Raw genomic sequence first — 57,671 nt, 5'->3', positions numbered from 1 at the left:
GGGTTCCCCGTCATATCGGTCCTGCTGATGCACAGCCGGTTCACGGCCCACGAGGCGGCCATGACCTACCGGGCACTTCTCTATGCCAGCGCGGGGATCGTCGGCATCGCCGTGTGCAGAATCACCATTCCCGTCTTTTACGCCCTCCATGATCCGCGACCGCCCCTCTATGCCGCCCTTGCGTCCTTCGCCGTGAACGGCCTGTGCGGATTTTTCCTCATGCGGACGCCCCTGGAACATGCCGGCCTTACGCTGTCGGTTTCCGTCGCGGCCACGGTGCAGATGGCCCTGCTCACGGCGATGATGAGGAGGAAGGACCTGCCGGTGCGCGCCGGCGTGATTGTCATTTCCGCCCTGAAGCACTGCGCCGCCGCCGCGGTCATGGCCGCGCTGGTTTGGTTCATCGCCGGGGCGGTGGACTGGGTCAATGATCCTTTCGGAAAAAGACTCTGCTTTCTTGTCCTGATCGTGTCCCTGGGCGGCGCTTCATATTTTGCCGTCTCTCTTTTGCTCCGTGCGCCGGAGGCGCGGCTCCTCTTTGAGAGAATAATGGTGAAAATAAGAGGAAAATGATTCAGCCGAGGATCGCCTTCATGACTTCATCGACATCGCTCAGGTCGTCGAAAAAGTAGTCCGGTTCGAGGTCGAGGAGCGCCCCGGGATCGGCCCATCCGGTGCCTACCGAGATGGATACGGCGCCGGAGGATTTGGCGCAGGCGATATCGTGCACCGTGTCCCCGATGATGGCGATATCCCTGAAGGGGATGTCGATATTGAAGCTGTCACGGATCATATCACGGGCGATGGGGGGCATGTCGTTGCGATAGGATGCGTCATCGCCGAAAACGCCGAAGGTGAAGAACCTGTTAAGGTCGAAGCGATCGAGCTTGATGCGGGCGCTCTCCCTGAAGTTGCCGGTCAGGAGACCCAGCAGGACGCCGTCATGGTCCCGGAGACGCTCCAGGAGGTCCTCCACGCCCGGCAGCAGCACCGACGAGTCGTCATACATGTTCGTCCTCAGGTGATGGAAATACCGGCTCTTGAGCTCCTCGATGTTGCGGTGAATGTCCTCTTCCTTGAACCCCATGATGGCCAGGGATTCCAGGAGGATCAGGGGGTCCGTCTTTCCCTGGAAATCAACGGCGTGCATCGTCCCGATGGTGCCGAAGACCTCCATGCAGGCCTCGATGAGGGATTTCTTGCCGGCCCCGAAGCATTTCAGCAGGGTCCCGTCGATGTCGAATAAGACCGCCTTGATGACGCGTCCTCCCGCGGATGGTGTGGCGCGGCCGCTTAATGGGCGCGCGGGGATACTGAATGGTTCGGGGCTCAAATTAATCAATACTTTTTTCCCATTTACTTGACTCGGGTGGGGCGGTTTGATATTTTGATTCATATTGATCGGGCTTGCTGTTTTATAAATTATATTTGATTTCTGATTTCACCTGGATCCTAACCTAATAGCAATTATTCCGTAATCGTGAAGCGTCAGAAAAAAGCCTCACGGCCTGCGGAACTCGGACAAAGACACGGAAGACTCAGACAGTCCTCGGCCGCTCGGCTCTTTTTTCTGACGCTTGGGTATTCTGCATTAATATATCGTTTACGCTATATCGGCAGTATCTATGTAAGATTTATTGCAAGGAGAACATCAATGAATATCAAACCGTTATTGATAATGCTTATTGTTGCAGCGTTCATGATGGCCGGCTGCGATCAGGGCGGCGTGAAGAGCGGCGCTCCCCGCCAGTCCCTCATCAGCAAGGGTTTCATCGACGACAATACGTGGAAGATCGTGTGCCGCGGGTATCCGATGGAAGGCCTCAGCGGCACGCAGATGGGCGAATCCTCCAAGAGGGCGGCCCTGCTGAGCGCGTATTACTTTATCCAGCAAACCTTTGACGACTCCGTGGCTCCAGACAGGGACGGCACAACGGAAAAGATCGAGATGAAGAGCGACCATGCCGTGCTTCATTACGTGGTGCGTAAGAAAGGATTGAAAAGGATGCTCAGGCAGTAATATACATATCGGGAACGTGAGAATGAATATAAAGAACACAAAGGCAGAATATGACGTAATGGGCCTGGGCTCGGCCCTGCTCGATTTCACCGTGATGGTGGACGACGGGGATCTCGCGAGGCTGGGCCTGAAAAAGGGCGAAATGCTCCTCATAGACGCTGACCGGAGCAGGGAGATCCTCGCGGGCCTCGCGGGGAAGCCCATGGATATTACCCCCGGCGGGAGCTCCGCCAACACCCTTGCGGGCATTTCCGTGCTGGGCGGGAAGGGGATCTTCCTCGGCAGCGTGGGAAAGGATTCCCATGGCGACAGGTATATTGAAGACACGGAGCTGATAGGGGTGAAAGCGGAGCTCGGCAGGCATGAAAGCATGACCGGCCACGCCATAACCTTCATCACTCCCGATTCGGAGAGGACCTTCGCGACCCACCTCGGGGCGGCCCTTTTATTGAGTAAAGACGATGTCCGTGAAAGTCATGTCAGGAACAGCAAGATCATCCACATCGAGGGCTATCTCTTTGAGCCGCCGGGACTGCGGGAAGCGTCCATGGCGGCTCTTGAGATGGCGAAGAAGAACGATGTCCTGGTCTCGATCGACCTGTCCGATCCAGGCCTCATCGGCAGGATACGGCCTGTATTCGACCAGGTGATCCGGGACTATGCCGATATCATCTTCGTCAACGAGGATGAGGCCAGGTCCTTCACCGGCAAAGAGCGCATCGATGCCCTGGAAGAGCTCTCTCGTCACTGCGATTTTGCGGTGGTAAAAATCGGTTCGGAGGGAAGCCTCATCAAGACCGGCGGCGTGGTGTACCTCATACCGGCCAAAAAGACGGATGTGGTCAATACCAATGGCGCCGGCGACATGTACGCGGCCGGTGTGCTCTACGGCCTCGCGCGGGGCTACACCCCGGAGCGGTGCGGCAGGATCGGCAGCTTTGTTTCGTCAAAGGTCGTTTCCCAGGTGGGAGCCCGGTTCCCCGGAAAAATTTCCGTTGAGGCCATTGCGTGACGATGCGCTCTTGGACCGGAGACTTCAGCAAATTCCAGTGATAAAATACCCCGCAGTCCCGATGTATCGTGACGGGGTATTTTGTCGCATAATCTTTTACGCGCGCCGCGATCAGAGGCAAAGGCCGAATCCATATAAATTTGAATAAGGTAAATAATAAAAAAATTTTGTTGCAAAAACGGCCGGTATCTTGTATCAATCACTACAATGAAAATTAAAAGGAGGACTAAATGAAAAAAGTTATAATGGTGGCACTCGCGGGAGTGTTTATGATCAGCATGATGTCCTGCAGGTCAGTCAATGTGAAGAGAGAAGCCTGTGACAATGGCTGCACAAAAGCCAAGAATGAATGCTATGAAAAGGCGAAAGATAAGAAAGGGAATATCCCCGCCGCCAAAAAAGCCGCCTGCGATGCCACTGCATCTAAATGCATTGACAAATGCGCGAAGGAATTCGGCGCCAAGTAATCGGTCAAATGATCATCTGCCTTTTGTATTAACAAACAGGCTATTATAGCAAACAGCGCCGGGAAGACCGGCGCTGTTTGTTTCAATCCTCGTCTTTTAAAAATCCCTTCGCGATGAGCATCCTTGCCAGGGCCAGCGACAGCTCGATGTCGCTGGAGAAGGTGCCGTTTTTACTGAAGAAATCCCTTCCTGACGGGTACCCGAGGAGCCTGATGGCTGGCTCGACGGCTTTTTCCCTCCGGGAGCGGTAACCGGAGAAGAGATGCCTGATGATATTGTCACCCAGGATCGTGTGGCCGTTCAGGATGGCCCATTCGTACCACCGGCTGTAGGAATCGCCGTTGTCCGCGCCTGTGATTTTCCTCAAGTGGCCGGCGATCTCCTTTTTGCCGCTTTCGAAGGACGAGCGCTGGCGTTTCTGGGAGATGTCATCGAAGACGGAGGTGATGCCGAAGGTGATGATGGTGGCGAAGATGTCGGCTCCGCCGCGCTCGCGCGGGACGTAGTTTTCCCTGAGGATGACGACCAGGGCGGGGATGATGTCCGGCGCCGTATACTCCTTCAATCTCCGCGCCGCGGCCATGCGGGTCACCTGGTACTTCCCTTTTTTCGCGAGGCGGCACAGCGCCTTCCTGATGGCGTCGGACCCCACGCCGGTGAACACGTAGATGCCGCCCTGGGCCAGGTTCTCGTCCTGCTCCCCGAGGGAGTCCAGGAAGACCCTGTGCTTCAGTGCGTCGTCGCCCCAGCGGTTTACCGCCTTGTATGCCACGAGGCGGCATTTTGCCTCTTCCTTCTTATCGATCACGTCCCTGAATATCGCCAGGTCTTCGGGCGTTCCCCGCTCGGCGCAATAGGTCAGGGCATGGACCCTGAAGGCGGGGATATCCCGGCGGCTTTTGATATACCGGTAATTGCCTGAGGGAAAATGGACTGCCAGGTTCCTGAAGGCGCATTCACGGTCCCCTGAACCCTCATCCTCGATAATGCCTTTCAGGAAGGCTTCACCCTGGGGCTTTTTCCCGGAGGCGATGATGGAGATGATCAGTTCCCTCTCTTTCTGGTTTGACAGGGAGCGGTATTTTTCCGCCAGGAATCCCTGATAGGCGCCGATGTGGGCGGAGAAACCCTCGGCGATATCGTCATCGATCATGTTGTCTGATTGCATGCGCTCGAAGAGCTCCGGTCCGGCGCCGCCGGGCAGGAGGAACAGGCCTTTGACCGCGATCCTCCTGTTCCACGACGACGAGTCGTTGAGGAGCCTGATCAGCTTCGCCTTCGCGTCGGCCGTGCCGAGACGCCCCAGTTGCTCCGCGAGCTTCCTTTTCTCGTCGCTGGCTGTTTCCTTCATCAGCGAATTGTAGAGCCGGTCCTCCTGCTCGCCGGCCATGGCTCCGGGGGATGAGGCAAGGATGATGAAGGATATAATGAAAATAGTACGTTTTATCATGATTACCACCTTGCGGTATCATACGTTTTGTTCAATGGTATTTTGCCGGTATCACACATAATACGTCATTAATGGACTGATGTCAAAAACATTTCATGATGATATTGATTGATAATCTGTTAAGATGATATACCATTATCGAGTTTGGCGAAATACGCCTGTTTATTGCTCTGTTTGTCATTGAGCAATTACTGCTGGTTATTTTGCTGCGGAAGGTTCATCGTGAACCATCCTCGCTTCACGCAAAACGTCCTGTTTTGCTCGATTCAAAGTTGATTTTTCATTTGTTATCTGACTCCACAACGCACTAAACAGGCATATTTCGCCTGTAATATTATTCTCATTTTATTTGTGTAATTATTATCATCATTATTGCCACTTATTTTAAACAACTTTTATGCCGATAATAGAGGTGGGAAATCGGGTAAGGATGGTGTCATATGGATCTGTACCCCTATTTTGAAAGGACAACTAACGCCGATAAAGCCATGGCCTCGAACCTTGAAAAGATCAACAAGTCCGACTTTATCGGGTCCCGCGATCCCCTGGTGGAGCCTGACGCGAAAAAGAGGGAGGGCGGCCACGGCAAAAAGGAAGAGACCCCTGACGAGGCGGGAAAGCACTTTGAAAGCCTGAAGGACGCGGCGAACCAGGCTAACGGCGACCTGGAAAAGAAAAAATCGCCCTACCGGTTTTACATATACCGTGAGTTCGACGAGACCTTCATAAACCTGGTGCGCCTTGACGACGGCGGAAGCGTCGTCGAGGTCAAGAAAAAGAACATAACCCACCAGGAATTCGCGGAGTTCATAAAGCGGATACAGAAAGGCGAGGGCCTCTTTTTCGACAGCATCGGCTGATCTCCCCGGACGGCTCCTGGGATCGCCCGTTCCCCGGATTCCGCATAATCGGGTGCCGCCGATATTAGGATTGACTAAATATACAATGATGTTACAGTTATGGTATACCGCGCCGTTGAAACTATTCTCGTGATTGAAAGAGTAATGTTATGCGAATAAAGCTGTGGGGAGTGAGGGGATCGCTTCCGACCCCGCTGAAGGGGGAAATCATCGAGGACAAGATCAGGAAGGCCCTGACCCTCGCAAAGCCCGGCGATATATCGTCGGAAGAGGCGATAGAGGCGTTCATCAGGTCGCTTCCCTTTTCCGTCCGCAATACCTACGGCGGCAATACGACGACCATTGAGGTCATGACCTCCGGCGGGGACCTCATCATCCTGGATTGCGGGAGCGGTCTCAAACCTCTGGGCATGGACCTTATGAAGGGGGACTTCGGTAAGGGGAGGGGAATAGCCAACGTATTCCTGTCACACACCCACTGGGACCATATCCAGGGGATCCCTTTTTTCGTGCCCTTTTACATCAGGGGGAACAGGTTCAATTTCTATTCCGCCCTGCCTGACCTGAAAAAGCGCCTTGATTACCAGCAGGTGTTCACCCATTTCCCGGTCACCTTCGATTATCTCCAGGCGACCAAGGAGTTTTTCACCATAGAGCCGGAGGAGGAGCTCTACATCAACGATACCCTGGTGATCAACAAGGTCATGCCCCACCCGGGCGGCTCCTACGGATACCGGGTCGAGGACAACGGCACCATCCTGGTCTACACCAGCGACTGCGAATTCAACATCAACGAGATCGATCATATCGAGCAATACCGGAGCTTTTTTTCCGACGCGGACCTGGTGATATTCGACACCCAGTACACCTTTGACGAGGCCATCAACAAGCTGGAGTTCGGACATTCCTCGGCCGCGATCGCCATTGACATCGCCGGCATGTTCAACGTCAAGCGCCTTGTCCTGTTCCACCATGAGCCGAATTACGACGACGACAAGCTGGAGAACGTACTCGTCAACGCGCGCACCTACCAGACCATGAATCCGAAGCAGGCGGCGGATCTGTACATTGATATAGCATACGAAGGCATGGAATTCGAGCTCTGACCCGCGGGCTCCCAGGCGGCGGCTCTCGGGCGCGCCGTCCCTGGAGCTAATCTGTCAGCAAAAGGACACGTCACAAAGAACATGAAGTCACCGGAATCATTCAACAGGGCCGTATTCTGCGATTTCGACGGCACCATCACGTCGAAGGAATCCTTTATCGGCATGTTCAATATCTTCACGCCGGACCTCTTCCGGAGCATCGCCCCTGAAATGGTCGCCGGCCGCATGACCCTGAGGGAGGGAGTGCGGAAGCTGATAGAGTCGATCCCTTCGGACAGATACGACGACATCCTGGAATACACCCTTACCGTCGATATTCGTCCCGGCTTCACGGAGCTGCTGGATTATCTCGAATCGATGGGGGTTCCCTTTATCGTCATATCCGGCGGGTTCCGGGTGATGGTCGAGACGAGGCTGGGTCCCCTGCTGCCGCGGGTCCACGCGGTCCACGCCGTCGATATCGATACCGTCGGCCCCTTTATCCGGGTCCTCCGGACGGTCGAGGGCGACACCGAGCTCATGGCCAAGGCGACGGTCATGGCCGGGTATTCCTGCGGCGAGGCGGTCGCCATCGGCGACGGCTCCACTGACAACAACATGGCCCTCAGCGCGTCCATCGTGTACGCCCGCGACGGCCTCATGAAGTTCCTCCAGGCCAAGGGCAGGCCCTTTGTCCAGTGGAACGATTTTAACGATATACGCCTTGACCTGATGAAGAGGTGGGGGGAAAAAGCTTAATGATAAAATTAAATAAACATATTTGCATTTATGTTGAAAAGATATTTTAATATATAAAATAATACTAAAACCCATACGGGCGGGCTTTTTTAGTTGACTTTTTTTCCGCTCTTGATTATGTTATAATTATGATTGGGACTAATAGACAATAAGACCCATATGGAGGCCATATATGAAAAAGATCATCGTTTTTCTTATAATTATTATAACCTCAGCCTCTATCGCATCGTGCGGTAAAAGCAAGAAGAGCAACGACCTGGCCCTAATATTTTTGCTCTATCCCCGCTTCGGCGAGACCTTTTCCATGGTGAACTATAATTTCCCGGCTTCAAAAAATCCATCCCTGTCGGGGGACGCGGTCGGGACAATCGGTGAAAATACCATAACGGTCAATGTTCCCTCTGATGCAGATGTGGCAAATCTCATTGCCGGGTTCACCTCCAGCAGCGAAAAGATCGAGGTGAAAATCAACGGCGTTGTCCAGAAAAGCGAAGTGACCGCCAATGACTTCACCAATCCCCTTGTCGTCAATCTGGCTTACGATAACAAGGATGTCCTGAGCTATACCGTTACCGTGGTCAAGGCCAGGAGCGAAGAAAAGTCGATCCTTTCATTCTCCATCAACGGGACTGTCGGCGTTATCGATGAGGCCGCGGCCACCATCGCGGTCGACCTTCCTCCGCGGACGGTATTGACATCCCTGGCGCCAACCTTCTCGACAAGCGGCATATCGGTCATGGCCGGGGGCGCAGAGCAGAAAAGCGGCGCCACCGTCCATGATTTCTCGAATCCGGTGCCGTACACGGTCACGGCTGAGGACGGCTCGCAGAAGCAGTATATTGTTACGGCCCGCGCCCTCCCATCCTCCAGGAAGGAGATCAGGTCTTTTTCATTCTTAAAAGCAAACAACGATGTCCTTTCCGCCGACGTCAACGGCGCGAAAGACAACTTGAAGATTTCCGTGGAGCTTCCCTACGGCTCCTCCAGGGAAAACCTCAAGGCGACCTTCGAGACCTCCGGCGAGGGAGAGACGGTGGCGATAGGGGAGACCGCGCAGATTTCCGGAGAGACAGTGAACACCTTCACCTCGCCGCTTACCTACAGGGTCACGGCCGAGGACAAGACCACGGCCGATTACGAGGTTACTGTCTCAGTCGCCAAGAATGACGCGAAGTCGATCACGTCGTTCATCCTTGACGGCGAGACCTGCGCGATAGACCAGGACACGGGAGCCATCAACGTTGATTTCCCCGCGACTAAGAAACTGACCGGCCTCGTCTCGTCCTTTGTCTATACCGGAAGCGCGATCAGGGTCAATGATACCGACCAGGTCAGCGGGACCACGGCCAATGATTTCTCAAATCCCGTTACCTATACCGTCATTGCCGAAAACGGTACGGCGAAGACCTATGCCGTATCCGTGGTACCCAAGGCGGACATGGCGGGCCTGTGGAATTTCCAATATGGCAGTGACGGCAGTTACACTGTCAACGGCACTTCAGCGGCCGCAGGGCTGTCGGGATCTGCCCTTCTCTTCAACGGGACCACCGATTATGTGAGCGTTCCTGACAGCGACACCCTTACCCTCGGGGAGGCCGGCACGATTGAAGCCGTTGTGTACATGAATAACTACACTCCTTTCGGCGGGATCGTGCACAAGGGAACCAGGAAAGATTTCAACGATGAGGCCTACAGCCTCCAGTTCTGGACACCGGAAGGGATCCTGCGCTTTTCGATTTTCAACGCCGCCGGATCCTACCTGTACGTCGACAGCCCCGACGCCCTTGAGACCGGGAAATGGTATCACCTGGCCGTCACCTGGAATTCCAGCCGGATGACGATGTATGTCAATGGCTCCGAAGTGGCATCCGTGGCCAATACTGTCGGGGCGGTGAGGAATACCGACGGCGACCTGGTCATAGGAGCACAACTTCCCGTCCGGTACAGCGGCACGTGGAACAATCTGGGGTTCTCCGGCATCATTGACAGGGTCCGGATTTACAACAGGGCCCTTGCCGCGGAGGAGATCTCCTCCGCCTATACCGCCATATTCGCGCCGGGCGGGCAGCCCCTGGCGGCGTTTCTCCTGTCGGCGGTTTCAAAGGGAGGATTTGTCCTGATTGTGATCCTTGCCGTGATCGCCGTTTCCCTGCTGGGGATGTTTATCAGGAACAAAAGGCTTGCTATGAAAGCCAGGCAATGATCCCTGGAGCGGAAAAAAATGAAAGGCACCCGCAGGGTGCCTTTTTTATTTCTATTCGATCTCTTTGTATTCAGTAATGGAATCAGAACATCGGCATCCCATTCTATCGGATGTCCAGTTTCAGTCCGTTAAGGGTCTTTTCAATGAGCCCGGCTAAAGCGTCTTCCGAATGCTGCGCTTCGTCAAGCGAGAGTGAATCGCGGATGTAGCGGAGAAGCTCCGCCTGCGGTATGGCGGAGAGCATGGTGTCACCGCCCGATGGAAGCCGAAGGGTGACGACTCCCTCTTCCGGCTTGCTTCCCAGGAGGAGGGAAAGTATCAAGGCGCTGTAGGTTATATGCTTTCCTCTGAGCGCGAGCAATTTCTGAAGATATTCTATGGTGCTGGTCAGCTGTTCCTGCGTCCTGTCGACGCGCCTCAGGAGAGTCCGTATCAGGGCGAGGGCGAAATCCGGATCATGGGTGATCAGGGCCTCGAGATTGTCGGATTGGGCTTCGGCCAGGACGCAGCGGGTCTCGCATTCGGCGGTGACGTTCCTTCGAGTTTCTCCCAGTATCGCCATTTCGTTCAGAATGCGGCCGGCCTCCATGGTTTCCAGCACGATGCGCTCCCCCGATTCCAGCTCCTTGACGATGTTGACCTTCCCTTTTTTTATGTAGAAAAAGCTCTTTATCGAATCGCCCTGTCTGAATATGGCCGAACCGGGGTGATACACGATCTCGTTCTGCATCACCGTCGACGGGTTCATGAAGAGCCTGCGGATGGCCTCGAATCCCGGAAGCTTGAGGTTGAACACGACGCCTTTCCAGAAACGGTAAATGTAATAGCGGACGAGGAAAAAATAGAAGGACGGGCCCGGCCTGTTGAAGGCGATAATCGTGCCGACCGGTTCGTCGCCGGTCCCCTTCCCGTGGTTGCTCCACACGGGACGGGCCCTGACCGCGGGGGACCTGAATTCTCTCATCTCGAAATGCAGCTCCACCTCGTCCCCTTCCATCGGCTCGAAGGTGCGGAGGAAGGAATTGATGCCGGTGATATCGAAGGTCGGCAGGATGTCCTCGAAATTTTTCTGGTGAAGCACGGCGTCGAAGATGATGGGGAGGCGTACGATGCTGTACCGGAAAAAGTCCGGGTTCAGGATGCCGACCAGTATGAGAGACAGCCCGATGGAGGCCGGGTATGCCGTTGTCACCAAGATGCCGGTCTAGTGGTTCAGGGGAAGGCCCAGCAGGGCGCATACTTCATCGCTGAACGGCAGGGCCGTTGCGGAAGCCGCCAGGAAAAAAATGGAGATGATCCAGGGCATGCGGCTGGTATGCGCCCGCAGGAGGGGAACCTTCACGTTCGACTGCGTACCGGTGGAGTTGAGGATCCACCGCTCGAAGCGCGGCTGGCGGTATTTAAGGACCCAGTCTTCGAGCCGGAGATGCTCTTCCTCGAGGGATATGCGCGATGGGATGAGCTTGGATCGGGAAATGAGGATCTCCAGCATCATTATGAGGGCGACGACCAGCGGCGCCGCGAAGTAGAGGAGGGTCCCGTCCAGGATGAGCATGGCGTCGAATACGCCGTGCAGCGCTATGGGGACCACGAAGGCCAGGACCAGCTTCATGGCCTTGATGTAATGGCTTGAGCTGAGGCGCATGGACGAGCAGTAATATCCCACTATCCCGCAGGTGGTCAGGTGGAGGGGAGCGGAGAACACGAGCCGGACGATTATCACGGCCGGGCCGAAGTTCAGGGCGTATACGAGGTTCTCGACCAGGGAAAACCCCGCGCCGATGGCGATGCCGGAAACGATGCCTTCGAGAATGGAAAATCGAGGGTAATAGCGAATGACCAGCATGTACAGGGCAATGGTGCCCGTTTTTTCGATGAGCGCGGCTTTCACAAAGGCGTCGACGAAGACCGAGTTGTTATTGATGAACCGGTCGATGTACGGGGCAAACAGGATGATGGTAAGGGCAAGGATGACGCCGCACAGAAACGACTCCAGGTGCTTGCCGTACACCGGGACCTCGCCCTTCAGGCGGTAATACCGGAAGAAATGGCGGAAGTATATCAGGTAGAATACCGGAACCGCGGATAACGCGATAAAATAATATGGGATCGATTTGAAGTCCATAATAACATCTGTCGGCCGGCGGATTGAGACCCTGAAAGGGGAAAACCGCCACCATGCCATTATATATATCGGTCATACCAGGGTTGATCATTAGACATGTTGCAATACTGTCATTTCGGCGGCTCCCGGTAGAGGGGGGAGGCGGGCACCGCCGGGCGGCGCTGAACCGGCCGGGGGGTCAACCGGTCCTCTTCGCCAGGATGACCGTGAAGTCGTCCCTCAGGTCGGCGTCCTTCACGAAGGAATCGAAGGTCGCCAGCAGGTGGTCGAGGATCTCCGCTGCGGTGCCGTTCGGCGCCCCGGCAAGGGACTGCATGAGGCGGTCGATATCATATCTTTCTTTACGGTGATTTCGCGCGTCCAGTATGCAGTCGGTGAAAAGGAGGAGGACGTCATCCTTCTCCACGGAGAACTGGATGACCGACGGCAGGTGATGGTTGAGGGCCAGGCCCAGGGGCTCGCCGCGGAACTTGTTTCCCCCGGCGTCCACGATCCGCACTTCGCCGGTTTTGACGTTCTTGCGGACGAGGTCCGGGTGGCCGGCGTTGACGTATTCCACCTTGTCGTCCCTGATGCGCAGCAGGATGGAGGTGACGAAATTGTCGAGGCGGTTCAGGTCCTGGGATACATGCTCGTTGATGAGGTTCATGATGGCGTCAAGCTTCTGCCCCGGCATCGAGTTAAAGATCCTGAACGTAATGGGCTTGACCATCATGGTTATGAGGGCGGAGGAAACGCCGTGGCCTGACACGTCGAAGATGGCGATTCCCTGCAGGCGGCCCCCTGAACAGTAAAAATCGTAGAAGTCGCCGGAGGCGCCGTACTTCGGCTTGAAAGACATGGCGATGTCCCACCTGTCCAGGCCCGTAGGGACCTGCGGGAGAAGCATTTTCTGCATGTTGCCGGCTAGGTCCATTTCAATGGCCGCTATCTCGTTGCCCTTTTCCAGCTCCTTGTGGGTTTTCAGGAAGCGGTTGGCAAGGATAAGGGTGATCCCGATGGTAAAGGCGAAAAATCCGTACTGTGTGAGGACGTAGTCGTAGGCCCAGAACATGGAATCGGCGATGTCGAAGATCGAGCACGCCACCAGGATGATCGTTCCGACCATGAGGTTGCCGGCGGTGGTCGATTTCAGCGTCCTCAGGAACGACCTGGCGGCGCGGAACGGGGGGAAGACGGTCCTGATGCTGTCGTATTGTTTTCTATATCCTTCGAGGACCTTTGATCCCATCCTGACAAAGAGGTAATACAGGAGGGGGATGATCACCGTGATCTGCCACACCCTCAGGATGTCGATGGCGAAGGGATTGGAGACCGGCAAAACGGTTATCACGATAAGAACGGCGTAGAAGGCGCCGTAGATCTTCGTCATGCGGCTGTAGGCGCCGGTGAGAAGCAGGTCCATGAAGGCCCCGCCGAGGGGGACCAGGGCGTAGAGGGAGCAGTATTCGATGCGGTGCAGGACGGTGGTGTCGCTGACGAGGTCGTAGATCCCGTGGGTCCGGGACAGGATGTATACGAAAAGAAGAATGGAAAAGAGCGCGTAGTAAAGGTTGAACAGCTCGTCCCGCCGCCGTATGAAGATGAAGAGGTGATAGACCCCGAAAAACAGGTAGAGGAACGACAGGATCATGGTTGTCTGCTCGGAGCTCAATTTTTCAAGACGCTCCAGGGAATCGACGACAAAGGGCGTGCTCCGGTGAAATCCTGAATCGATGTTGGTGGGGTCTCCGATTATCCTGGCCGCGAGAATGTTTTTCCCCTTCCGAATGAGGCGCGGATCGATGGGAATGATCACCTCCCGCGAGTGGCGATAGGCGGTTATCCGGCCCTTGCCGTTGACATGGATTTCGTCCCGCAGAAGGTGGCCGTTGAGATAGACGGACCAGTTCTCCCCGATGTTGGCGAAATAGATCCCGAGGAATTCGTTCACCGGCGCGCCTGCGTCATCCATGTCGAAGGATGTCAGAAAGGTGAAGTTCTCGGGGGGATACTCTTTCAGGGAAAAGAAGGGCCGTTTCGGCATGCCCTCAAGGGGAAGCTCCTTGAGGACCGTGTTCCTGGCGCCGCCTTTGACCGCAGCAATGGCGAGCCACTCCTTCTCGCCCGGACCAGGGAGCCTGTCGGTCCATTGCGGGTCAAAGCCTTTTCGAACGAATATCGTTTCCTGGTCGAGATTAATAATTGAAGCTGACAGGGACAGTGTCTGGAGCAATAAAAAAGCGATGATTACCGGAGGTAGCTTAATTTTCATTTTCATATCATGGGCAACACTCTGTATGAATATCATCCGCATAAGGGATATGCCATCATACATTAATATGCAGAAAACCGCCTCCCCGGGCTCTATGTGGCTGTTTGTTTGATGGTATGTCAAATAATTTTTATCAAAGTCCAATTAAATATGGGTGCCGGGGCTTTGGCCGGTTTTCCAAAAAAAAACTTGATAATATCAATCAAGCATAGTATCAACAAGCGTGCATCCCGGGCAGTGGGATGCGGGGTACGATAGTATACGGTCGGGCATTGTTGTTTCAGAATCATACGATGTCTGCCGGGACAGTTCCATAAGCCTCCGGCCAGCAATTATTCGCAAGGTGATTGGGCATTTATGAAAATAAAACCCGTTAGCCTGAAATTCGATCTCGCCCTTGAACAAGAATTCATCAAGGATTACAACATAAACTCGCTTTCCTTTATACGCCTGGCCCTTATCCTGACGATAGTTCTTTACGCAATGTTCGCCATCCTTGATATCTGGATCATACCGGTGACCAGGCCCGTCGCGTGGCTTATACGGTTCGGTATCGTTATTCCATTCGTGGCCGCCATGATCGCTCTTTCCTACGTAAAAAAGTTCCAGCCCTATACCCAGTCGGCGCTTCTCTTGACAGGTGTCGTTACCGGCTTCGGTATTTCAGCCATGATCGCATTTACGAAAGCATGCGAGATCGGTTATCAGAGGTACTACGCTGGCCTGATGCTCGTCATTTTCGGGATCTATACTATCCTCCGGTTGAGATTTTACTACGCCATCATATCATCGCTGATAGTCGTGGCGTCGTACGAAATCGTCGCGGTGTTCGTCCAGGGCCTGACTGAAGGAGGGTTCGCCGGCCGCAGGTTCCTGATCTTTATCAATAACAATTTTTTCTTTTTAAGCGCCACCTGCATAGGGATATTCGCCTCGTTCACCCTGGAGTACTACATCCGGGAGGTTTTCAAACAGCGGAAGACTATTGATGACGATCGTCACAGGATCAAAACGCTCCTTGATACCTACGGCAAGCAGCTTGCCCTGGCGCGCACCATACAGCGGAGCATCATGCCCGATATTCCCCCGCATATTGACAGGGCCCTTGTCACCATGATGTATAAGCCGATGGAGGAGCTGGGGGGAGATTACTATGACTTCATCCCCCTCGGTGAAGGTAAAACGGGATTTTTTATCAGCGACGTAACCGGGCACGGTATTCCCGCGGCCCTGGTGACCACGATGCTGAAAACCGTGGTGAGGTCGACGCGCGAAATAGCATGGGACCCGGGGAATTTCCTCGCCCATCTCAACAGCAGGCTTGCCAATCTCGCATCCGTCGGTTTTGTCACAGCTTGTTACGGCGTCCTCGACATGCCCGCCATGGAGTTCCTGTATGCCCGCGCCGGCCATCCCTTCCCGATTCTGGTGCGGGACGGCAGCGCATCGGCCCTTGAATCGCGGGGAGGATTCATCGGGCCGATGCAGAAGAATAATTTCGAGACGAAATCGGTGTCCCTGAAACCGGGGGACCGGATCCTGTTATACACGGACGGCCTTATTGAAGCGGAGAACGAGAAGGGGGAGTTATTTGAGCACGTTCTCCTGGATAAGATGCCGCAGCATCTTGGCGATGCACAAACCGGGTTTCTCGACGCCATTTATGCGAGTCTCGTTTCATTCAGGGGCGATGATCACTTCGAAGACGACATCTGCATGGTCGGCATAGAAATAACGCGGTAGCTGGCGGTTGGTTTTCGATCTCCATTCTGTCAGCAGCTATTCTAATCCTTGAGAATGATGTCGGGAAGCACCCCGTATTTATGTGAGACACTTCGTTTTCCTTGTTTCCGCAAACTCACTGCTGATTGGTATCTCCCGCATGGTCCGGCCAACCGGTCCGGCAATGGGCCTTTCCGAAAATTTATTTTTATTACTGCCATGATGTGCGTCGCATAGTATATTGTAAGTATATTCGTGACTGATGGATGGGTCAATGGGAAAGATAAAGAAAGCGGATGTGATAGTTATCGGCGGCGGACCGGTGGGGTCCTACTTCGCGGGACAGATTGGCCTCCTGGGCCACAGGGTCCACGTGTTCGAAAAAAGAAAAAAACATGATGTAAGGAAAGAGCTCGGCTTCATCCACTTCGATGTGCCCTGCTACGGGCAGCTGTCCCTTCCCAGGCCCCTATCGGACAGCCGCGTATTGAAAGGCACCTTCACGGAAAACTGGCAGATTCCTCTCACCGAGGAGCTCAAATTCCAGGTTCCCTGCAGCACTGATATCCTGTCGATGAACGGTTTCTCCCGGTGGATCGCCAGTCACGCGGAAACCTCGGGAAACGTTCTGTTCCATTACGAGTCGCCCTTCCTGCGTCCCATAACCGACGGGTCATGGGTGCGGGGCGCGGAGATCGGCGGAGCAGGCGAGGTCTTCGGCGGCATCGTCGTGGACTGCACCGGCAGGGAGGCGGTCGTGCGAAATTCCCTGCCGGCGGAATGCCACGTCTCCCCCCTGGCGGCGCGGCCACTCCGGACCTTCACCCTTCACATGGAGCGGTGGCGCTGCCACGGCTCCTTTCCGACGGGGAGCAATACCTATGTATGCTACAAGGGCTTCGCGAACCAGGTGGGGCCCTCGGAAACGCTGGTGGGACTATCAACGTTCGGGGACATGGCGCATACCCGCGCCGCGCACCGCGAGTTCACCGCCCATCACCTGGGCGGCGTCGATCATGATGTCGCGTCGGTCTACTCCGGCACCGTTCCCTTTGATTTCCCCCCGGCTTCCCTGGTTGGGGACGGCTTCGTATCCCTGGGCGATGCGGCCTTTCAGAACAAGCCCTTCAACGGCGAGGGGATCGCCTCCGGCATGGAAGCGGCCAGGATCGCTGTGCCGGTCATCGCCGAGGCCCTTCGCGGAGGGCCCGTCCTGCGAAAAAATCTCTGGCATTACAATTCGGCATATTTCAGGGGCGTCGGGGCCGGTTTCGCGAAGATACGGGGCATCTGCGAGATGCTGGTGGACCTGTCGCCCCGCGAGTTCGATTGGCTCTACCGGATGAAATTCATAACGCGCAAGGATGTGGCAGCCGCGTGGTTTAAACAGAAATCCGCCAAGGGTCCGTTGGACCTGATCAGGCTCACCCTGAACGGCCTCCGCAACCGGGAGCTGTTTAAAAAGCTCATCGAGGCCCTCCGACTCGGGGCCTCCCTCGGGTCATTGTACCGCATCTATCCGCTCCTTCCGTCGCGGATAGAGGAATGGGAATCACGCCTGGACGACATCCTGCTGCGTCACGGCATACATCTTCAGGAAAACCGCACTGTTTAATCGCCCCCTTCCTTGCTACGAACAGACAGGCGCGCATCAACAGGCCTGTCCTGATGGATATCGCTCTTTTATGTGTAGAGGTGGTTGATGGTGTGCGGATTATTTAACGCGGCTGTTCCCGTCACCGGCGCGTGCCGGTCATGATTGCTTTTCTTTGGGGCATCCCACGACAAAGATTACGCCGGCGGCGCGGTCTTCATAGGTGGCGACGCTATTGATGTTATTTTCCCAGTAGCGGCAGTATATCTGGCCGCGGCTGTATTCAGAGTGGAATGAGCATTTTTTGCAGTCTTCAAGTTTCATGCGCGATAATGACTCCTGATGGTTACACGGCTAAATACAGGATATGGTCTGAATCGTCAATAAGTTTTTTATTACGTCACATGAGGCATAGGTATGAATTATAACTGGACAAAAAAGCAATGGGACATACAAGGGTCCGGAAACTAAAATTTGTGTCTGAGGGACTTGCATGAATAAAAAGTCAATAATAGCAATAATAATAGTGGCGTCACTGATCCTGTCGGTTGTTGCGTTTCTCAGGGCCAAGGCGTCGCAGGTCAATGCCGGCAGGGAGGAGATAAACGCTTTCCTGGATAAAACGTCGTACAAGGCTTTTCCCGATGCCGGGACCGTCAGCAGGCTCACCATCCTTCCCCTTGTCGATTTTTACGCTGACGACAAGAATCTGATGACGGAGCCGGGCGTGTCCTACCTGGTGAAGGCCGACAACACCACGATACTCCTTGACGTGGCGAACGACAGGAAAAAAATCCATCCCTCGCCGCTGCTGAGTAACATGAAAGCCCTTAACGCAAAGCCCTCGGACATCGACATGATCTTTATTACCCATATTCACCTTGACCATGTCGGGGGAATGAGGGAAGGAAGGGTCGGAGAATTCTCCCTGTCCCAGGGACCGGTAGAGCTCAAGGCTATCCCGGTCTATTCGCCGGGGCCCCTCAAGCCGTCGAAATGGAATCCCGGTCCCGCGGTTCAGGTGGTAAGCGATCCGATAGTTATCGCCCCTGGCATCGCGAGCCTCGGCGTGATACCGCGGCATCTCTTCATGTTCGGCAGGACGGACGAGCAGGTGCTGGCGATTAACCTTAAAGGGAAGGGCATCGTGCTGATCGTGGGCTGCGGCCATCCCTCGGCGGAGCGGATCATCCAGAGGGCGAAGATGCTCTACAGGGAGCCCATCTACGCCATTATCGGCGGGCTCCATTACCCGGTCAATGGCGGCAGGGGCAATATCGGGCCCATCAACATCCAGTACATAGTAGCTGCGGACAGGGCGCCGTGGAACGGCATCAATGAGAAGGATGTGGATCAGGCCATAGATACAATCCGGAAAGAGAATATCCGGGTTATTTCCCTATCGCCCCATGACAGCTCCGATTGGAGCCTGGAGCGGTTCAGGAAGGCCTTTCCGAAGAAATATGTTGACCTGAAGGTCGGGAAGGAGATCATTCTTTAATATTCCGGTTATTTTTTTTCCTTATAACTTGACGATCACCAAAAAATTTTATATTATTATTTCGATAGTTATCGAATTAAGAAATATTCAAACTTTGATAAATTTCAAGTAATGATAGACGTGGTACCGGAATGAAATATCTTATTTTCTCTTTTTCCCTGGCAGCAATCGCTCTTTTCGTATCCTTTATATATGCCTCATCAAAGGATGGGACTGATGGTGATGAAATGAAAAGAAAAAGTTCACCCCAATGGAACGGCGCTATGTTCAGCAACCAGGTGCGAACCATTGTGGGCACCCCGAAGAGCTTTAAAAACACGCTCTGGCTCTGGATAACCGGCAGGGAGGAGAGGCGTCCCCGGAAGCAAATAGAGTTACCCCGGATTTCACCACTGGTTCAGGAAGAGCCGGACAGCGCGGCCCTCAATGTAACCTGGCTGGGACACTCCACGGTGCTCATAGAGATAGACGGCAGGCGCTATCTTACCGATCCGATATGGAGCAAACGCTGCTCACCGGTGCCGATGGCGGGACCGGCGCGGTTCTTCGATGTGCCCATCGGGCTGGATGACATAGCCCGCCTCGACGGCGTGATAATCTCCCATGACCATTACGATCACCTCGATGAGGCAACCATCAGGAAACTGGCGGGGCGAGATACGATCTTTTATGTTCCCCTCGGGGTTGGGACTTATTTGAAAAGATGGGGCGTCCAGCCGGACCGTGTGTCCGAGTTTGACTGGTGGGACGAGGCCGTCCTCGGCGGAGGGCACCGCCTCATCGCAGCGCCGGCCCGGCATTTTTCCGGCCGCCTCGGGCCTTTGCAGAAAAATAACACACTCTGGGCCTCATGGATCATCGAGGGCCCGGCGCACCGGGTTTACTTCGGCGGAGACAGCGGCTATCATCCCGGCTTTAAAGAGATTGGCGATAAGCATGGGCCTTTTGACATCACCATGCTGGAGATCGGCGCCTATCATCCCAACTGGGGCGATATCCACCTTGGTCCGGAAAACGCCCTGCGGGCCCACCGGGACCTTCGGGGCAGGGCCCTGATGCCGATCCACTGGGGCACCTTCCAGCTTGCCCTCCACAGCTGGACCGAGCCGGCGGAGCAGGTCCGCGCCGGAGCGAAGGAACAGGGCATTTCCCTGATCATGCCGGTGCCTGGCCGGAAGGTTGACGGTATCGCGGAAGCGGCTGATTCCGGATGGTGGATGAAGATATGACAAAGCTGTGCTGGAGGTGAGGGACATCTACACCCTGGCGAAGCTGGATGCGAACCAATGAAATTGTGATTAATTTCCGTCCAGTGCCCGGTGTCATCTTTTTTTTGTTGCATATTCTCACATAGCGGGTATGGTTTAACAAATGTAAAAATACCGTCCTGTTATGGCGTCACTGGAAACAATCACAAATAATTTTATTTATTTTGCTGGGGGCGTATCCCTTCTTGTCGCGGTGAGCGAGCTTTTTGTCAGGAACCGCCGCACTGAAAATTTAATTTCCTTCTCGCTGTTCGTCACCTTTGGCATCCTGATGTTCCAGATCGGTTTTATCATCGACAGGACGGTGCTTCAATACCCGCAGCTCTTCTACCTGAACCTGACGTTCCTGTACCTGGTGGGGACCGTCGGCTATTTCGCCTATTTTCTTCTTGTCTTCCCCACGGATACGCTGCCGGCGAGAATGATATTCTACGCTCTGCCCTCACTTGTCGCACTGGTGTTTGACATATATTTCATGACCATGTCTCCGGAGGCGCAGGTGCGGCTACTCCACGAACACATTTATTCGGGCGACATGTACCATCATACGCCGGTATGCTTTCTTTTCGCCGGCGCGGGGCTGCAGATATTCATCTACCTGGGTGTTCTCTTTGTCCGATTTCTTATGATCTGGATAAGGGAAGGGTTCACGCCGGTGGTATTTGTATCGTTCAGCTATCTCACATACACGATAGTCGCGGCCGATATGGTCATTGCGGGCTATGTGTTACATTCTCTCGTGCTGCTGAAATGGGGATGTTTCATGATGGCGGCCCTCTTCATCAGCTCGTTCCCCCTCAGCCAGCGCTTTCCCAGGTTTTTGCAGCTCATCATCGATGAATCGGAGAAGAAGGCCCGCGTCAAGTCCCTCATCGACAACCTGGACGTAGACCGGACCATCCTCCGCCTCAAGGAATGCATGACGGAAAAGAAGATGTTCATGAACGAAGACCTCACCCTGAAGGACCTGGCCGATGAGCTTTCCATCACCGTTCACCAGCTATCACAGGTCCTCAATGAACGTCTCGCAACCAATTTCAACAATTTCGTAAACCGGTACCGGATCAATGAGTCAAAGATGATACTTCTCGACGAGCCGGACCGGTCTGTCATTTCCATAGCCTTCATGGTGGGCTTCAATACCAAGTCTTCGTTCTATAATGCCTTCTCGCGTTTCACCGGAACCTCCCCGCAGGATTACCGGCGGGAAAATCTATAATATTGTATCCAAAAAACCGTTCACCTGTTGTTTGGGACATTAGTCCAAAAATCTTTTTCTGCTTTATATATGGGGACTCTGCTTAGAGTCTATCCTATGTTGTAGGATTCACACGTAGCGTCACCCTCCCTCTACTCCGCGCTGATAAAATTTTTCATAACATCTGTTATTCCCGAGAAAAAAAGAGTCCAAAATTATATACCCGGTCGACAGCGTCCGTCTGGACGGTTATTCTCTGATTATTCAATCCATTTCTCATAGTACAAGTGTCAACATAAAAAAAAAGCAGGATAACATTAACAGGGTTCCATGCACAGGTTCGCCTGTGCATGACCATACCCTTCAGGATAAGGAGGCATCAGGTGGGAAAAAAGGGTGACAATGCAAAAAAGAAGGTGGTGGTGATCGGGTCCGGTCTGGGCGGGGCCGCGTCCGCGGCTTTGCTCGCCAAATCAGGATTTGACGTGACACTGCTGGAGAGCAACGACTTCCAGGGGGGGCGCTGCGCCACCCTGGAGCGAAAGGGTTTCCAGTACGATTTCGGCGTCCACATGTTCAGCCGGGGCGATTCCGGGCCCCACGGCCAAGTCAACAGGGAGTTGGGGGGCAATCTGCGGTGGGTAAAGAAGGACCCTCCCTGCCATGTTATGGGCAAGATGGAGTTCGATTTTCCCCTCGATATCAAGCCATTGAAGCGCCAGATATACCTGGCCCGGCAGCTGAAGATAGGCCCGGCGAACCTGCCCGGCGTCTTTTTCCTGTTCCGGTCGCTTTTGAATCCCAGGTCAGTTGAGCAATATGACAATATTACGCTGAGAGACTATGTTTCGCGCTTCACCTCCGATGATAATGTGCATCTTTTCCTGAACTGCCTGTGCCAGCTCTATTTCGCCATGTCCTACAAGGAATCGTCGGCCGGGGAGTTCATCTGGTGCTTTACGCGGATGTTCAACAACGCCTCCTTCGGGTATCCGCAGGGGGGCGGCAGCGCAATCCCCGGTTCCTTCCTCGATGTCTTTAAGGATTCGGGCGGCTCCCTCTTATACGGCCAGCCGGTGCATAGCATCGTGGTAAAAAACGGCGCCGCCGTAGGCGTCAGGACCGCTAAGAAGTTCTATCCCGCGGACATCGTCATTTCAAACGCGGGAATCAACCGCACCATCGATATGGCGGGAAAAAAGAATTTTCCCGGATCCTACACGGAAAAGGCCCAATCCTATGTCTATTCCAACGCCTACATAACGATCAAGTACGCCCTGAGCCGGCCGGTCATTCCCTACCCGGTGGTTTTCTACATGCCGGACATGCCCGGCCACAGCGTCTTTGACTATATACGGGACAGGACCGTACCGGATGATCCCTATATTTTTCTGCCCGTGCCATCCAACCAGGACCCGGGCCTAGCGCCCCGGGGGCAGCAGCTGGTCATAGCGGGAACCGCGGCGCCCTCCGGCGCTTCCAAGAAGCTGTGCGAAGCCATCATAGACCGCGTGGACAGGAGGGTCAGAGCCCTTTTCCCGGCCCTGGAAAAGGCCATCATCTGGAAAATAACCTCTGTCTCGGAGGACACCAGCCGGCTCACGCACCAGGGGAACGGGGCCTGCATAGGCCTGGGGCAGGTGCCCGGACAGGTGGGGGAGCACCGGCCGTCGCTGGAAACGCCGCTGAAGAACCTGTGGCTCGTGGGCGCCGACGCCGGATCGCGGGGCATCGGCACCGAGATGGCCTCGGGAAGCGCCCTTAACCTGGCGGCGGTCATCAGGGAGAGATATTGAAACGGCGGCAGGGTTGATGCGCCGCCGGCATCGGTAGAATGCCTAACGCCGGTTGTTGTCACGACCTGGCGTAATAAATAGAGGAGGGAAGGTTTGTATGGAAAAGTCTAATGAGATGCTTATGAAGCCTTTCAGCAAGGCTTTATCGGAGCTGAACAATCCGTACATACAGGATGCTCAGTCAAAAGGCAAAAAGGTTATCGGCTTGTTCTGCTCGTACATTCCGCCGGAGCTCATAGAGGCGGGCGGCATGGTCCCGTTCCGGGTGAAAGGAAAACCGGGAAGGGACATAGGAGCGGGAACAACGTATCTAAGCGCGCGCCTGTGCACGTTTTCCAGGAATGCCCTGACGCTGGTATTGGAAAACGATTATTCATTTCTGAACGGTTTTATCGGCTGCAACACCTGCGATCATATCCGGCGGACATCCCAGAACTGGATCGTAAAGAAGCCGGCCAATTTCACGCATTTTCTTCATATCCCGCGGGTTTACGGGAAGGAGAACATCAGTTTTTTCAGGGACCAGCTGATAAACCTGAAAAAGGAGCTGGAGCAGTGGTCCGGGAAAAAAATAAGCGACGATGATCTGCGCGCGGTGAGCTTGAAATACAACAAGGCGCGCGGGATTTTGCGGAGGCTTTCGACGCTGAGAAAGGCCGGCAATCCGGCTTTGAGCGGCTCGGAAATGCTTACCATATCGGTGGCGTATCACCAGATGCCCGTGGATGATTTTATCCCGGCCGCGGAGTCCCTTCTGGATAGCCTGGATAAGGAGAAGCTTTCCGTCAAAGGGAGTACCGGGAAGGCGCGCCTCCTCCTCTGCGGCGGCATGATCGACGAGCCGGAATACGTGGCTTTTGTCGAAGAGCAGGGTATTGACATCGTGGCCGACGCTGTCTGCTTTGGCATGCGGAGCTACCGGGACGATGTCGACATGAACAAGGACCCCATGGAAGCGATCGCGGAGCGGGCCCTGACTCATTTCCCCTGTCCGCATATCGGCGACTCCTTTGAAAAGCGGTGGGACACCATCAGGGAGATATATGATGAGTATAAGGCCGACGGTATCATATTCCAGAAGCTGAAGTTCTGCCAGATCTGGGGCGTTGATTCGTACAACATGACACCCAAGTGCCAGGAACTGGGCATCCCCTTCCTCAACCTTGAGAGGGAATACGGGTTTTTCTCGACCGGGCAGTTGAAGACGCGCCTTCAGGCGTTTACTGAATTAATTGAAGAAAGAAAAGCGGCGGTATAGGAGGCAGCTGATATGATATTAGGTAAAGATAGATGGCAGGTATGGGAAGAAGCGTATGAATCGATTGAAATTCTACAGGATATTTTTTCCGTCGCGTCCGAGGACCTGACCCACAATGCGCTGCTCAAGATTTACAAGGGTTATTTTCATGATCTTTTCACCGCGATCGACAAGGGTAAAAAGATAATTTACGGGAACTTTGCCGTGCCGGGAACGCTGATGCGGGGCTTCGACACCGACAAGGTCTTCTGGTATCAGCTGGAAGCGCTGTCAGTCATCCAGTCACTGGTGGGCGAGCCCGGCGTCTGGAACGCCAAGCTTGCGGATTCGGCGGAAGCGGCCGGGATGGCTCCGGAGATCTGCTCGGTCGACCGCATCGCCCACGGGAGCTGGCTTGAAAAGGTCGTCCCGATTCCGGACGCCTGCTTTTATCTCACCACGCCGTGCGATTCGCAGACCTGCCTGGTAAACAACATGGTCAACGAGACGGGCAAGCCCACCATCGTGCTGGATATGCCGTACCAGGCGCGGGATGAGGATATAAGGTATATTGCCCGGCAGTTCAGGGTCGTGGTGAAATTCCTCGAGGACAATTTAAAGATCAAGTATGATTTCGGCAGGCTGAAGCATGCCTGTGAAACATACAACAAGATGATGGAGAACATATCCGACTGGGTCGAGCTCCGCAGGCCGCGGCCGTCGGCGCAGCCCTGCGAGACCCTCTCCCTCATGGCCGCGGTCGTGACGGTCTTTTCCGGTCACCAGAGCGGCCTTGATTACGCTACAGAAACGCTCAAGGAGCTCAAGAACTTCAGGAAGAACGGCGTCAAGACCGTTACGGGCGACGAAGTTCGCGCGATCTGGGTGGGGACGCCGTACTGGACCGATCTGAATTTCTACAACTGGCTCGAGGGCGAGCTCAACGTCACGGTGCCTATGGACATGTTCGGCTACTATCACGCCGACACCCTCATCGACACCTCCAGCGAGGATTCCATGCTGGTGGGGATCGCGCGCAACGCGATGCGGAATTTCCCGATGACGCGGCAGCTCCTGGGCTCCTATGAAAATTACCTGGACGATTACCGGATGCTCGCCAGGAATTACGACGCCGATTTCGCCGTCATCCCCGGACACCTGGGGTGCACCCACGGCCATGGCGTTTCCGGGCTGATGCGGGAGGAATCGGACAAGATGGGGCTGCCGCTCCTGTCGTTTGAGTTCGACATGCTCGATCCGCGCGTCAACCCGAGGGATGATGTTGAAGTTCTTTTCAGGAATTTCGTCAACGACATAGTTCTTCCGAAAAAAGCGGCACGGTCATGACCGTAAGGAGGTAAATGCATATGAACAGTGATATTATTACCGCCGGAGTCGACATCGGCTCCACGGCGTCAAAGGCCCTGGTCATGATGAACGGCAAAACGATGGCCTATGTCATCGGGCCCAGCAGCGCCAATCCGGCGCGGACGGCCAGCGAGGTGTTCAAGGAGTCGTGCCGGAAGGCCGGGATCGATGAGACGGACGTGGCTTATGTCGTCGGTACCGGCTATGGACGCGCCAATGTGGCCTTTGCCCACGAAAACGTGTCCGAAATATCGTGCCACGCCGCCGGGGCCTACAGCGTCATGCCTGAGGTGCGGACGATCGTCGACATCGGCGGCCAGGACTGCAAGGCCATCTCGCTGGAAAACGACGGACGCCTGAAGAATTTCGCCATGAACGACAAGTGCGCGGCCGGAACCGGCAGGTTCCTGGACGTCATGTCACGGGTCCTCGAGGTCGGCGTCGGAGACCTCGGCGCCATCGACGGCGAGTCGCAGCGCCCGGCGGCCATATCGAACGTGTGCAGCGTCTTCGCCGAATCGGAGGTGATCAACCTGATCAACGAGGGCGTCGCGGTCTCCGATATCATCAGGGGCCTCCACATCTCCCTGACAAACAGGGTTTCGGTGCTGGTGAACCGGGTCGGCCTCAACGCCGAGCTGGTCGTCACCGGCGGGGTAGCCAAGAACAGCGGGGTCATCAGGGCGCTGAGCGAAAAGCTCGGGGTCGGGATCAAGACCCTGGATTCAAGGATCGACCCGCAGATCATCGGCGCACTGGGCGCGGCGGTGGTTGCCCGGCGCAAGCTCGGCAAGGAAGTAAAAGCTGAAGCAATGTAAATTGTTAAATAACAAGAGGTGAACAACCATGAGAAATTTTAATTCATCGCAAGAACTCCAGCAGGTGCTGGGTGGTTTTTTCCAGCACGTGGTCCAGAAGGGCCTGATGGAGAATGATCCGGTCGTGTCAAAACCGGCTAAAAGCCTTAATGAAACCAATCTGGTCGTGCATTTTTCATTAAAAAATCCGGATCTGCTTATCGTTATCGATACGGAGCAGAAGCCGATTCATGTGTCGTTCGGCGCTGAAAATCCGAAGCCCCCGACAGCCGTATTTTACGTGTCGGCGCTGGACGGGCATAAATTCTGGCTCGGGGACCTGAACATTCCCAACGCGCTTCTCCGGAAGAAAGTCGTCCTGAAAGGACCCGTTCACCGGCTCCTGAAAATATTGCCGGTCGCGAGGCAGTGCTTCTCGATCTACAAGAGCTATCTTGCTGTTAACGGGTTTAAAGATTTCCAGCTGGATAAAGAAAAGGGGGAGGGCGATGAATAAAATAGCGAACAACAAAACCTATGACGCCATCATCGTCGGCAGCGGCCCCGGAGGAGCCACCGTGGCGAGGGAGCTTGCCGCAAGAAACAAGAAGGTCCTTCTGCTCGAGATGGGCAAAAACGCGCCGGTAAAAGGCTCGAAACTACAGGTCATCAAGGACCTGGGGATTCCGGGTAAAAGCTTTTTGCTTACCTACGGCGGGCTCGCCTGCGTCCGCGCCACGGCGGTAGGCGGGACATCGCTCTATTTCTACGCGACCGCATTTGATCCTCCGGTTGAAATGTTTAAGAAGTACGGCATTGACATTTCACAGGAGGTCAATGAGGCCTACAGGGAAATCCCCAGTTCTCCGCTGAAGGACGAATTGATCGGCCCGCGGGCGAAACGGATAATGGAGAGCGCGCAGTCGCTGGGCCTGAAATGGAATAAGATGAACAAGTTCATCTACCAGGACAAGTGCCTCCCCGATTGCGAGCTCTGCCAGATGGGCTGCCCTTATGGCGCGAAATGGACTGCCCGCGTCTACCTCGATGAGGCGCTGAAAAACGGCGCCGAGCTGCTCGATGGGGCAACGGTGAACACGGTGCTCATGGACGGCAGGCAGGCGATCGGCGTGGAATACACCCGCAAGGGCAAAACGCATAAGGTATACGGGGAAAACATCATCCTCGCCGCCGGCGGCATCGGTTCCCCCGTGCTGATGAGAAAGATCGGCGTCGCGAGGGCGGGATATGACTATCTGTATGATCCCTTTGTCTGCACGATGGGGTATGTGAAGGATTTTAAAGCCGGGAGGGAGCTTCCCATGGCGGCCGGATTGCATGTGCCGGAGGAAGGCATCGTCATGACGGACCTGACGCTCCCCAAGCTCCTGTACATGGGCCTGACCGCGGAGGTGCTGCGGTTCGACAAGGTATTCTCCCACTCCCATATCCTTGGCATCATGACAAAGGCAAAGGACGATCTCGGGGGGAAACTGACCGATTCGGGAGGCATCAGGAAGCGGCTCCAGAAGCAGGACAAGGACAAGATGATGGTCGGGCACAATCTGGCGAGTAAAATACTGAAGAAGGCCGGGGCCAAGAGCATTTTCAAAAGCTGGTATATCGCGGCGCATCCGGGGGGAACGGTCCGCATCAACGACCTCCTCGATTCAAATCTCAAGACAGAGTTCGACAACCTTTACGTGTGCGACAACTCCGTGATGCCGGACCCGCTGGGCCTTCCGCCCACAATGACCATTGTCAGTCTCGGCAAGAGGCTGGCGAAGCACCTTGCCGGCGCCCGGTCGTCGCGCCGGCTGGAAGCGGTGTCGTCGGGGAGAGCGAACTGAAGGGGGGACCATGGGATTATTTGACAAGGAACTTGCATCTATACGGCGCTACCTGGCCGGCGCGGAGATCCATCCGCGCCGGCGGGAATACCGCCATGACACGACGGTCCAGTGGCCCAAGGGCAAGGGGAAGAGCGTGGTGCTCTCCCAGGACACCGCCGTAGAGCTGGGCAATCCCCGCGAAGAATCATGCTCCTTCATGGTGTGGGTTGACGATCCCGGATGCGTCCGTGACGGCGTCATCACCCTGGTGGGGCCGGAGCTGTCGGAATGCGAGGGTCAGAGCATACCCTTCGGGAAGGCGGTCATCATCGGCGTCAGGGGGTTCACCCCGGAGAACAGCTATGACCACTACCGGGAGATGGACCTCGCGCGGTATGATCTTGACCTGCGCGGCTACATGCTGAAAGCCGCTTCGCAGTACCGGCGGGAATGGAGCAGGGTGAGTAAAGACGCGCTCCGCGATGGGTTCTCGTTCCGGGTGCTGGGGGGAGCCCTCATCGACGCCCTGAAAAAAAATCCCTACGTGGAGGCTGTCGAGGCGCTGTTCGTCACGTCATCGCCCGGGGACGTGCGGGGGCTCGCTCCCATTTCAGAGGGGGCCCACACGGTGATCGAGGCGATGACAAAGATGATCGACGAGCTCGATTTCGATTGCGGCAGCTGTGACTATAACGACATCTGCTCCGACGTGGCCGGCCTGAGAACCATGCGGCGGCAGCTGGAAAAGAAAGGGGAACTGAGATATGGAACGTGAGATAGGTGAAACAACGATCATCGCGGTGTGCGGCAAGGGTGGGGTCGGCAAGACCTCCATCAGCGCGGCCATCGTGCGCATGCTCCTGGAGCGGGGAAATAGGACCGTCCTGGCCATCGACGCGGACCCCGCCGTGGGCCTCGCGGCGGCCCTGGGGATCGACGTGGCCGTGACCCTGAACGACGTGCGGGAGAGCCTGATCGCCAGGCTGGAGGAGGGGGCCCGCGAGGACCGGGCCGGGCTCCTCTCGCTCCTCGATTACGAGGTGTGGAGCGCCGTGGTGGAGAGGGAGGGCCTCGCCTTTCTCGCCATCGGGAGGCCGGAATCGGACGGGTGCTACTGCCAGGTGAACGATATTTTGAAGGATATAATCGGGACAACGGCCGGGAATTTCGACTACGTCGTCATAGACGGCGAGGCCGGCATCGAGCAGGTGAACCGCCGGGTCATGGAGACGGTGACCCACCTTCTCCTCGTGTCCGACGCCTCGTTGCGGGGCCTCAACGTGGTGAAGACGATCAGGGACGTCGCCGACCGCACGGTGAAGTACCGCCGTGCCGCCATGGTGCTGAACCGCATCGCCGGCGAGGGGGAGGCGCGGCGCCTTACTCTGCCGGCGGGGCTTGACTGCGCCGGCTGGATCCCGGAGGACAGCGCGATCCGGTCCGCCGATATCGCGGGAACGAGCGTCCTTTCCCTGGCCGAATCGCCGGCCCTGGCCGCGGTGCGCGGCATCCTCGACCGGCTCCTGGAATCGCCCGCCCCGGCGGGCAAGGATGAGCAGCGCGAGACTGCGAGGGCGTAACACGAATCGACAAGCAGCTCCCATGACAGGGTGGAAAAAAATGATACCCTGGGATCGCAATAGTATCGCAGCCGGAGGAAAGGTGCCTCGCACCGCAGACATGCGGCAGGAGGGGCGGATCCAATGAATCAAGGAGGATGCAATGGTATATTGTGAAGCGCGTGCCGAGAACTCAGTTGTTCAGGACTTGGGGAATGTAAGATCGGTCTTAATAGTCGGCTGTGCCGGATGCGCCAATACTTCCGTCTATCTTCAGAATTCCCCCGACGGATCGGCCATGATGACACTGACACCGACAGGCTTTCATCCGGTTCCGATGCAGAACGCCGTAGACAGCCTTCAGCGGCGGCTGGCGGACAAGGGTTGGCGCGTTGCTTCGTGGCTGGGCAAGTACCCAACCGGCCTTCTCTGCGTCCTGGACAAACGCTGTCGCTCGAAAATCATCAAGCGCTGCGAAGGCTATGATGCCGTCATCACCCTGTGCTGCGATGGCGGCACCAGATCCATGAAAAACATCCTGAATGGTAAAAGGGTCATCCCCGCCATGGAGGCCACCGGGTTGATTACGGCAGTCATGAAGAGCAACCTTATCTTTACCAAAATGTCTATTGATAAAGATTCCGTCGATATCGTTCGATTGACAGTTGACCGTTGAGTTGTGAACAGAGACGTGTATATCTTGAATACAGTGATGAATGGAAATACTTCCTCGAAAGGCCTCAGTGCTTAATTGATGATGGAGGGGTCGTCGCCCCAGGGGATGTCCGCGGGATGGCCGAAATGGAACCCCTGGAGGAAGTCGACCCCCATTTCCCTCAATTCCCGCGCCAGCTCGGGGCTGTCGACCCATTCCGCTATGATCAGCAGCTCGGCCTGCTTGCAAAAGATGATGATGTTGTCTATCATCATCCGCGCCTTCGGGTTGTGCAGCATCTGCTGTATGAGGGTCCCGTTTATTTTTATGATATTGATCGGCAGGGAAAGGAGGTTCTCGAAATTCGAATACCCTGATCCGAAATCGTCGATGGCGATGAGGCAGCCCAGGCTGCTGGCCCTGGCGGCGAACTCGTGGCATGCCTCCACCTCGCTCAGCTCGGACCGCTCCAGTATCTCCAGGATGAGCCTGCCCTGGCCGGGGAGCGGCGGTTTGTACAGCCGGTTCAGCAGGTTGATAAGATCGCTCTGGACCATGTCACGGAAGGAAATGTTGACCGATATATTTTTATCCGTGTGGCGAAGGGCCTCGCAGGCGGATTTTATCATGAAGTGTGTCAGGTTTATGTCCAGGCCGGTTGACTCGGCGATGGGCAGATATTGCACGGGCGATTCGTAGACGCCGCCGTCGTTCCGTATCCTGAGGAGGCTCTCGTAGGAGATTATTTCGCCGGTGGCCGCGTCCACGATGGGCTGGTAATAGGCCTTGAATGTTCCCTGCTCCTGGTTTTTGTAAAGGATCGAGAAAAGGGTGGTCGCGTGGAACGCGGACGTCTTTACATGGTCATGGTTCTCGTAAAGGGTGACGCCCCGGTGATTCTCGATGGACGACTTGAGGGCCTGGTCGGCGTTGGAAAGGATGTCCAGCGACTCGCCCTGCATGCCCGAGTGGAACACAACGCCCCCTATGTGGATGTTCAGCCTCAGCTCGGAATCTTTCCACGGCATGGGGGTCGACTGGAGAAGTCGCCTGATGACTTTCATTTTCTGGATGGCCTCTTCCCTGCGGTCTTTCCCGAGGACGAGCAGGATCCCGAATTCGTTTCCCTTGAGCCTGTAAATCGTGTATTTGAAGTGGTCCTTCCAGAGATCCAGCTGTTTTGAACAGAAGAGAAGTATCTCGTCTGACAGGTTGTAGCCGAATATGAGGCCGAGATCGTTGAAGTTCACGATGCTGATTATCGCGAAAAGGTAATCGTTGTTTTTTCTTATGGAAAGGGGGAGCATTTTCTTGGTGAGGTGCCGGGTCGTTTCATCAAAGAGGATGTTCCTTATGATCGTCTTCATCGATTTTTCATGCTGCAGCTCGCCGAAAAATGTCATGAGGGAAATGATGAAGAGGGCCACCCCGGCCAGGAGGACGTTGACCCTGCTTGGGTATTTGACCTGCCATGAAGGGATGTATCCCGCGCTCTGAAGGATGTACATGGCGACCGCGACGGTCATGAATAAAGCTATCCAGGCAACGCCCTTCCGGGTGCCTCTCAGCTGGAACGCTATGGGGGGAAAGCAGTAGAAAATGACCAGGCTTATCTGCCGCGCGTTGGGCAGGTACAGGGTAAGGATAAAGCTGATGACGCAGGCCACCATGGCGGTTATCGCGATGATATTGGTTTTCCTTGTGGTTACCAGGATCAGGAAAAGAGTAATGAGAAAAACAAAGGGGATGGCATAATTGACAAGAAATGCCGTTTGTCCCCTGTAGATATCCAGCACGGCGTAAAAAACAGGGATCAGGGAGGTAACAATCAGTATGATGCGGAGAAGATTGAAGCGGTACCTGTCATACTTGACCTTCAGGGCGGTATACCAGTCGGCGTCAAGGTTGTCAAAATCTTCGGGAAGAATATTCTTAACTATATTGCTCAGCATAGTCCATCCATGGAACGGCAGCAGCAATCCCGTTGCTATCTTAGTCGGTAATTTGGTTATAAGTATGCGGGCCGACCTGAGTATGGTTCTGCCGCATCGGGAGCAACACTAAACATGGCATGATTTTAATCAAGTCCAATTTTTATCGATTTAGTACTGGCAGGAAAAATTTTGGCTCCCGACCAATAATCCCTATGACAATGAAATAAGCCAAAAAAGGCTAGCGGTTCAAAAAAACGGCCAACGATGGAGGTCTCTATGGCATGCGTTGGCCGTTATGACTGTCAGGGCGATATGTATAACGATCTGTTAGTTGCTCAAACCCACGGATTCTCTTCAATTAATATATTTCTTCCGGATTCAGCGCTTTTCAACGTTGCAATGGAACCCAATTCCGGGAAGTGACGCGCCGATGGTTCCGCCCCATGGTTCGTGATCGCCCTGGCGGCGGTCCGCGCCTTCAAGGTCGTGATCCTCTCCGCTACCGTTGCGTAATGGCGGCCACGGAAAGCCAGCTCGATGGCCACGGGGAGCGCGAAAAATCCGTATCTCAAAGACCTGAGGATGAACCACAGGGCCTGGATCCCGAAGGAGGAGAAAGAGAGCTTTGCCAGCTCAAGCGCCAGCCGCAACCTGTTGGGATTGTTGACGATCCGCGCCATTGCAAGGTCCCACCGCCACGGCGCCGACCAGTTGAAGCCTGATAGCTTCATGTCCGGCAGCCTGCCGATGAGGGCCAGGGCCCGGTTGAAATAGTTCCGGGGCGCGTAGGTTTCGGCGATGACGCGCCGGTATCCCTCGATGAGCCTGTCCGCCGCCATCACCGGCACGAAATTCAGCACGGTGTCGACGTTATCGCCGCTGTGGGGGGTCTCCTGCTCCAAGAGGCGGCCTTCGCGCTCCAGGCGCCGGTACAGGTCCGTATTGGGCATGGCGGCGAGGAGACCGGTCATGCTCTGGGGGATCGCGTTTGCCCGGATGAATTCGAGCTGGCGGTCGAACACCTCCTCCGTGTCCGTGTCGAACCCCAGGATGAAGCCGGCCATCACCTCTATGCCGGCCCTCTGTATCTTCTCGATCGCGGCCGCCATGTCGCAGGCGGCGTTGTGCTTCTTGTTGGTCGCCCGGAGCGTATCGGCGTCGGGCGATTCTATGCCGACAAATACCGATGTGAAGCCCGCCCGCACCATCAGGTCCAGGAGCTCGTTGTCCCCGGCCAGGTCGATGCTCGCCTCGGTGAAGAGGAGGTAGGGATATTTCCGCTCCTGCTGCCAGGGGGCAAGGAGGCGGAGCATCTCCTTCACGGATTTCCTGTTGGCGATGAAGTTGTCGTCAACGATGAAGAGTCGGCCCCGGTAGCCGGTGGCGTACAGGGCCTCCACCTCGTCCATGAACTGCGCCGGCGTTTTCGTCCTGGGCACGCGGCCGAACATCTGCACGATGTCGCAGAACTCGCAGTTGAAGGGACATCCGCGGGAAAACTGGAGAGCCATGGAGGCGTAGTATCCCGGTCGTATCAGGTCAAAGCGCGGCGGCGGGGTGAGGGCCAGGCCCGGCCGCTCCCTGTTGTCATAGACCTTTTTGGCTTTCCCCTGCTCATAGTCTCGTATGAATTCAGGAAGGTTGTTTTCGGCTTCGTACAGGATCAGGTGGTCTATCCTGTCCGAATCAAGGTAATCGCGCCCCGGCCTCCCGTACGCGGACTGGACAAAGGGCCCACCGGCGACAATTGTTTTTCCGAGCCTGCTGCAGGTGTCGACGATCTCCAGGAACGATTCCCTGTGTATCCACATGCCCGTGAGAAAAACTATGTCGCTCCGTTCCACGTCCCCGATGTCCAGCCCGGTGACGTTCAGGTCCACCAGCGTGGCTCTGTAATGCCGCGGCAGCATGGCGGCCACGGTCATCAGGCCCAGGGGCGACATGACGGCCCTGAAGCCGGCCGACTTGAGGGAGATGTCGTGGCTCCAGAATGTCTGCGGCGTTTTCGGTTGAATCAATAATGCATTAATTTTCTTCACGGCGTTTTCCTTTTATCATTTGAAGTTATATTAAAGATATTTTGATGTTTATTCCCATTGTCATCGCGAGCAACGCGAAGCGCTCCCCGGCTGTCGTCACACTGGAATATACTGATAGCAAAAAGAAACGTCAATAAAAAAAGCAAAAAAAATAGCAAAAATTAAAGCAATAAAAATGCTGTAAAAAAAGTAAAAATGGGATTGACGGGCGGGGCGCTTGTCGATACCGTTCGTCCATGCAAGCGATTTTCGGAGGGACCATGGCTGTCATACGAAAAGAACAAAAGGAACAATTGAAGAATGTTTTACTGAGGGTAAGCATTCCCGCCCCGTTGATGAATGAATTAAAAAAAACCAAGAAGCTCTGCAGGGACAACAAGCTCTATTTCGATGTTAAGCCGGATATCATAGCGGCCCTTGAAAAGGCTATTGAGGAGGCGCAGGAGATCGTAAACGCGGAAAAGAAAGCAAGGAAGAATTGACCGCCATCGCCATGCCCTCCGGACAGGGGCCGTGGTATCCACCCATGAGGTGACGCCTGTGAGAAAAATAGCCATCATCATTGAATTGATACTTGTAGTCGGGGCCTATACCTCATCGGTCTCCCTTGACGCGGTTCCCTATGATTATTCCGTCATTGACCGGCACGCCATAAATGCGCCCGCCAAGGTGACCAGGTCAATACCGGAACTGACCGCCTACCTGGTGAAGCCGGCGAAAAACGACCGTGAGAAGGCCCGGGCAATCTTCCGGTGGATATCAAAGAATATCACCTACCATATCGAGGCGTACCTTGGCGACGTGAAGGGCCAATCCGACGCCGAGAGCGTACTGAAGAACAGGAAGGGAGTGTGCGGCGGATACGCCAGGCTCTTTGCGGCAATGGCAAAGGAAGCCGGGCTGAATGTTAAAGTGATATCCGGCCTTGCTAAAGAGAAGATGAAGTTTGACCCATCCATGCCGGACCTTCAGGGACACGCATGGAATGTGATCGAGCTTGACGGAAAATGGCAGGCCCTTGACGCAACGGGGGGCGGGTCGAGTTTCTGGAACGAAAAGACGAAGCATTACGAGGATATACTGGTCAACTTCTATTTTCTCATTCCGCCGGATAGGCTCCGGTACGAGTATTTTCCCAATGATCCGGAATGGCAGTTGATGAAGCCCCATATCGACAAGGATGAGTTCAACAGGCTTCCACAGCTGATTTTCGGATACTGGAACCATTCCATCGAGCTCCTCTCGCCGAAAACCGACATAGAAGCGACAGAGGACAAGGTTGAGATCCGCCTGAAAGGTCCCGGCGATCTCGTCATGATCGGTGTGGTCCTGAAAGGGGACGTCATATTAAGCCGTAAAGCCTCCATTGATTTGAACAAGATGATCCAGAACAGTTCCTTTATCCTGAAAAATGGCGGTCTGTATACCGTCAAAGCCGTGTTCCCCCAAAAGGAAGTGTATTATCTGATAATTGTGGTAAAAAAGAAGAGCGATCCCGATACCCTGTATCAACCTGTTGCCATTTACAGGATCAACGTCACGAAGGGCAGCCCCATGGCGTATCCGCAACCGACGCCGCTCTTCTATGAAGAAGAGATAACGCTCCTTTCTCCCCTTGAGAGCAATTTCCTGTCAGGCAGAAAGGTGAGCTTCGAGCTGAAAAGCAAAAAGGCCCTCCAGGTCATGGTCGTTCAGGATAACAGTAATTATGTTATGCTGACTAAAAAGGGCGACCTGTTCAAGGGAGAGTATACGGTTCCGAAGGGCGATTTCAATGTCATCGCGAAATTCTCCGATAAGGAGGAATTCAAGCCCCTTCTTGTCTATCACGGTTTATAGGTATATTAAACTTGTTGTTTTTCTAAATTTGTCATTTCGAACCCCGCTTGCCGGGGTGAGAAATCTTGATCATCGCTGCATTAAGATTTCTCCTCAACCCGGAATATCGGGTTTCGTCGAAATGACAGTTTCGCAATGTCCCGATTTCTGAACATCAACAAGTTTTCACACCGTTTTTTTATCCTGTCATTGTATTATTATAGACAAAAAATATAAGGCACTGTCCGCTTCCAGTATACATATAAATTTTAAGTTCCGGGTGTGGAGGGGATAATGGATCATTTCAGGGACAGGGTGGCCTTTGTCACCGGCGGCGGTTCAGGCATCGGCAGGGGACTTTCGATGGAGCTGGCCTCGCGGGGAGCGCGGGTGATCGTGGCGGACATCGACGCGGTTTCGGCGCGCAAGACCGCGGCCGCCATCAGGGAACGGGGGGGCTTCGCGAATGATGTCACCCTCGACGTGACCGATCCGGGGTCCGTGCGGTTCACAGTGGAGAGGGCGGCCGAGGAATTCGGAAGGCTCGACTACATGTTCAACAACGCCGGCATCGGCCTCAACGGGAGCTTCGAGGATATCGAGCCGCCCCACTGGAAGCATATCCTGGACGTTAACCTCTACGGCGTCATCCACGGATCTCTCTACGCCTACCGCGTCATGGTCAGGCAGGGCTTCGGACATATCGTCAACATCGCGTCCCTGGCCGGCCTGGTGCCCATGACCGGCTCACCCTACCATACAGCCAAGCACGGCGTCGTCGGTCTCACCCTGAGCCTCAGGATGGAAGCCGCCATCAAAGGGGTCAGGGCCAGCGTGGTCTGCCCCGGCATGGTCGATACGCCGATCTTCGACAGGACCATTGACGTGTCCAACCAGTTCTTCGCCGAGGACATTGAAGAGTTTTATTCGCGTTTCAAATTCGTTTCCCCCGAAGAGTGCGCCAGGACGATCCTGAAGGGCGTTTGTAAGAACAGGGCCATCATCGTGGTAACCCCCCTGGCCCGGATCATGTGGGGCCTTTACCGGCTGTTCCCGGGATTATTCATTCGAATTTCCATATCACAGACCAGGAAATTCTACGAAAAATACGCGAGGAAGAAGACTCCGTCAGGAGGGGAGGCTGCATGAAGTTGAGGGACTGCCACCGGGCAGCATTGGGGACTGCGTCTCTTTCCGCAATGATGTGCCTCCTGGTGCTCTGCTCGGTCCTCTCTGGCGGATGCGGAAAGGATAAAGACGCCTCTACCGGCAGGGGCCGGCAGGCCGCCGACGGCCCGGGCTCCGGTTACATGGATCTGAAAGGCTGGGACCAGGCAAAGGCGGAGATGAAGACAAATGAGAGGATCGTAGGGGCCTTCAACGATTTTTTCGGCATATGGAGCAGGGCCTATGAGCACCGGTCCTTTCTCAGGTTCAGGGAGGCTCTCGGGGAGGCGGAACGCCTGCCCGGCGCCATGGACGAAGTTGAAAGGCTGGTGAACGAAATGAAGGCGGTCCCCGGGTATCCCGAGATCAGCAATCTGAAAGAATGTCATGTAAAGATGATCCCCCTTTTACGGACCGGCGCGGAGCACCTGAGAAAGTCGATCGAGGCCGCGCGGGACGGCGACGGCGCCGCTGAAAAGCGCCACGAGGGAGTCTACGTTACCAAATATAAGGAAGCAATGGCGTTCAACAGGAAGTCCTTTGCCATCATGGGGGATATATACACGCGCGGCGGCAGGACGGAATACCAGAAACTCGCCGGCGTTAAAAAGCATGACGCCTCCACGGCGGCGTCTTTCCGCGCGGCCGTGGCGAGGGTCCTCGCTGACTATGACGGGCCGATCATGAAGGATATCGCGGCCCTGTCGGCATCGGTGGACCGCGGCCAGTGGGACCGCGCCGCGAAGATGGCGGACGAGGTTTATCCCCGGATCCAGCGTTCCATCATGGAGGCGGGACGGGCGGAGCCGGGGGACCTGAAGGGCCTGTGGGACGCGAGGCAGGAGCTGGTGGCCATGGTCTCGTACCGCCTGATGGGCGTTACAAAACTCAAGGAATACATCAATTACGCGAAATCCGGCAAAAAAGAGGAAGCGGAAAAGGCCAAAAAGGTATACCGGATCACCGCCGTGAGCGCGGATCAGTCCCGCCTGAAGCTGAAGATGATGGGATACTGACGATTCACTGCTTCGTGTCCGGGGCGTTGAGGGCTTCCGCCGGGGGCTTCACGTCTTGGGGGCGGTTTATCTCCGTGTAGGTCCCGTCCGTGACCGTGGTGACAGTGCCGGCTTCCGTGCCGGTGTCCTGGCTCGCCTTCATCCAGGCCCGCTTCAATTCCATCGTCTTCCGGTCTATGGTCAGGTGCATGACCGAGCCCTTTGCCGGCGGGGCGCCCGCGCCGGGAGCGGCTTTTTCGTGACGGTGGGCTGCGCCCCCGGCAATGCGCCTTGCCCCGTCATTGTATTTCTCCCCCATGGTGCAGGTTACCACATACTCGTCATCGGTCACGCGGACGAAGCGCACGTCCTCCACGAGGTCCGCGAAGGCCGCGATGATGCGCCGCGACGTAAGGGAAACGATGCCCGTGCCGCGGTCCTTCACACCCCCGGTGCTGCGGCTCCATTCCCCGCCCTTCAGCCGATGATACGTGATCCGACGGTACACGCAGGTCTCGTAGGACCCACCGGGCGATTCCACCACCATGTGGCCGTCCACTGCGCCATCTTCGTTTACCGCGAGCCTGGTGTCAAAGGAGCCTGTGTTGGAAAGCTCCGGGAGGCCGCTGACGGTCATCGCAGAGGTGCCACGGTAGCGGTAGCTCTTCCACTTCATGAACTTTTCGATCGAAATGGCCAGGGCCTTCCGTGCCGTCATATCGGACCTGTCGCCGGCGGCGGTTTCCGGCCGGCACGCCGGGGGGATGGCAAGGATCGCCGAAATTGATACCGTAATAATGATGTCCCGGGACAAGCCTATTAGGGCCATAGATATATCCTTTGTAACTGAAGGTGAATAATGCAAAGATAGCGATATATTGATGGGAGGTCCACAATAATTAACTTGCTGTAAAACCGTGCTTAAAAAAATCAATGATAATGCCGTGAAAAAATGTTGACGATTTTAAGAATTTTAGTTATTTATATAATATTAAATAATTGAGATGGAGGACAGACATGAAAGCGACAGAAAGCGGCCTAAGATTAGCCGAGAGAATAAAAAAAGCCATTGACGATCATGTTATCACGGGGAGCGAGTACGAAGAAATACTGGCCCTGGCGGATGCGGACGGCAGGATCGATCATCACGAGAGGATACTGCTCCGTGAGCTGAAAAATCTTATAGCCGATCGAGTAGTACAGCGCGTTGCGGGATAATAGAACCATTGCTCTCTCAGCATGACAAAAAACCGCCTTCGGGCGGTTTTTTGTTTGTATCGTTTTCCAATGTCCCGCCCATCTTTAAAATTCTGCTTGAATTCCGCCATGCCCGGGATCTAATATATACGGATATCGTCATCAGTAATCAAGGAGGGACGCCATGGCATTGAAACGGGTAGGGATCCTGACCGGAGGCGGGGACTGCTCCGGCCTTAACGCGGTCATCAGGGCCGTCACCAGGGCGGCCGTGATCGGCCACAGCGCCACGGTGGTCGGCATCGTGGGCGGGTTCGAGGGCCTCATCAGCGGCCACTCCGAGGAGCTCACGGTTAAATCGACCCGCGATATCCTCACCCTGGGCGGGACCATACTGGGCACCACCAACAAGGGGAATCCCTTCGAGTTCCGGGAGCTCGCCGGGGACGGCTCCATCAGGGTAAGCGACTACTCTGACAGGGCGGTGGAAACCTACCGGAAACTGGGCCTTGACTGCCTCTTCGTCGTCGGCGGTGAGGGGACCCTGGAGATCGGGTACCGTTTCCACAAGAAGGGCGTCAATGTCATCGGCATCCCCAAGACCATCGACAACGACCTGGATAGAACCGACTACACCTTCGGATTCCAGACCGCGGTGGAGGTCGCCTCCGAGGCCCTGGACCGCCTCCAGACCACGGGCCGGAGTCATCAGCGGGTCATGATCCTCGAGGTCATGGGCCGCACCGCGGGGTGGATCGCCCTGGAATCTGGGATCTCCGGCGGCGCCCATATCATTCTCATCCCTGAAATACCGTACAGCATCGACCGCGTCGTGGAGAAGATACAGGCCCGCGAGAAGGGCGGCAGTCCCTTCAGCATCATCATGGTCGCGGAGGGAGCCAGGGAGGAGGGGGGCGACGTGATCACCCTGGCCTCCGCCTCGACGCGGCTCCAGGGGGTGCCGCAGCTGGGCGGCGTGGGCCAGTACCTGGCGGACCAGATCAAGAAGCGGATCGACCTGGAGGTGCGCTGCACCGTTCTCGGCCATATCCAGCGCGGCGGATCGCCCTGCGCCTTCGACCGGGTCCTGGGCACGCGCCTTGGAAGTTTCGCTGTCCAGGCCGCGGCGGAGGGTAAGTACGGGACCATGGTGTCCCTTGATACGCCCCGTATGGTCCTGGTGCCCCTGAGCGAGCTCGCCGGCAAGGTCCGCACCGTGCCGGTGGATTCGCAGCTCATCCAGTGCGCGGAGTCGATCGGGATCAGCATGGGCCGATGACGCGCCATGGCGGTTCTGTTCACGACATTCGACGTGTTCCCCCTTCCCAAGGGATCGAGCACCCATATCGCCCAGACCCTTCAGGCGCTGTCGTCCCTCTTCGGGCCGGTCAACCTGGCCTCCCTGGGCTTCGGCGACATGCCGCGGTTCCAGCGGGAGGGGGACATCTCGATCTACCGCTGCCTCTCGCACCATCCGAACTTCTTAAAAAGGACCGAGTTCTTCTATGATTTCGTCCACGAGACGGTGGATAAAATCGGCGGCGTCGACTGCGTGCATTTCCGCGACATATGGGGCGGGACCGCGGTCTTCGACGATCCGCGCCTTCGCGGCGCCAAAAAAATATTCGAGGTGAACGGGCTCCCGTCGATCGAGCTCCCCTATCATTATCCGCAATTGCCGCTGAACCCGGGGCTCCTGTCCCGGATAAGGATGATGGAGGACCATTGCCTTGATGCGGCGGACGGCATCATCACCGTGAGTAACGTCACGAAGCGGTACCTCCAGGGAAGGGGTGTGCCGCCGGAGAAGATCACGGTCATACCCAATACCGCCTTTGATTTCGACGATGATCCTATGGAAGGGGAAGAGCATCAGGGCCTGTATAAAGAGATCGGGGATAGGAAGATCATTCTCTACGCCGGCACCCTGACCGATTGGCAGGGCCTTCCGACGCTTTTAAAAGCCTTCGAGCTCATCGCGGACCGCGACGATGTCGCGCTGTTCATCGCCGGGTCAACGGACAAGTACGCACGGGCCGTCAGGAAGGCCATACGGAAGGCCGGCCTCGAGGAGACGGTCGCCGTCAAGATCGGCCTTCCGAGGGAATCGCTGCACCGGCTCTACCGCCTGGCGGTATTCAGCCTGGCGCCCCTCTCGCGGTGCAGCAGGAACGAGCTCCAGGGATGCTCTCCCCTGAAGATCGTCGAGTCCATGTCGGCGGGGACGCCGGTGATCGCGTCGAATATCCCCGTGTGCGCGGAATTCATAGACCACATGGAAAACGGCTATCTCGTCGCCCCCGATTCTCCCCGCGCCCTGGCCAATGCCATGTCCCTGCTCCTTGACGATGATGATCTTGTTTCACGGCTCGGGGCGAGCGCCAGGGCAAAAAGCAGGGACGTCTTTCACATGGATATCTGGATGAAGAAGTTCCACGACGCGTACGGGGCTTTTATCGGGAATAAATAGTAGGTAGCAGTATTATTACTGGGGTCGGGCTATCCCGCTCGTCCGCCTCGTATAACATCCTGTTGACTCGGCGGAATCGGCGACATCCATGTCGCCTGCTCGCTGGGACAGCCACGACCCCTAATGAAATATTATTAATATTTCATACAAGATTAAAATAAAATAATCGATTGATTTTTTATAGAGAGTATATCATTATTATCATTCAACAGGTATAATTCTTATATTAATGACCGTAAAAATCCCCAGAAAAATAAAAAAGGAGGATTCCATGAACAAAGCAACGCACAAGCTGATCGACCCGATCCTGCGCGATCACAAGCTGTCAGGCAAGCTGAAGCCGGATGTTCTGCAGAACATCTTGCAGGAGCTCGAAACGTTCGATATCGCGGTGGCGCGAAAGAAAAAGATATCCCTGGCCGTGTGCATCATAAGCTTTGTGGTGGCCATTGTGCCTCTTTTCGTGGGGTTCTTCTACCTGGCCCCCCTGGCGATCGTCGGCGTGGTCTTCATATTCATGTTCCGGCGCTACCGGAGCTTCGATATCGACGACCAGGTGCGGTGCTTTGTAAAGCCGATGGTGGAATCGCTGCAGCATGATGTCAAAGAGGAAGCGGATATCGCCGTCGACATGGAATTGCTTCCGCTGGACAACAGCAGGTATTTGATCAATAAGGGCGACGTCTATTCGGCCGGCATGTACCCGAAGTGCTGCGACTATACCTACAGGCGCGATTTCCTCAAAATGAAAATGAGCCTTGTCGACGGCAACAAGCTGACCATCGAAGTGGACGAACGGCTGGTAAAAACCGAAAAGACAAAGACAAACCCGAGGGGCAAAACCAAGACGAAATACAAGTTCGCCAAGAAGACCGGGTGTTTCCTCGAATTGAAGGTGAACGCGGAACGGTATTCCGTGTCGCAGCCGGCCGCCGCCAAAGGCGGGGTGAAGATCAATGTTGAAAAGAAAGACGGCGCCACGGTCGTCAGCGAGAGCTTCGACATCAAGAACAAGGAAAAGTCAGTGTCCAGGTGCGAAATCTGCGCTGACCCCGTCCACGTCCTGGCGAATCTGACCCAGCTCTATACCGCGCTGAAGCCGGCGCAGGCAAAGTAGGAGGAATATCATGGCAAAATGCAAATATAAAGTAGGCTTGTTGAACCTTCAGGACTGCGGCAAGGAAAGCATATACGTGTGCGCTTCGTGCAACAGGCCCGTCTGCGGGCTCCATGGAAAAGTCCACGAGAACAACACCCTCTGCCTGGAATGCTATGTCAACAAGGTGCCGGACCAGGAAGGCGCGGCCGGCGACGCCGATTACCGGACGGCGCGGCGGCGGAGCCTGATCTACGGGGCCGCCGCCTTCCATCCCTATTATTTCGGATCGGGCCGGCGCTACGGCTATGATGACTACACCTATTTTGACGACAATTACAACATGAGCCGGGACGCGGCGGGCAAGGAGGAAGTCGAGTCGAAGGACTTCCAGGAAAGCTGATGAACATATTCTGGATCACGGCGAACCATCCCCCGGACACCGGGGGCATGTCGCGGTCGTCGGAGAGGATCGTCAACGGCCTGAGGGACCGAGGTCATGCCGTCACGGTCCTCCACCTGTCCGAGAGCGATTATTCCGGCGCGGCGGATAACGGCCTGGTCGTGACCTCCGGCGCCCGTTATCAGGCGGAGCCCGAGCGTCTCTTCTGGCAGCATCGCGACGCCATGTCCGGGTCCGTGATCGTCGGCTTCGGCGGCAACCACGCCGGCTACTACGCCATGCTCTGGGCCAAATGGTTAAAGGAAAAAAGCTTTATCCTCTACCGCGGCAATGATTTTGACAGGATCATCCATGATCTCAAGAGGGGGTGGATCACCCACGCCATCCTCCGGAACGCGGACCTGGTCGGCGCCGTCTCGACGGAAATGGCGGCCCGCATCAGGACCCTGCGGGAGAAGCCGGTCATATTCACGCCCAACAGCGTTGAAAATTCCGAATGGACCCTCCTCAGGTCCGACGCCGCCGGATCGGAACAGTTCCGCGAAACGATCTGCCAAAAGGGGAAGAAGATAATCGCCATGTTCGGAGATCTCAAGTCCAAGAAGGGCCTTGACATGGCCCTCGCCCTGTTCACCACCTACGGGTTCCAGGAGAGGGCAGTGCTGCTGACCGTGGGGAACGTCTCGGACGTCATGGCCGAAAAGCTTTCGGCCGGCCTCGGCGCTTCCTGGCGCCACGTGCCGTTCCAGAAGCGGGAGAGCATGCCCCTGTATTACGCGGCATCGGACATCGTCTTCCTCCCGTCATTCTACGACGGCATGCCCAACGTGCTCCTCGAGGCCATGGCCCTGGGGAGGATCATCGTGGCCAGCCGCGCCGGCGCCTTTCCGGACGTGGTTCGGGACGGGGCCAACGGCTTTCTCTTCAAGACCGGCGACATCGCCGATGCAGCCCGGACATTGCACGGGGTCCTGGAGATGGACGGCGACGCCGTGAGAGCCATGGCAGACGCGGCCAGGGACACGATAGCAACGCGATTCAATCCCCGCGCGGAGATTGAAGTTATTGAAATGGGCATCAACGATTACCTGAACTGATATGGACCTGGTGCGGATCATCAAGGAGACCCCCGGGATGGGGGATAAGCTGGCCGCCCTGCGGCAGGACCCGCTGCCGGATATGCCGGTCCTTTTCGCCAAGATCAAGCTCCTGTGGCAGTGCAACCTCTCCTGCGTCTTCTGCGACAGGCCGGCCCCGTGCGAGCCGATGGGACGCGACGCCTTTGACAAGATACTGGACGATCTCATCGGCCATGGCGTGAAGAAGATACATTTTTCCGGCGGCGAGATACTCGTACATCCCGAGATCCTCCCTATCCTCGAAAGCGCCTCCTCCCGGGGCGTGCAGGTGAACTGCACCAGCAACGGCACGCTCCTGACCAAGGAGATCGCGCGGGCCCTCACGGAGATCGGCGTCCATTCCATGTCGATATCCCTCGATTCCTCCAAGGCGTCGCTCCATGACAGGCTTCGCGGCAAGAAGGGGGCCTTCAAGTCCACCGTGCGGGGGCTGGAGCACCTGATCAGGTACAGGAAGAAAAACCCGAAGATCCGCGTCAACACGGTGGTGACCAGGGAGAACCTCGGGGACCTCGACGACCTTCACGCCTTTCTCGGGGGGCTGCACCGGGACATCATCTGGAAGCTCATCCCCGTCGATTCGCAGAACAAGAAGATGCGCCTGGCCGAGTCCCAGGTGGCGGAGCTGGCTGAACGCTCCCGGGGCTGGGACCTCCTCGAGAACCGCCACGTGTTCACGCAATACGACAGCGACAAGAGCATATCAAGCGGCAATTACGCCGGCAATTACTACCGGCACTATCCATGCTACATGCCCTGGATGCATCTTTTCATCGATCCCGGCGGATTCGCCTATCCCTGCTGCATGACCAGGGGAAAGATCTCCTCCATCGGCAATGTCATCGCCGAGCCGCTGTCGGCGCTTCTGAATAACGCTCGGATGAAGGACATCCGGATGTCGATGTCCGGGTCCAACACCTTCGAGGTGTGCCATCGCTGCGACGATTTTATCCTGGAGAACAAGGGGATCTATGAGTTGATTAACTCCCCCCTGACCCCCGGAGGGGGCATGATTGAAGCACCCCCTGACCCCCGTAGGGGGCATGAGTGAAGGGACTTATAGTAGGATTTAATGAATAAAGGTATTAAAACACCTGATTATGTTGTTCAATTGGCAAGAGACATGCGGAATAACATGACTGACAGTGAACGGTTGTTATGGGAGCGTTTGAAGAGCAAGAAGGTCGGGGGGTATAAATTCAGATGTCAGCATCCAATATATCGATATATTCTCGATTTTTATAGTGATGAAAAGCTATTGGCGGTTGAATTAGATGGAGATATTCATAAGGAAAGAAAAGACTATGATGATTATCGTGATGAATTCATGAAAAGTCTCGGGATCAGAACATTGAGATTTCGAAATGATGAAGTCATGAACGATCTCGATGCGGTTATTGATGAAATCAAGAAAAGATTATTAGTATGAATATGATTCCACATGCCCCCAACGGGGGACAGGGGGGATATATATTTAATATTTGTGAGGTATCCCATGAAAACAAAACATTTCTTTTTCTTTTCGGCAATGATTCTCGCTTTTTCCTTCGTCGCGCCGGCGCTGGCCGACGACCTGTCGGTAAAGCAGGGGGGCAAGGAGATCTACTCGTTCAAGAAGACCGGTGACGGGTTCCGCGCCTCCTCGGCAAGGCTTTTCCTCGATGTCGCTAAAGACAAGGCCGGGTATAAGCTTATCCTGGGCGGCAAGGAGTACAGGATGAAATCGAAGGAAAGCGGTTTCAAGGTGTACGATCCGGCCGGGACCATGATCTTCAAGATAAAGGAAAAGGACGACAAGATAAAGATCCTCAAAAGCGAGAACGATCCCGCTCCCTGGGCGGTCAAGCTGAAAGGGGACCACTACAAGGTGCTGAGCGGCGACAGGGAGATCGGCAAGGTCAAATTCTATGGGGACAAGAAAAAGATAAAGGTCAAGGACGCGAAGGGCGCGGAAATCTGCGAGGCCGCGGCGGGCCGGCTCTACGCCGCGCCGGCGGTGGCGCTTTTCACCGGGCTCAGGGAAGGCGACGCCCTGGTCCTGTTCGCGGCGCTTTCCCTGTTGAACAGGTAGAATGGATCCGGATTCGCGGCGGCCCGGCAGGCCCCTTCTCTATTACGCCATGGGAGGCGGCCTGGGCCACCTTACCAGGGCCCTGGCAGTCGCGGCCGAGCTGGACCGTCATGGCGCATCCCTGAGGATACTGGCCTCGAGCAGTCTCGCTCCCCTGGTCATGGCCTCGTCCGGCTTTCCCATAGATCATATCGCCGGGGATAAAACCGAATCCAGGCAGGGCTATTACGGTTTCCTCTCGGATTATATTGAACGGCATCAATTCAAACTGATCATACTGGACGCCTTTCCCTTCGGCATTGTGGGAGAATTTCTTGCCCTGTCGCAGGATATCCCAAGGGTTCTGATCGCCCGCTCCCTTCGGTGGGGCGGGTACGCGGATATGATAAACCTGAAGGCGGGCGGCCACTGCCGATACCCTTCGCGCTCCCTCATCATCGAGCCCCTTGACGGCAAATATGAAGCGGTGCTGAAGGAGCAGAGCGACGCGGCCTCGCTGGATGAGCCGATCCTTGACGGAGGGTTCTGTCGCCCTGACGGAGCCGGGACGAGGGGCCTCCAGGAGCGGTGCGCCGTCATACACAGCGGCGACGGCCGCGAGAGGGATACGCTGATCCGTTATGCCAATGATGTCTTGCGGGAAGAGGGGATATCCGCTCCCGTTGATACCGTGTTTCCGGACCGGAACATCTATCCGGCCGATGATCTGCTGGCGTCATACCGGTACGTCGTGTCCGGGGCAGGCTATAACATGGCGGCCAGGGCCTCCCAGGCGGGGCCTTCGCGACGGCATTACCTGTATCCCTTCGACAGAAAATTTGACGATCAGCATGGGAGAAAGATGAATATAGAGTCCGGCCTGTGGAAGAACGCGAAACCGGACGGGGCGCGGAAAGCGGCCCGCTGGATCATGGATCTCACGGGGTGATCGACGATGGCGGAGGGACCGTGTCTTTGCAGCCGGGGATCCTATCCCGGCTATTTTTCCGATTCTATCGTCTGGACGAACATCTCGCCGATGAGACGGCCCAGGGACTTCATGTAACTGAGGATCTCGTCGCTGCTTTTCTCCGGATTGTTCCTGAAGGTCAGCAGTATCCCGTTCAGCGCGCAGAAGAGGCCGTGGGAATAGACCCTGACCGTTCCGTCCGGCTTCACCCTCCGGATCACGGCGTCAAACCTGGCGAAGATGAGGTGCTCCATGTCGATGATCCTGCCGAGGAGTTCCGGCTTCAGGTTCCCGTCCAGCATGAAGTTGACCAGCATCTTGAAATAGTAATCGTTGCCGGTGAGATAGTCTATGAACTTGTCTATGAACTGGTAGATGCCGGTCCTGTCCTGGTCGGAGCTGGGGAGAAAGGAGTCAAGGACCTCGATGATCCTTTCTGTGCTTTCCAGGAAGGCCTCGACGAAGAGCGTCTGCTGATCGGGAAAATACCGGTAGATGAGGGCCGTGGAGATGGACGCCTCGCTGGCGATGTCACACATGCGGACTTTGCTCAGGGGCTTTGAGGCGAAGACCTTTTCGGCCGCCGAAAGAATTATTTTTCTGCGGGCTTCACGCTCCTGTTCCTTCAGGTTTGAAAATGATTTTTGTTGCTTCATCTGGCTCCGCCATCCGGTACATCAAATGAAATATCCGCCCTCAATGTGTCAAGTAATATTGTGACGGCCGGGGTTCATGGCGGTCGCCTCAACCCCGGCCGTTGCACTGACCCCTTTTAATTGGCGTACAGGGCCTCGATTTCGGCCCCGAGCTTCTCCATCACCTTCTTTCTTTTCAGCTTGAAAGACTGGGTGAGCATGCCGTTATCCACGGTAAAGGGCTCCGGCAGGATCAGGTATCTCTTGGGCATCTCGTAGGAGCCGATTTTTCCCGAGATCTGTTTCTGGATCTCCCTTTCATAGAGGGCGGCGATCTCGTCCATGGCAACCAGCTTACGGTGGTCCCTGTCGAGATTGTTCTCAGCCGCGTATTTCTCCAGGTTGGCGAAGTCCGGAACGATGATGCAGACGGTGTAGGGCCTGTTGAGGCCGCAGATCATCACCTGCTCCACGTACTTGTTCATCATGATCTCCGCCTCAATGGCGGCCGGGAACACGTACTTCCCGTTTTCCAGCTTGAAGGACTCCTTGATCCTCCCGGTGATGTACAGGAACCCTTCGTCATCGATAAAGGCCCGGTCGCCGGTGCGGAGGCCGCCGTCCTCCGTCAGCACCTGCTTCGTCTCTTCCGGCTTGTTGTGGTATCCTTTCATGACATTGGGCCCGTAGATGACGAGCTCTCCCTCTTTGCCGTCCCCGTCCTCGTTGGCCCTGTCGATGACCAGGGTCACCTTGTCGAAGGCCTTGCCGCAGCTCCCGAATTTATTGTAGTCGGGCGTATTGGTGGCCACACCCGGGGACGCCTCGGTCATGCCCAGGGCCTCGTAGATGGGCACTCCCACATCGCTGAAGAATTCAGCGACCTGGGGATTGATGGCGGCGCTTCCCGTGATGGATACCTTCAGCCGCCCGCCGAACTTGTCCCTGATCTTCTTGAATACGAGCCTGTCGGCGATGGCGAAAGCGGCTGCGTTGACCGCGCTTTTCTTCCCTGCCAGGGCGAGGGCCCTTCTCCTGATTCCGCTCTTCAAGCCCATGTTGAACAGGAGGAGGGGCAGGCCGCCGTCCTCGTTCATCTTGGTCTTGATCGCGTCATGGACGCGGTAAAAGATCCTCGGGACCGATATGAGAAGGGTCGGCCGTATGAGGGCCAGGTCGTTGACGATGGTGGCCGGGCTTTCCGCCAGCCCGTATGAACCTCCGATCCGCATGATGGAGTGGAGCTCGCAGACCTGGCCGTAGGAATGGGCCCAGGGGAGGAACGAAAGCGTCCGGTCGCGCTCATTGAGCATGTGGAAGCATTTGAGGATCGCGTGGATATTGCTGCTTATGTTGCCGTGGGACAGGAGGACGCCCTTGGGGTCGCCGGTGGTCCCGGAGGTGTAGATCAATCCCGCGATGTCGTCGGGATGGGGGATGATCGACTTGATGGGGTACTTCTCCCCGATTCGTTCAAGGCCGGCCATCGAACCTTCGCCGTCTCCCTCTATCACTATGATATGGGCGAGGTCCGCGCCGGATTGAAGCAGGTGCTTGATCTTTTCGTATATATCGGGCTTGGAAACGAACAATACCTTTATGTTGCTATCCCTGATGATATATTCCCAGGTTGATACCAGCTCCGCCTCGTACATCGGCACAAAACGCGCGCAGCGCCCGTAAGTTGCATAGCAGGCCACGGCCCATTCGACCCTGTTGTTCGATATCACCCCGACGGTGTCCCCTTTACCTATGCCCAGGTATGCCAGGCCGCCCCTGAGATTATCGATCCTTTTACCTATCTGCCCATAGGTAAACCATGTGTACGTATTATTGCTTTTTACGCCGAACCACTCATTGGCGCTGAACCTGGCAATGCTTTCTTCGAGCATTTCCACCAAATTGTCAGGTTTTTCGAGCTGATACATGTTTTCCTCCCTTGAATTTCATTTTTTTTATTGATTTAGAAATTTCCTTGACTTTTAACATACAAGAATGAACATTGTTTACATAGATGAATAATAATCATATAACTAAATTTAAATAAATTTTATATATAATAATAACATTTGTAAACAATAATTTATTATTTTATATCTTTTTTTTCAAATATCGGTCACTGACCGTGGCCGGTTAGTAAAAAAAGTCGTAGATCACTAAAACAGTAATAAGGAGGAGAGATGATGGGTAATAGGGTTGCGATCTGCGCCGTTGCGCAGGTAAAACATGATCCCGACTACGCTACCATGCGTTTCCAGAACATGCTGGTTGAATGCTTTGAGTCGATCATGGAACAGACCAGGGTCACCTTCGACATGGAGAAGGGCATCAGGAACATAGTCACCTGCTCCGATGACGTGTTCGACGCGCGCACGATATCCGACAACGGCGTCACGGACGTCGTGGGAGCGCATTTCCGCGGCGAGGAAAAAATTGCGCAGGAAAGCATCAACGGCATCGGCTATGCCATGTCCTGCATCCTGAGCGGTCATGACGACATTATCCTGTACATGGGACACTGCAAGGAATCGCAGCCCGAGAGCCGGCGGATGTGCGCGAACCTCGCCTTTGATCCCTTCTACTGCCGGCCCATCGGAATGGACTTCCTCAATGTCGACGCCATGCAGGCCCGGGCCTACATGGAAAAATCGGGCGTAACCGACGAGATGCTGGCGAAGATCGTGGTGCGGTCGAGGAAAAACGCGAAGAAGGATCCTTACGCGCGCCCGAACAATCTGGCCAATGTCCAGGATGTCATCAATTCCCCCATGCTGGCCGACCCGATCCGCGAGATGCACTATTATCCCGTCACTGACTGGGCCTTCGGCATGCTCCTCTGCTGCGAGGAGAGGGCGAAGGAATTCACGAAAAAGCCGGTGTGGCTCACCGGGTACGGAAGCTGCATGGACGCCTACTTCCTCGGCGACAAGGACCTGGCCTCGAACAAGACCCTCGCCGCCGCGGCGCAGCGGGCATACCGGATGGCGGGGATCAAGGACGTCCGGAAGGATATCAACCTCTTCGAGCTGAGCGACCACGCGGCCTACCAGCTTCCCCTGTGGGCCGAGGGCGTGGGCATCGCCGACGAAGGCAAGGGCGGCCCGTGGCTCAAGGAGGGAGGACCGGATTATTACAACGTGAATCTCGCCGGCGGCCACCTGAACGGCAACCCGCTCCTCCTCGGCGGGGCGGCCCGGGCCATCGAGTGCTTCCTGCAGCTCCGGGGCGAGGCGGGCGACAGGCAGGTGAAGGGGGCGAAGCGGGCCCTCGCGCAGGCCGCCTACGGCGGCGCCGGCCAGCACCAGGCCGTTGTCATCATGGAACGCTAGGGAGGATGAACCATGGCACACAGAAAGAAAAACAGAAACGTTGGAATAATAGGGATCGGGCAGACAAAGCACTCCAGCCACCGCGAGGACGTGAACCAGCCCGAGATGATACACGAGGCGGTGCGGCTGGCCCTCAAGGACGCCGGGCTGACCATGAACGACATCGAATGCGTGGTCCACGGCAACATGGAGCTCTTCGAGATGATCCACCAGCCGGACCTGTGGCACACCCTGGGGACCGGCGCGGAGGGAAAGAACTGCATACGTATCACCACCGGCGGCACCGTGGGCATAACGATCGCCTGCGCCTCGGACAATCTCGTCGCGTCGGGCATGTATGACATCGTCATGGCCATAGGATTTGAAAAGCAGCAGGAGGGACACACCACCGGCGGCATCACCAACATGGCCGACCCTCTCTGGTTCAGGAACCTCCAGACCGGCGCGCTCACCGGCTCCAAGGCCTACGATCTCATATCGGAGTTCGGGGAGGAGCGGGCGAAACGGGTGTCGCTGATGTACCGCGTTATCATGGACAAGCACGCGGGCCTGAACCCCAACGCCCACCGCTCTTTCGGCCTGGACTTCAGCCAGATTGACGACCTGATAAAATCGTCGCCCAAGCTCGTCGGGGACCTGAAGCTCATCGAAATGTGCTCCCAGTCCGATGGCGCCTGCTGCGTCATCTTCGCCTGCGAGAAAAAGGCGAAGGAGCTTTCGAAAAAGCCGGTGTGGATCCGCGATCATATCACGGTGCACCGCGAGGAGATATTCAACGTTTTCGGCTATGACGATGCGCACCCGGTGACGCAGACGCAGCGTTTTGCCGCCGACAACCTGTACAAGCGCAACGGCATCACGAACCCCATCGACTATTTCGACGTGTTCGAGATGTACGACCCGGCCGCCTGGTGGGCCGTCGATTGGCTCAGGGACTTCCTTCAATTAAAGGGAGACGAGGCCGTTAAACTTGTCGAGAACAAGGAGATAATGATCGGCGGGAAGATGCCCGTCAACCCGTCGGGCGGCGTCACCGCCTCGAACCCCATCGGCGCCACGGCGCTGCTCCGGGTCGCCGAGGCGGCCCTGCAGGTCCGGGGAGACGCGGGGGCGCACCAGATACCGAAGCCGGTGAAACACGCGCTGGCGTCCGGGTTCGGCGGCACCCTGTGGACGGTCCTCATGATGCTTGAAAAGGAACTTAACTGGTAGGAGGGAAACAATGGCTGAGTACTGGGGAATTAAAGTAGAAGATATATTCAATACCATGAAGGACCGCTTCCGGCCCGAGGGCGCGACCGGCGTGAGCGGCTCCTTCGGGTACGACATAGCGGGCGAGGGGAAGTGGAAGGTGAGCGTGTACAACGGCGCCCTCGCGGCGGTGGACAAAATGGAAAACCTTTCCGGCTGCGCCTCCGTCATGCTGGCCGACGGGGAGACCTTCGTGGGCGTCAATACCGGCAAGGTCGACGCGACCAACGCCTTCATGGGCGGCAAGATCAAGGTCGAGGGCGACATGGCCGCCTTCGGCAAGACCGGCAAAATGTTCCGAAAGTTCGTTGTTAAAAAGAAGGAGATGTCCACGCGCGACTATATCGTCGACATGTTCGGCACCGTGGAAAGCAGGTTCAGGGCCGACGCGGCCGCGGGCCTGGACGTTATCTACGGCTTCGACCTGGGCGGCCCCGACGGCGGAAAGTGGTCGGTGTTCATCAAGGACGGGACCTGCAGGCTCGTTGAGGGCATCAAGGGGAAAACGACAGTCACCGTCGAGATGATCGACGCGAAGGACTACGTGGACATGATCCTCGGAAAGAACGACGCCCAGAGCCTCCTCGCGGCCGGCCGCGGCGCCGCCATCGGCGACCTGAACCTGGCCATGAAGTGGGGCGAGTATTTCGAAAAATACGCCGACCCCATGGCCGGCGGCGAGCCGGAGCAGGAGCTCATCGTCCTCAAGAAGACGATCTCCGTAAACCAGCGCTTCGCCACCGGGCCGGTCATGGGCGAGTTCCTGAACGGCCTAAAGGAGAAGAAGATACTGGCGAACCGGTGCCCGAAGTGCGGCAGGATGCAGCTCCCGCCGCGGGAAATGTGCGCCGTTTGCCGTGTGCGCACGGATGAATTCGTCGAGGTCGGCCCGAAGGGGCAGGTGAGGTACATGGAGTACGTGTATTACGCGAGCCCCGATCCCCTCACCGGGGAGACCCGGGATACGCCCTACGGCATGGTGATGGTCCTGCTGGACGGGTGCAAGGGCAATGACATCTTCATGCACCTCATTCGGAGGGATCAGATTGACAAGGTACGGGGCGGCCGCAACGAGAAGTCCGGCACCAGGGTGCGCCCGGTGTGGAACGACAAGCGCGTCGGCAGCATTTTCGACATCAATTATTTCGAGATAGACGAGTAAGGAGGGGAACGATGGGTAAACAGAGCGAGAACAAGAATTGCCTCATATTTGAAGGGAAACTGGCGCTCCCTTATTCCTATTTTGCCGGTCGGGTGGGGAGCAAGTTCATAACCACCCTCCGGGACAAGAACAAGATCTTGGGTGTGAAGTGCCCCACCTGCAACACGGTGTTCATACCGCCCCGGCAGGTGTGCAACAGGGATTTCACCGACATACGGGACAACTGGGTGGAGCTCGGGAATTCCGGCACGGTGGTCAACTTCACGGTGGTGCGCTACGACGACAGGCACCTGCCGCGGAAGGCGCCCTTTGTCATGGCCCTCATCAAGCTGGAAGGGGCCGATACGCCCTTTACGCACATCCTCGAGGAATGCAAGATCGAGGACGTGAAGATCGGCATGGCCGTTGAGGCCGTGTTCGCCGCGAAGACGACGAATACGGTCCTCGATATCGACCATTTCAAGCCGGTTGGCTCTAAAGCCAAGGCCGGCGAAACGCTGTCGGTCCATGAGCGCAGCGCGTCCCGGAAGCAGTGGGTCCCCGAAGACGAGCCGGAGGGCCAGGAGAAGCGGAGGGGAGCACGGCCGGATATAACCAGGCCGGTCATATTGACCGCCGCCCTCACCGGTGCGGCCACCATGAAGAACCAGAACCCCAATGTGCCCTATACGCCGGCCGAGTTCGCCGACGAGGCCTACAAGTGCTGGAAGGCCGGGGCGGCCATGGTGCACGTCCACGCCCGCGCGGACAACGGCATGGCAACCCACGAGCACGACCGGATCAGGGCGACCCATGACGCCATCAAGCAGAAATGCCCGGACCTCATCGTGAACCTGAGCTCCGCCGTCGGCATGGGCAAGACCGCCGAGCAACGCATCAGCCAGATCGTGGCGGTCAAGCCCGAGATGGCGTCTCTGAACACCAACACGATGAACTTCAGCATTGTCGACCGGAAGACCGGCAAGATCTTCATCGACTTCGTGTTCGAGAACACCTTCACCATGCTGCAGGACTTCGGCAGGGCCATGGAGGAGAACGGCGTGAAGCCGGAGATCGAGGTGTACGACATGGGCGGCCTCGACAATACCATGCTGATAGCGAAGCAGGGATTCTTCACGGACCCGATCAACTTCAACTTCGTCTGGGGCGTCGCCGGCGGCCAGGCCTTCAGGGCCGACGCTTTCGTGGCGCTCATGAACGCCCTGCCGCCGAAGGCCACCTTTACAACCTGCGGCGTCGGAACAGACGAGTTCCCGGCCATTATGCAGTCCTGTATCCTGGGCGGAAACATGAGGGTCGGCCTCGAGGACAATATCCGCATGCCCAACGGCGAGCTGGCCAAGGGGAGCTGGGAGCTCGTTGAAGTGGCGGCCCGTATCGCCGAGTGCCTGGGGCGTCCGATAGCCACGACCGACGAGGCGCGGCTGATGATGGGATTGAAGAAGAAATAAAAAAAAGTTCCCTCACCCGCGCTCTGCGCACCCTCTCCCATTAAGATTGGGAAAAAGGAGAGGGTTTCAGAAAAAGGATCATCCTTCCGCCCCCTCTCCTTTCTTCTTTTTTAATGGGAGAGGGGGTCGGGGGGTGAGGGAATCAACAACACAGGAGGAACCGATGGAGTTCGGGTTTACTGAAGAACAATTGATGTTCAGGGAGAGCGTATACCGCTACGCGAAAAAGGAAATCGCGCCGCTCGTCGAGCAGGCCGATCTGAAATCTGAGTTTTCCATGGAGGTATGGAGGAAGCTTGGCGCCATGGGCCTGCTGGGCCTGCCCTTTCCGGAGGAACTGGGAGGATCGGGCGCCGATGTCGTCACCTGCTGCATCTCTGGCGAGGCGCTGGGTCACGCCGGCGTGGACCAGGGACACCTGCTGGCGCTGGGCGCGCACACGTACCTGTGCGCCGACACCCTCTACAAGCACGCCAATGACGCGCAGCGGAAGAAATATGTTCCGAAGCTCGCCAGCGGCGAGTGGATCGGCTGCATGGGTCTCACCGAGCCGGGGTCCGGATCGGACGCGGCGTCCATGTCTACAACGGCGGTTAAGAAGGGCGACCGGTGGATACTCAACGGGTCCAAGACCTTCATCACCAACGCGCCGGTTTGCGACGTCTGCGTGGTCTACGCCACGGTGGACAAGAAGCTGAAACAGAAGGGCATCACCGCCTTCATCGTGGAGAAGGGCTTCAAGGGCTTTTCCACGGGCGAGCCCTTCCACAAGATGGGGGTGAGGGCCTCGTCCACCTCAGAGGTCTTTCTCGACAACTGCGAGGTGCCGGAGGAGAACCTTCTCGGAGAGGTCGGCATGGGCATGGAGTACGCCCACGAGACCCTCTCCTGGGACAGGAGCTCCCTGCTCGCACCTTTCATCGGAAATTTACAGTTCGCCATCGAGGAGTGCACCAGGTATTCCCAGGACCGCGTGCAGTTTGAAAAGCCCATCAACCAGTTCCAGGCGATCCAGCACAAGCTGGCTGATTTGAAGATAATAAAAGAAGCGATCAAGATGACGGTGTACCGCGTTGCCCATGACAAGGATTCGGGAAAACCCCTCAACCACATGCACACCTCCATAGCCAAGGCCATAGCGGGAGACTGGGGGATCAGGGCGGCCAGCGACGCGGTGCAGATATTCGGCGGGTACGGCTTCATCCACGATTATCCCGTGGAGCGTTTCCTGAGGGACGCGAAGATCGCCCAGATCGGCGGGGGCACATCTGAGATACAGCGGTTCATCATATCCCGGATCCTGAGCATGTTCTAATATGATTTAGGAAGCGCGGTCACGTGACCGCGCCTGCATGATAAACACGCCCCCTACAGGGGGATTACAGGAGCATGACAATATGAACTACGATATGACACCGGAACAACTATCGATAAAGGAGAACTTCGCGAAGTTCTGCTCCAAGGAGATCGAGCCCCGCGCCCAGACCCTTGACCAGGCCTCCCACGCGGAAGTTGATAAGCTTATAAAAGAGAATATAAAGAAACTGGCCGACCTGGGCTACCTGGGCATGGGCCACGAGGAAGCCTACGGCGGGACGAACCTCGACCTGATCAGCCAGGCCATAGCGGGCGAGGAAGTGGCCAAGGCCTGCGCCTCCACCTTCCTTTCCTGCGGAGCCTCCTGCGGCCTCTTCGGCGTGCCGGTGAAGCTCTTCGGCACCGAGGCGCAGAAGAAGAAATACCTGCCCGGCATCATCAAGGGCGAGCTCATCGGCTGCTTCGGCCTCACCGAGCCGGAAGCGG

53 protein-coding genes (1 of these 53 running past the window's edge) are annotated in these 57,671 nt (G+C 56.1%); 42 read left to right on the top strand and 11 right to left on the bottom strand.

The genetic code is table 11. The features are described from left to right. Nucleotides 1–573: the 3' end of a murein biosynthesis integral membrane protein MurJ gene (murJ, locus tag KA369_04310; protein MBP7735176.1), read on the top strand. It extends 984 nt beyond the left edge of the window; the window shows 573 of its 1,557 coding nt (coding positions 985–1,557); its start codon lies beyond the left edge, outside the window; the stop codon is at nucleotides 571–573. Between the two features lies 1 nt (nucleotide 574). On the opposite strand, the gene KA369_04305 is transcribed toward murJ, so the two are convergent. Then, a complete protein-coding gene (locus KA369_04305; protein MBP7735175.1) occupies nucleotides 575–1,342 on the bottom strand; it encodes an HAD hydrolase-like protein in 768 nt (255 codons plus the stop codon). A 312-nt stretch (nucleotides 1,343–1,654) separates the two neighbouring features. Between KA369_04305 and KA369_04300 the strand changes: the two genes are divergently transcribed. The 3 genes from KA369_04300 (at nucleotide 1,655) to KA369_04290 (ending at nucleotide 3,499) form a co-directional block, all read left to right on the top strand. Continuing rightward, nucleotides 1,655–2,020: a hypothetical protein gene (locus KA369_04300; GenBank protein ID MBP7735174.1), complete on the top strand. Its 366-nt coding sequence runs from the start codon at nucleotides 1,655–1,657 to the stop codon at nucleotides 2,018–2,020. Nucleotides 2,021–2,042: 22 nt separating this feature from the next. Then, nucleotides 2,043–3,032, top strand: coding sequence for an adenosine kinase (locus KA369_04295; protein ID MBP7735173.1), 990 nt, complete (start codon nucleotides 2,043–2,045; stop codon nucleotides 3,030–3,032). Nucleotides 3,033–3,262: 230 nt separating this feature from the next. After that, a complete protein-coding gene (locus KA369_04290; protein ID MBP7735172.1) occupies nucleotides 3,263–3,499 on the top strand; it encodes a hypothetical protein in 237 nt (78 codons plus the stop codon). An 82-nt stretch (nucleotides 3,500–3,581) separates the two neighbouring features. On the opposite strand, the gene KA369_04285 is transcribed toward KA369_04290, so the two are convergent. Further along, a complete protein-coding gene (locus KA369_04285; GenBank protein MBP7735171.1) occupies nucleotides 3,582–4,949 on the bottom strand; it encodes a HEAT repeat domain-containing protein in 1,368 nt (455 codons plus the stop codon). 440 nt (nucleotides 4,950–5,389) lie between these two features. Here KA369_04285 and KA369_04280 point away from each other — a divergent pair, with 440 nt between their 5' ends. From KA369_04280 to KA369_04265, 4 genes are all read left to right on the top strand, one after another. After that, nucleotides 5,390–5,809 (top strand): hypothetical protein, encoded by a 420-nt coding sequence (locus KA369_04280; GenBank protein ID MBP7735170.1) that lies wholly within the window; start codon nucleotides 5,390–5,392, stop codon nucleotides 5,807–5,809. A 149-nt stretch (nucleotides 5,810–5,958) separates the two neighbouring features. After that, complete coding sequence (locus KA369_04275) at nucleotides 5,959–6,915, top strand: MBL fold metallo-hydrolase (protein MBP7735169.1); 957 nt, start codon at nucleotides 5,959–5,961, stop codon at nucleotides 6,913–6,915. Nucleotides 6,916–6,996: 81 nt separating this feature from the next. Beyond that, the gene (locus KA369_04270; GenBank protein ID MBP7735168.1) at nucleotides 6,997–7,653 is read left to right on the top strand and encodes an HAD-IB family phosphatase; all 657 of its coding nucleotides are present in this window, start codon (nucleotides 6,997–6,999) and stop codon (nucleotides 7,651–7,653) included. 172 nt (nucleotides 7,654–7,825) lie between these two features. Beyond that, nucleotides 7,826–9,856 carry a hypothetical protein gene (locus tag KA369_04265; GenBank protein ID MBP7735167.1) on the top strand — a complete coding sequence of 677 codons (2,031 nt, stop codon included), beginning with the start codon at nucleotides 7,826–7,828 and terminating at the stop codon, nucleotides 9,854–9,856. Between the two features lie 103 nt (nucleotides 9,857–9,959). On the opposite strand, the gene KA369_04260 is transcribed toward KA369_04265, so the two are convergent. The 3 genes from KA369_04260 to KA369_04250 form a co-directional block, all read right to left on the bottom strand. Next, on the bottom strand, nucleotides 9,960–11,048 hold the full coding sequence (locus KA369_04260; protein ID MBP7735166.1) for a Crp/Fnr family transcriptional regulator: 1,089 nt from the start codon (nucleotides 11,046–11,048) through the stop codon (nucleotides 9,960–9,962). A 12-nt stretch (nucleotides 11,049–11,060) separates the two neighbouring features. Continuing rightward, the gene (locus KA369_04255) at nucleotides 11,061–11,981 is read right to left on the bottom strand and encodes a PrsW family intramembrane metalloprotease (GenBank protein MBP7735165.1); all 921 of its coding nucleotides are present in this window, start codon (nucleotides 11,979–11,981) and stop codon (nucleotides 11,061–11,063) included. A gap of 178 nt (nucleotides 11,982–12,159) precedes the next feature. Then, a complete protein-coding gene (locus KA369_04250; GenBank protein MBP7735164.1) occupies nucleotides 12,160–14,235 on the bottom strand; it encodes a SpoIIE family protein phosphatase in 2,076 nt (691 codons plus the stop codon). 357 nt (nucleotides 14,236–14,592) lie between these two features. Here KA369_04250 and KA369_04245 point away from each other — a divergent pair, with 357 nt between their 5' ends. Continuing rightward, nucleotides 14,593–15,978 (top strand): serine/threonine-protein phosphatase, encoded by a 1,386-nt coding sequence (locus KA369_04245; GenBank protein MBP7735163.1) that lies wholly within the window; start codon nucleotides 14,593–14,595, stop codon nucleotides 15,976–15,978. Between the two features lie 253 nt (nucleotides 15,979–16,231). Next, entirely contained in the window at nucleotides 16,232–17,572 is a 1,341-nt protein-coding gene (locus KA369_04240; protein MBP7735162.1) for an NAD(P)/FAD-dependent oxidoreductase, read from the top strand. 138 nt (nucleotides 17,573–17,710) lie between these two features. Here the strand turns inward: KA369_04240 and KA369_04235 are convergent, their stop codons facing one another. Beyond that, nucleotides 17,711–17,875: a hypothetical protein gene (locus KA369_04235; protein MBP7735161.1), complete on the bottom strand. Its 165-nt coding sequence runs from the start codon at nucleotides 17,873–17,875 to the stop codon at nucleotides 17,711–17,713. Nucleotides 17,876–18,044: 169 nt separating this feature from the next. Between KA369_04235 and KA369_04230 the strand changes: the two genes are divergently transcribed. The 12 genes from KA369_04230 (at nucleotide 18,045) to KA369_04175 (ending at nucleotide 30,783) form a co-directional block, all read left to right on the top strand. Further along, nucleotides 18,045–19,052 (top strand): MBL fold metallo-hydrolase, encoded by a 1,008-nt coding sequence (locus KA369_04230; protein ID MBP7735160.1) that lies wholly within the window; start codon nucleotides 18,045–18,047, stop codon nucleotides 19,050–19,052. 227 nt (nucleotides 19,053–19,279) lie between these two features. After that, nucleotides 19,280–20,281, top strand: a complete 1,002-nt coding sequence (locus KA369_04225; GenBank protein MBP7735159.1) for an MBL fold metallo-hydrolase — start codon at nucleotides 19,280–19,282, stop codon at nucleotides 20,279–20,281. Between the two features lie 163 nt (nucleotides 20,282–20,444). Then, entirely contained in the window at nucleotides 20,445–21,539 is a 1,095-nt protein-coding gene (locus tag KA369_04220; GenBank protein MBP7735158.1) for an AraC family transcriptional regulator, read from the top strand. A gap of 362 nt (nucleotides 21,540–21,901) precedes the next feature. Then, nucleotides 21,902–23,314, top strand: a complete 1,413-nt coding sequence (locus tag KA369_04215; protein MBP7735157.1) for an NAD(P)/FAD-dependent oxidoreductase — start codon at nucleotides 21,902–21,904, stop codon at nucleotides 23,312–23,314. 97 nt (nucleotides 23,315–23,411) lie between these two features. Next, entirely contained in the window at nucleotides 23,412–24,572 is a 1,161-nt protein-coding gene (locus KA369_04210; GenBank protein ID MBP7735156.1) for a 2-hydroxyacyl-CoA dehydratase, read from the top strand. A gap of 12 nt (nucleotides 24,573–24,584) precedes the next feature. Next, nucleotides 24,585–25,898: a 2-hydroxyacyl-CoA dehydratase gene (locus KA369_04205; GenBank protein MBP7735155.1), complete on the top strand. Its 1,314-nt coding sequence runs from the start codon at nucleotides 24,585–24,587 to the stop codon at nucleotides 25,896–25,898. A gap of 20 nt (nucleotides 25,899–25,918) precedes the next feature. Next, a complete protein-coding gene (locus tag KA369_04200) occupies nucleotides 25,919–26,737 on the top strand; it encodes a hypothetical protein (GenBank protein ID MBP7735154.1) in 819 nt (272 codons plus the stop codon). A 28-nt stretch (nucleotides 26,738–26,765) separates the two neighbouring features. After that, nucleotides 26,766–27,233, top strand: coding sequence for an SCP2 sterol-binding domain-containing protein (locus KA369_04195; protein MBP7735153.1), 468 nt, complete (start codon nucleotides 26,766–26,768; stop codon nucleotides 27,231–27,233). After that, the gene (locus KA369_04190; protein ID MBP7735152.1) at nucleotides 27,226–28,566 is read left to right on the top strand and encodes a GMC family oxidoreductase; all 1,341 of its coding nucleotides are present in this window, start codon (nucleotides 27,226–27,228) and stop codon (nucleotides 28,564–28,566) included. The genes KA369_04195 and KA369_04190 overlap by 8 nt, the downstream gene beginning before the upstream one ends. A gap of 10 nt (nucleotides 28,567–28,576) precedes the next feature. Then, complete coding sequence (locus KA369_04185) at nucleotides 28,577–29,323, top strand: hypothetical protein (GenBank protein ID MBP7735151.1); 747 nt, start codon at nucleotides 28,577–28,579, stop codon at nucleotides 29,321–29,323. Beyond that, on the top strand, nucleotides 29,313–30,128 hold the full coding sequence (locus tag KA369_04180) for an AAA family ATPase (protein MBP7735150.1): 816 nt from the start codon (nucleotides 29,313–29,315) through the stop codon (nucleotides 30,126–30,128). Before KA369_04185 ends, KA369_04180 begins: the two co-directional genes overlap by 11 nt. 280 nt (nucleotides 30,129–30,408) lie before the next feature. Then, the gene (locus KA369_04175; protein MBP7735149.1) at nucleotides 30,409–30,783 is read left to right on the top strand and encodes a hypothetical protein; all 375 of its coding nucleotides are present in this window, start codon (nucleotides 30,409–30,411) and stop codon (nucleotides 30,781–30,783) included. A gap of 71 nt (nucleotides 30,784–30,854) precedes the next feature. On the opposite strand, the gene KA369_04170 is transcribed toward KA369_04175, so the two are convergent. After that, complete coding sequence (locus KA369_04170) at nucleotides 30,855–32,714, bottom strand: EAL domain-containing protein (GenBank protein ID MBP7735148.1); 1,860 nt, start codon at nucleotides 32,712–32,714, stop codon at nucleotides 30,855–30,857. A gap of 317 nt (nucleotides 32,715–33,031) precedes the next feature. Then, complete coding sequence (locus KA369_04165; protein ID MBP7735147.1) at nucleotides 33,032–34,735, bottom strand: B12-binding domain-containing radical SAM protein; 1,704 nt, start codon at nucleotides 34,733–34,735, stop codon at nucleotides 33,032–33,034. 260 nt (nucleotides 34,736–34,995) lie between these two features. Between KA369_04165 and KA369_04160 the strand changes: the two genes are divergently transcribed. From KA369_04160 to KA369_04145, 4 genes are all read left to right on the top strand, one after another. Further along, nucleotides 34,996–35,217, top strand: coding sequence for a hypothetical protein (locus tag KA369_04160; protein MBP7735146.1), 222 nt, complete (start codon nucleotides 34,996–34,998; stop codon nucleotides 35,215–35,217). Nucleotides 35,218–35,275: 58 nt separating this feature from the next. Beyond that, a complete protein-coding gene (locus tag KA369_04155) occupies nucleotides 35,276–36,574 on the top strand; it encodes a hypothetical protein (protein MBP7735145.1) in 1,299 nt (432 codons plus the stop codon). A 273-nt stretch (nucleotides 36,575–36,847) separates the two neighbouring features. Next, nucleotides 36,848–37,702, top strand: coding sequence for an SDR family NAD(P)-dependent oxidoreductase (locus KA369_04150; protein ID MBP7735144.1), 855 nt, complete (start codon nucleotides 36,848–36,850; stop codon nucleotides 37,700–37,702). Beyond that, on the top strand, nucleotides 37,699–38,736 hold the full coding sequence (locus tag KA369_04145; GenBank protein MBP7735143.1) for a hypothetical protein: 1,038 nt from the start codon (nucleotides 37,699–37,701) through the stop codon (nucleotides 38,734–38,736). The genes KA369_04150 and KA369_04145 overlap by 4 nt, the downstream gene beginning before the upstream one ends. 4 nt (nucleotides 38,737–38,740) lie before the next feature. Here the strand turns inward: KA369_04145 and KA369_04140 are convergent, their stop codons facing one another. After that, a complete protein-coding gene (locus KA369_04140) occupies nucleotides 38,741–39,544 on the bottom strand; it encodes a hypothetical protein (protein MBP7735142.1) in 804 nt (267 codons plus the stop codon). Nucleotides 39,545–39,732: 188 nt separating this feature from the next. On the opposite strand from KA369_04140, the gene KA369_04135 reads away from it, so the two are divergent. The 10 genes from KA369_04135 to KA369_04090 all read left to right on the top strand — a co-directional run bounded on the left by KA369_04135 (nucleotide 39,733) and on the right by KA369_04090 (nucleotide 48,019). Beyond that, nucleotides 39,733–39,933, top strand: coding sequence for a hypothetical protein (locus KA369_04135; protein MBP7735141.1), 201 nt, complete (start codon nucleotides 39,733–39,735; stop codon nucleotides 39,931–39,933). Between the two features lie 163 nt (nucleotides 39,934–40,096). Next, nucleotides 40,097–41,191, top strand: a complete 1,095-nt coding sequence (locus tag KA369_04130) for a 6-phosphofructokinase (GenBank protein MBP7735140.1) — start codon at nucleotides 40,097–40,099, stop codon at nucleotides 41,189–41,191. Nucleotides 41,192–41,197: 6 nt separating this feature from the next. Beyond that, complete coding sequence (locus tag KA369_04125; protein MBP7735139.1) at nucleotides 41,198–42,382, top strand: glycosyltransferase family 4 protein; 1,185 nt, start codon at nucleotides 41,198–41,200, stop codon at nucleotides 42,380–42,382. 271 nt (nucleotides 42,383–42,653) lie between these two features. Next, entirely contained in the window at nucleotides 42,654–43,499 is an 846-nt protein-coding gene (locus KA369_04120; GenBank protein ID MBP7735138.1) for a hypothetical protein, read from the top strand. 10 nt (nucleotides 43,500–43,509) lie between these two features. After that, a complete protein-coding gene (locus KA369_04115) occupies nucleotides 43,510–43,881 on the top strand; it encodes a hypothetical protein (protein MBP7735137.1) in 372 nt (123 codons plus the stop codon). Beyond that, the gene (locus tag KA369_04110) at nucleotides 43,881–44,978 is read left to right on the top strand and encodes a glycosyltransferase family 4 protein (GenBank protein MBP7735136.1); all 1,098 of its coding nucleotides are present in this window, start codon (nucleotides 43,881–43,883) and stop codon (nucleotides 44,976–44,978) included. Before KA369_04115 ends, KA369_04110 begins: the two co-directional genes overlap by 1 nt. A 37-nt stretch (nucleotides 44,979–45,015) precedes the next feature. Further along, nucleotides 45,016–46,071, top strand: coding sequence for a radical SAM protein (locus KA369_04105; protein MBP7735135.1), 1,056 nt, complete (start codon nucleotides 45,016–45,018; stop codon nucleotides 46,069–46,071). Nucleotides 46,072–46,092: 21 nt separating this feature from the next. Beyond that, nucleotides 46,093–46,449, top strand: a complete 357-nt coding sequence (locus KA369_04100) for an endonuclease domain-containing protein (protein ID MBP7735134.1) — start codon at nucleotides 46,093–46,095, stop codon at nucleotides 46,447–46,449. 66 nt (nucleotides 46,450–46,515) lie between these two features. Next, nucleotides 46,516–47,091, top strand: a complete 576-nt coding sequence (locus KA369_04095) for a hypothetical protein (protein ID MBP7735133.1) — start codon at nucleotides 46,516–46,518, stop codon at nucleotides 47,089–47,091. A 1-nt stretch (nucleotide 47,092) separates the two neighbouring features. Further along, a complete protein-coding gene (locus KA369_04090; protein MBP7735132.1) occupies nucleotides 47,093–48,019 on the top strand; it encodes a hypothetical protein in 927 nt (308 codons plus the stop codon). Nucleotides 48,020–48,069: 50 nt separating this feature from the next. Here KA369_04090 and KA369_04085 read toward each other — a convergent pair whose 3' ends face one another. Together KA369_04085 and KA369_04080 are read right to left on the bottom strand one after the other, a co-directional pair. Beyond that, nucleotides 48,070–48,696, bottom strand: coding sequence for a TetR/AcrR family transcriptional regulator (locus KA369_04085; GenBank protein ID MBP7735131.1), 627 nt, complete (start codon nucleotides 48,694–48,696; stop codon nucleotides 48,070–48,072). A gap of 116 nt (nucleotides 48,697–48,812) precedes the next feature. Continuing rightward, complete coding sequence (locus tag KA369_04080; GenBank protein ID MBP7735130.1) at nucleotides 48,813–50,603, bottom strand: long-chain fatty acid--CoA ligase; 1,791 nt, start codon at nucleotides 50,601–50,603, stop codon at nucleotides 48,813–48,815. Between the two features lie 252 nt (nucleotides 50,604–50,855). Here KA369_04080 and KA369_04075 point away from each other — a divergent pair, with 252 nt between their 5' ends. From KA369_04075 to KA369_04050, 6 genes are all read left to right on the top strand, one after another. After that, nucleotides 50,856–52,004, top strand: coding sequence for a thiolase family protein (locus KA369_04075; protein MBP7735129.1), 1,149 nt, complete (start codon nucleotides 50,856–50,858; stop codon nucleotides 52,002–52,004). Nucleotides 52,005–52,016: 12 nt separating this feature from the next. Continuing rightward, a complete protein-coding gene (locus KA369_04070; protein MBP7735128.1) occupies nucleotides 52,017–53,216 on the top strand; it encodes a thiolase family protein in 1,200 nt (399 codons plus the stop codon). A 10-nt stretch (nucleotides 53,217–53,226) separates the two neighbouring features. Next, a complete protein-coding gene (locus KA369_04065; protein ID MBP7735127.1) occupies nucleotides 53,227–54,417 on the top strand; it encodes an SCP2 sterol-binding domain-containing protein in 1,191 nt (396 codons plus the stop codon). Between the two features lie 11 nt (nucleotides 54,418–54,428). Then, complete coding sequence (locus KA369_04060) at nucleotides 54,429–55,868, top strand: 3-keto-5-aminohexanoate cleavage protein (protein ID MBP7735126.1); 1,440 nt, start codon at nucleotides 54,429–54,431, stop codon at nucleotides 55,866–55,868. 163 nt (nucleotides 55,869–56,031) lie between these two features. Beyond that, the gene (locus tag KA369_04055) at nucleotides 56,032–57,183 is read left to right on the top strand and encodes an acyl-CoA dehydrogenase family protein (protein MBP7735125.1); all 1,152 of its coding nucleotides are present in this window, start codon (nucleotides 56,032–56,034) and stop codon (nucleotides 57,181–57,183) included. Nucleotides 57,184–57,265: 82 nt separating this feature from the next. Further along, on the top strand, nucleotides 57,266–57,671 hold a 406-nt coding region (locus KA369_04050; GenBank protein ID MBP7735124.1), incomplete at its 3' end, for an acyl-CoA dehydrogenase family protein.

Source organism: Spirochaetota bacterium, assembly GCA_017999915.1.
Lineage (GTDB): Bacteria > Spirochaetota > UBA4802 > UBA4802 > UBA5550 > RBG-16-49-21.
The sequence above is the reverse complement of the archived record's forward strand: the minus strand, read 5'-3'. Positions and strand labels throughout refer to the sequence as shown.

Excerpts from the sequence above, each read along its gene's own strand:
- KA369_04280 (MBP7735170.1), top strand. The coding sequence starts at position 5,390 with ATGGATCTGTACCCCTATTTTGAAAGGACAACTAACGCCGATAAAGCC.
- KA369_04115 (MBP7735137.1), top strand. The coding sequence starts at position 43,510 with ATGGCAAAATGCAAATATAAAGTAGGCTTGTTGAACCTTCAGGACTGC.
- KA369_04060 (MBP7735126.1), top strand. The coding sequence starts at position 54,429 with ATGGGTAAACAGAGCGAGAACAAGAATTGCCTCATATTTGAAGGGAAA.
- KA369_04125 (MBP7735139.1), top strand. The coding sequence starts at position 41,198 with ATGGCGGTTCTGTTCACGACATTCGACGTGTTCCCCCTTCCCAAGGGA.
- KA369_04240 (MBP7735162.1), top strand. The coding sequence starts at position 16,232 with ATGGGAAAGATAAAGAAAGCGGATGTGATAGTTATCGGCGGCGGACCG.
- KA369_04205 (MBP7735155.1), top strand. The coding sequence starts at position 24,585 with ATGATATTAGGTAAAGATAGATGGCAGGTATGGGAAGAAGCGTATGAA.
- KA369_04105 (MBP7735135.1), top strand. The coding sequence starts at position 45,016 with ATGGGGGATAAGCTGGCCGCCCTGCGGCAGGACCCGCTGCCGGATATG.
- KA369_04130 (MBP7735140.1), top strand. The coding sequence starts at position 40,097 with ATGGCATTGAAACGGGTAGGGATCCTGACCGGAGGCGGGGACTGCTCC.
- KA369_04225 (MBP7735159.1), top strand. The coding sequence starts at position 19,280 with ATGAAAAGAAAAAGTTCACCCCAATGGAACGGCGCTATGTTCAGCAAC.
- KA369_04135 (MBP7735141.1), top strand. The coding sequence starts at position 39,733 with ATGAAAGCGACAGAAAGCGGCCTAAGATTAGCCGAGAGAATAAAAAAA.
- KA369_04180 (MBP7735150.1), top strand. The coding sequence starts at position 29,313 with ATGGAACGTGAGATAGGTGAAACAACGATCATCGCGGTGTGCGGCAAG.
- KA369_04145 (MBP7735143.1), top strand. The coding sequence starts at position 37,699 with ATGAAGTTGAGGGACTGCCACCGGGCAGCATTGGGGACTGCGTCTCTT.
- KA369_04195 (MBP7735153.1), top strand. The coding sequence starts at position 26,766 with ATGAGAAATTTTAATTCATCGCAAGAACTCCAGCAGGTGCTGGGTGGT.
- KA369_04075 (MBP7735129.1), top strand. The coding sequence starts at position 50,856 with ATGATGGGTAATAGGGTTGCGATCTGCGCCGTTGCGCAGGTAAAACAT.
- KA369_04220 (MBP7735158.1), top strand. The coding sequence starts at position 20,445 with ATGGCGTCACTGGAAACAATCACAAATAATTTTATTTATTTTGCTGGG.
- KA369_04095 (MBP7735133.1), top strand. The coding sequence starts at position 46,516 with ATGAAAACAAAACATTTCTTTTTCTTTTCGGCAATGATTCTCGCTTTT.
- KA369_04070 (MBP7735128.1), top strand. The coding sequence starts at position 52,017 with ATGGCACACAGAAAGAAAAACAGAAACGTTGGAATAATAGGGATCGGG.
- KA369_04210 (MBP7735156.1), top strand. The coding sequence starts at position 23,412 with ATGGAAAAGTCTAATGAGATGCTTATGAAGCCTTTCAGCAAGGCTTTA.
- KA369_04230 (MBP7735160.1), top strand. The coding sequence starts at position 18,045 with ATGAATAAAAAGTCAATAATAGCAATAATAATAGTGGCGTCACTGATC.
- KA369_04120 (MBP7735138.1), top strand. The coding sequence starts at position 42,654 with ATGAACAAAGCAACGCACAAGCTGATCGACCCGATCCTGCGCGATCAC.
- KA369_04235 (MBP7735161.1), bottom strand. The coding sequence starts at position 17,875 with ATGAAACTTGAAGACTGCAAAAAATGCTCATTCCACTCTGAATACAGC.
- KA369_04290 (MBP7735172.1), top strand. The coding sequence starts at position 3,263 with ATGAAAAAAGTTATAATGGTGGCACTCGCGGGAGTGTTTATGATCAGC.
- KA369_04110 (MBP7735136.1), top strand. The coding sequence starts at position 43,881 with ATGAACATATTCTGGATCACGGCGAACCATCCCCCGGACACCGGGGGC.
- KA369_04185 (MBP7735151.1), top strand. The coding sequence starts at position 28,577 with ATGGGATTATTTGACAAGGAACTTGCATCTATACGGCGCTACCTGGCC.
- KA369_04100 (MBP7735134.1), top strand. The coding sequence starts at position 46,093 with ATGAATAAAGGTATTAAAACACCTGATTATGTTGTTCAATTGGCAAGA.
- KA369_04265 (MBP7735167.1), top strand. The coding sequence starts at position 7,826 with ATGAAAAAGATCATCGTTTTTCTTATAATTATTATAACCTCAGCCTCT.
- KA369_04140 (MBP7735142.1), bottom strand. The coding sequence starts at position 39,544 with ATGGCCCTAATAGGCTTGTCCCGGGACATCATTATTACGGTATCAATT.
- KA369_04300 (MBP7735174.1), top strand. The coding sequence starts at position 1,655 with ATGAATATCAAACCGTTATTGATAATGCTTATTGTTGCAGCGTTCATG.
- KA369_04160 (MBP7735146.1), top strand. The coding sequence starts at position 34,996 with ATGGCTGTCATACGAAAAGAACAAAAGGAACAATTGAAGAATGTTTTA.
- KA369_04175 (MBP7735149.1), top strand. The coding sequence starts at position 30,409 with ATGACACTGACACCGACAGGCTTTCATCCGGTTCCGATGCAGAACGCC.
- KA369_04080 (MBP7735130.1), bottom strand. The coding sequence starts at position 50,603 with ATGTATCAGCTCGAAAAACCTGACAATTTGGTGGAAATGCTCGAAGAA.
- KA369_04245 (MBP7735163.1), top strand. The coding sequence starts at position 14,593 with ATGAAAATAAAACCCGTTAGCCTGAAATTCGATCTCGCCCTTGAACAA.
- KA369_04055 (MBP7735125.1), top strand. The coding sequence starts at position 56,032 with ATGGAGTTCGGGTTTACTGAAGAACAATTGATGTTCAGGGAGAGCGTA.
- KA369_04255 (MBP7735165.1), bottom strand. The coding sequence starts at position 11,981 with ATGGACTTCAAATCGATCCCATATTATTTTATCGCGTTATCCGCGGTT.
- KA369_04285 (MBP7735171.1), bottom strand. The coding sequence starts at position 4,949 with ATGATAAAACGTACTATTTTCATTATATCCTTCATCATCCTTGCCTCA.
- KA369_04275 (MBP7735169.1), top strand. The coding sequence starts at position 5,959 with ATGCGAATAAAGCTGTGGGGAGTGAGGGGATCGCTTCCGACCCCGCTG.
- KA369_04295 (MBP7735173.1), top strand. The coding sequence starts at position 2,043 with ATGAATATAAAGAACACAAAGGCAGAATATGACGTAATGGGCCTGGGC.
- KA369_04090 (MBP7735132.1), top strand. The coding sequence starts at position 47,093 with ATGGATCCGGATTCGCGGCGGCCCGGCAGGCCCCTTCTCTATTACGCC.
- KA369_04065 (MBP7735127.1), top strand. The coding sequence starts at position 53,227 with ATGGCTGAGTACTGGGGAATTAAAGTAGAAGATATATTCAATACCATG.
- KA369_04170 (MBP7735148.1), bottom strand. The coding sequence starts at position 32,714 with ATGCTGAGCAATATAGTTAAGAATATTCTTCCCGAAGATTTTGACAAC.
- KA369_04085 (MBP7735131.1), bottom strand. The coding sequence starts at position 48,696 with ATGAAGCAACAAAAATCATTTTCAAACCTGAAGGAACAGGAGCGTGAA.
- KA369_04250 (MBP7735164.1), bottom strand. The coding sequence starts at position 14,235 with ATGAAAATTAAGCTACCTCCGGTAATCATCGCTTTTTTATTGCTCCAG.
- KA369_04270 (MBP7735168.1), top strand. The coding sequence starts at position 6,997 with ATGAAGTCACCGGAATCATTCAACAGGGCCGTATTCTGCGATTTCGAC.
- KA369_04150 (MBP7735144.1), top strand. The coding sequence starts at position 36,848 with ATGGATCATTTCAGGGACAGGGTGGCCTTTGTCACCGGCGGCGGTTCA.
- KA369_04200 (MBP7735154.1), top strand. The coding sequence starts at position 25,919 with ATGAACAGTGATATTATTACCGCCGGAGTCGACATCGGCTCCACGGCG.
- KA369_04190 (MBP7735152.1), top strand. The coding sequence starts at position 27,226 with ATGAATAAAATAGCGAACAACAAAACCTATGACGCCATCATCGTCGGC.